Genomic DNA, 53,397 nt, shown 5'->3' with positions numbered 1-53,397 from the left:
AGGGATAAAACTAACCTTGACACAGTTTATCTGACACAACCCTCGATTGAGTGTTTTGATCACCTCATTGATGGAAGCATCCAGGAAGTTCTTGGTACTCATCAGCTCCACAATCTCCATATCTTCCGGCAAATCCTTTTTCAGTTCTTCCAGATAAGAGTTGATGTCGGTAATAATCTCATTGGCATTTGTTCCGGCCATCTGATTAATCATACAGGTGGTTCCGGGTGCTCCGTTCACACTTCCCGTATAGGAATAACTTTGTGCTCCCAGTTCCACATCGGCCACATCCTTGAGTTTCAGTACTCGTCCGTCACTGAATGACTTGATAACTATTTCCTCAAACTCTTCTTCTGTTTCCAATCGTCCACGGTATTTCAGTGTATACTGATACACATTTTTCGAATCTTCGCCAATAGATCCGGTAGAGGCTTCAATATTCTGGCTGGCCAAAGCCGCCTCTACATCCGACGGTTCCAGCTCATATTGTGCCATCACATCAGGCTTCAGCCAGATACGCATGGCATAGTCGCCACCCATGACGTTTACTTCTCCCACACCGCTAATACGCTGAATCTGCGGCTTTACATTAATGGTCAGATAATTGGTCAGGAAATTTTCATCATACGTCCCGTTCGGACTATACAGGCCAAAGATCATCAACGTACTGCTCTGACGCTTCATGGTGGTTACTCCCACCTTGGTTACCTCCGCCGGCAACAAAGATGTAGCTGTAGAAACTTTGTTCTGCACGTTCACCGCCGCCATATCCGGATCAGTTCCCTGCTTGAAATACACCGTAATCTCAGCACTACCGGTATTACTGGCCGTAGAGGTCATGTTCTCCACACCATTGATCGCCTCTTCCAGAGGAACAATCACACTCTTCTGCACCGCTTCGGCATTGGCACCGCTATAGGTGGTAGAAACACGGATGGTAGGCGGGGCAATATCAGGATACTGCTCTACGGACAAGGCATAGAGTCCAATCAGTCCGGCAACCAGAATCACCACGGAAATCACGATGGACAGGATCGGCCGGTCAATAAAATGTTTCAGATTCATAACGTGCCCTCCTATTTCTTTTCGTTCTTCTTGTCAGCAGTTCCCGTTCCGGAAGTGACCGGCATACCGTCTTTCAGCAGACCGGCTCCTTCGGCCACAATCACATCTCCGGCCTTCAGTCCGGATTCCACCACATATTCCTTTCCGTCATTGATGCGGAACACTTCTATCGGAGTAGAGACAGCCTTTCCGTCTACCACTTTAAAAGCAAAAATACGGTCCTGAATCTCATAAGTGGCCTCCTGAGGAATAATCAGACTCTGTTTCTGTTCATAAGGCACTATCACATTGGCTTGTCCGCCGCTCAACAAACGCTTGCCGGGATTGGCAAACACTGCACGCAGACGCACGGTTCCGGTTGTCTTGTCCACAATGCCGCTGATTACGTCCACCCGTCCTTTCTGTTCGTATACCGAACCGTCGTTCAGTTCCAGAGATACGTCGGGAAAAGATTTCAAAGCCTCCGCCAAAGAACCGTACTCGGCTGTCAGGGAAAGCACCTGCTTTTCTGTCAATGAAAAATAGGCATACATCTCTGAATTGTCAGAAACGGTAATCAAAGGATCGGTCATCGAAGCGCTGACCAAAGCACCCACACGGTAAGAAGTCATGCCGGCATAGCCGTCTACCGGACTTTTTACCTCTGTATAAGACAGATTATTCCGGGCATCATCCAGTTCAGCCTTTGCCTGTTTCAAAGAAGCCACAGCACTTTTGTATTCATTCCGGGCAGTACGCAACTCAAAATCAGAAACGACCTTGCCCTGATACAAAAGTTCCTTACCCTCCAGATTCTGTTTGGCAGTGGCCACATTGGCCTCAGCCGTAGCAACAGACGCCTCAGCCTTCTGAAGAGCAGCCCGATAAGGTACCTGATCGATGATAAAAAGCACTTGTCCTTTACGCACTTGTGCTCCCTCATCCACGCACACCTTGGTTATCGTTCCCGAAACCTGTGGACGTACCTCCACATCCTGACGTCCTTCAATCACCGCAGAATATTTCACGGAAAGCTGACGATCTTCCTTTTTTAAAGTCATCAGTGGATAATCCCCCGTCGCAGCCTGCTGCTGGACTTTTTGCTGACATCCGGAAAACAACAGTCCTCCGCATAAGCCGGATACAAGAATAAATGTTTTGATCTTCATTTTATTTTGATTTTGCTTTGTTGTAGCGCAAAATTACCCCATGTATCAAAGACATATCTTGTCCAAAAGAGCCAAACATTTGTTTAAAAGGAATCCTGTTAGCAAATGTTAGCATATCATCTGTATAATAGTCACATTGTTTTGTCAATAAGAGACATTTTTATATTTTTGCATCGTAACACAACAAAAACAACACAGAATGACACAAACAGAATTATCAAATCTATTTCCGTCCACCTGTTCTTTGGGCGATTGGGTGCTTTTGGTTTCTCCTTCCGATTTCTTTCGTCTGAAAGGAATCACCATTGAAAAAAGCAGATTATTTCTGCTTGTATGCCAGGGAAGTCTGTCCGTAACCATTAACGGTAAAAACTTTGAACTGACGCAGGGACTTGTCGACCTTCTGGACACCTCCACACTCCTGGTAGGTTCTTGCAGCAATGATCTGGAGGCATGGGCCTTATTTGCCACCTTTGAGTTTGCCAGCGCTTCCCTGAAAAACTTACGGCCGGGCCCCATGATTCATCCTCAGGAACGGCTGAACATCCCCATTATGGACTTTACAGAAAAGGAAACGACTCTGATGCAAAGACAATTGCAGCAACTGAAAGAAATCCTTGCCGACAAGAACCATTACTATCAACGTGAAATGGCTGAATTGTATTTTCGCAGTTTCAATCTGGAACTGGGCAATGCTCTCTACCGGCATCTGAAAGAAGCCGATGATGCTCCCAAGTATATCAGCCGACGGGACTTTGTCACCCTGAATTTTTTCAAGCTGGTCAATGAACATGCTGTCCGGGAGCACCGGTTGAACTTCTACGCCCAGACGCTCTGCATTTCCGAGAAACACCTGACACGCATCATCAAGGAAACCACCGGCAAGACACCTTACTTTTTTATCTGCCAGGAAATCGTTCATCATGCCATGGCTCTGCTCGAGGACAACAAAATTTCCATCGGCGAGATAGCCGACACTCTGAACTTCTCCGACCAGGCAGCCTTCTGCAAATTTTTCAAAAAACAGAAAACGGTATCTCCCCTGGCCTATCGCAGACGGTATGAATAAACAACGCGTCATGGCCGACTGGCCATGACGCGTCTCTCCCTAATTAAGCCTGTAGCAGTCAGGATTCACGAATAGTCACATATAGTATTATGGTTTTCTGACCGTTTCTTTGAAGGAACATGAGGATTTTCCACTTTTCCCGTGGTTCTCCGTTCTTTCCATTACTCATATTAATTTACTTTTGGGTACTCAAATACAATATAAAGACAATCACAAAGATAGGCCTGCAGGCTCTGATTCAATTAGCATTTCAGCCTTTTTGTTTTCCCTTTTTTATCTGGATGCATTTTTCTTTGGAAAACGCAAGAAGACAGCAAAGAATATAAATATTCCTTACTGTCCTCACACATCAACTCATTATTATTGGAAACATCTGGGTTTACTGGTTCCTTCTACACTACTTTCTTGTTCTTGAATCGAATAATTGGTAATTACGCATCCTTTTCCCGTATCAGACGCATAATGTCTTTGTTTTCATTTTGTCCTGTACTTTCCTACTCTTATCTATTCATTCTCATGATATCCTCAGTTCAGAGCAGACAATCTATCGCATTCTATCTTCTGTTTGCAAATATAGGGGTTATTTCTCCAAAGGAATTACCATTTTAGCTCCAATATTTATCCTTACGGTTACGCCTCGGGAAAATCCGCATCTTCTCTTAAAAGATTCACTTTTCGCCACTCGGTCGGCGTACAACCCAGATTCTTTTTGCAGAACCGGGTGAACTGCGACAACGATGAAAAGTTCAAGGAATAAGCCACCTCGCTTACCGTTGCATTTTCATTAGCCAGTTTGTTTATAATGGCAGATTTCATCTGCTTGTGCATCACCGGCCTGCCGGTTCATCAAATTCTTTGTTAAATTGCTTTTTGAATGATGACAGAGACACATGACACAATTCTGCCAACTCTTTAATACTCTTTGCCTTACGGTAGTTACTCCACACTTTGTTTCTAAAATGATAGTCGCTTCCCAACATTGGATAAAAGAAGGTGGCCAGTTCCAGTTTCGAATAGTAAAAACGCATGAGCCAGAACAGTTCCTTCATCTTAATCTCATGAAAATGAATACAGTTGGCTCCACTATCCAGATATTCGGTAAGCAGCTCCAGATACATATAAAGCTGTTTCCGGATATCCATCGGCAGCATCTCATACTTAATCTGGTCTCTCATCGGCAGGAAGCGCGAAAAGTTCATATTCTCACAGTTGTCTACTGTGTTTTCAAACAAGGCAATAATGATGTCGGATTCCTCATGAAACTCTAATTCACACCAGCTATAACGCTGGATAAAAGTCATATCGCCCGAGTTTAACATAGATTTTCTCTCTCCTGTCCTCAGTGCGATCTTGCCTTTCAGGAGAAATAGGATACAGTCTTTCTTGCTTTCATCCGCATAGCTCTTTCCCGCGTCTACTCGATAATGGATGAAACCTTCCTGTATCGCATTCGAATAATTAGAGCATGCCTTATGCTCATCCAGGTAAAATAGGTTCATAACACATTAAATAAAACATTAGTTTTTTGTTAAAAAATCAAGGTAGTATTGCTTAAAATCGTTTTTATAATCCAGGACAAATAAAACAAAAATACTCCAAGGTATAAGCTCCCTATTACACCTCATATCATCACGATTCTATTAAAAAGGAGCCCTGGTTTAGTTAAGGGGTTTTTTAGTGTAGAATAACAGATACATCACAACGGGATACAGACCTACCTGCTGGCGGCAAAGATAGTAAAAAATAATAAGTCAATTTTCTTTTTTAGTTTTTTTCGGTTTTATTCTGCCTTTTAAAAATACAAAAGGGGAGTCCTCCCGGACTCCCTTTTTCAGAAACTATCATTCAATTCTAAAAGCGTTATTTGCCGATTTCCATCAGCCATTTTCCATCTTTCTTTACCATGGGCTGTTTTTCCAAATCTTTGCTACCGTCTTTATAAACCACTTCATAAGTTACAATGGCCAAAGAATCTTCCACAATGACACTGTCGCCCACGACATTATATTCTTCTACATTTCCATTTTTCTCGGCTTTTTCTCCAATGAGGGCCGCAAACTGCTCCTTCTGTTCCTGAGTCGGTTGCTTCTTGAAATTCATGCCATCCACAAAGGCCACATAGTCCTTGTTCTGCATGGCATCCAGATAATCCTGCAAGGCATCTCCGGCCCCGCTTCCACTACAGGCAGTCAGCAACAGTCCGCCCAATAATGCATACAAATTTTTCTTTCCCATAGGCTGTTCGTTTTAAGGGTTATTATGTTTTTGATTTTGCGGCACCAGTCTGTTGCTGACCCATAAATCTTCCGGAAACAGATAGCTTGATGTCTTTCCGGGAATCACCAGCTGATGTCTTCTCTCTTCTGCCAGATCTATTCCATGTTTGCGGTACAGATACCACACCAGCTCCGTACAATAGAAACTGGTTGTATCCCACAAATCATAGTCATGGTCAAAACTAACACCCTTTTCATATTTTCCGTATGCCGCCAGCGCCACCTGCGCCGCCACACTATCGGAACAGTCTACTCTTCGCCATGCTCCCCGACAGGCTCTCTGCGGTGCAAAGAAACTGTCCAGAGGCTCGCACTTGATGCGGTCTGTCTCTCCCGGCAGTGCTTCGTTGGGCACCGCGTGCACCACCATCCACCGTCCGTTCTTTTTCAGAGTCAGTCCCACATGCGAAAAGTCTCCTCCGCCCACGGTCGTCACCACCCGGCTGGCTCCTTCCAGTCCCATTCGGAACAGCAAGTCACCGTCTCGCCACAAAGTTGTGTCCACCCGTACCGGCTCTCCTGCCTGTGGTCTTTCTCCTTCGCACCCGAAAAAAAGACCAAGCAGGATAACGGCTGGCAATTTAATAAAAAAACTTATACGCACCATTCTTTTTGTATTCTTTTTTAAGAAAAAGAGTTATTTCTTCTTTTCGGGCAATGGAAATTCTAAAGAAAAGACTCCCTCGGTACGCCCCCAGGCATCTCCATCGGGACCAAAGCCGCTTCGGATACCCCGGTTGCCGGACTCTGAGCGGTCTTCGACATCTCCTCCACTCTGATTGAAATCATAATAGAGCAAAGGAAGATACTTACCTTCATGACTTTCTTTCCAGGCCTGATCCAACGGACGGTTGGCCACCTCCTGCAGCACGGCATCATCCAGAGCCTCGCCCCAGCAACGCAGTTCGTCTATAACGCCGCTCATCGGATGTTCCTTTCCGCCCAGATACATCGGTTTTTCTCCACCGATGGTCTGCACGGCCTGCTGCTGACTGTGCACCACTGCCCCGTCTCTCAGGAAGTCCACCTTGCCGCGACAGAAACGCACGGCATAATGATGCCACTCTCCACAACGCAAGGCACCGGCCGGTGTGCGGTAAACCACGGTATCTACCTTCAGCACCAAAGCTCCGTTTTTCTGGGCAGTGAGCGACCAGCTTCCTTCCTGGCCCATACCGGCCATCCGGTCGGCCTGAGCCGGATACATCCACCACTCCAGCGTCATTTCCTCCTGTCCTTTTGACCAAGGAGTTTTCTGAGTCTGCACTGCCGCCTCCGCCTGAGTAAAGTTCAGACCGTTCTTGCTGTCAGCTCCGCATACCACCAGAGTCTGCTTCTTCACCAGTGAATCCGTACCCATTTCATTGCGCACGGTCAGCGCCACGTCATAGACACCCGGTTTCTCCGGAGTGATCACGGCATGTCTGCCTCCCACCTGATAAGTGGTGAGTCTGCTCTTCACGCTCCAGTGCCAGTCTGTCGGACGATACTTGCTTCGGTCGCTCAGTTCTACCCGCTGTCCGCACACCACAACCCGGCGTGACAGATCAAACTCCGGCAGCGGCTTCACGTTCTTCACCATCCAGCGCATCCGTTTCACGGCTCTGCGCCCGCTCACCGGATCCTTTACCCGCAATTTCACGGCATAGCTACCCGGCCGTTCGTAAAGTGCCCGTACGGCATGCAGATCGGTTGCTCCCGTTTCTGCCCCTCTCACGGTCCACTGATAGCCACAGCCCGGAAGCACTGTCTCGGGCAGGAAAGTCACCGGTTCACCGACCTTAAGTTCCGGCAGCGATGCACGGAAACGGGCCGATACCTCCGGCTGTTCCACCTCTACCAGTCTCTTGTCCTCATGAATCTTTCCTTCCCGGTCGCGTGCCTGCAACGCCAGTTCGTAACGGCCCTTCCGGTTCAGGAAGAACACCGGCGCACTGCCTTCCTTGGTGGTTTTGTTTCCTTTCGGGTCTGTCACACACCAGGATATAGTCTCCATACCCGCCGATATCCATGCTTTCGGCTGGAAAGGCTGTCCGGCAGTAACCGTTGTATCTTTTCCGGCTATACGGGCCCATTCCGTCCGTGTTCCGGTCTGCATCAGCGACTGGGGCAGAGCCATTTCCTTCACTCCTTCGGCATGCACCAGTTCGGCGGCAAAACGCCCGGTACGGTCGTTCCAGAAACTCTTTTTACCTTCCTGATACACCGATCCGTTATAACAGGCCAACAGATCCTCGGGCCGTCCCATCTCGGCAAACGTGTCGTGCATCATTTCCCGGATTTCCTCCTCGCTGCGTGCCGTTTTCCAGAAACGCAGCTCGGCCAGCTCCGCGTCCCAGGCACCATCTCCGCTTCCGTTGAGCGGAAAATCACCGAAGCCTCCAATACCTTTTCGTCCCCGGGCCCGCATGCCTCCTTCGGGTTTGCCGTTCACATATACCGTCAGCGAGTCTTCGCGCACCACAAAAGCCAGATGATACCACTGTCCCGGCACGATAGTGCCTTTGCGTGTATTCATCCGGTTGTCTCCATCCCATCCGGCCGTAATGGCGCCGTCATCATTGGCATGAATCAGCCAGCGGCCCCATCCGGGTCCCATCCCTTGATTCCAGCTTTTCCAGGAATAAGGCTTTATCCAGAATTCAATGGTTGCCTCAGGATAGTTGGTGGCAAACACTCCGGGTACTACCAGTCCGGCAGAATCCAGCCGGAGCGCCCGGCACTCCTGCTTCTGTTCGGGCAGACATTTCCACGCATTGGCTCCTGCCGATGCCACCGTCTTTCCGTTTCTCCGGTACAGCGCCTGCACCCGATAGGTCTTTCCGTATTCCGTTTTCTCATAGCTCCGTGCTTCGGCCGGAAGCGTATCTGCTTTTCCTTCCGTTCCGTCGCTCACGGCATATCCCGCCAGTTCATACACCGAGCGTTGCGGTGCTTCCCAACAGAAGCCTGCCGCTCCGCCGTTTCCGCGCACGTTCACCGGGTCGAAGAACGGCTCACCATCTACCCGGGCCGTGAGCACCGTCTTTACTCCTCCGCTCACCACCGGATAGCGCAGTCCCACATACATCGGGGTTTCCACGCCCAGCGTGTCCCATTCATAATCTATCACCGAGGCATGATAGATTGCTCCCTGACCGATTGCCTCCTTTTTCGTTTCGATAATCAGGAAATATTTCAGCGGCCGTCGGGTGTCCATCCCTTTGGTCAGGTCGGTCAGGTCATATCCCAGCTCCATCGGCTCGTCGTGCATCTTGCCGTCGGCCCATTTTCCCAGCATCGGGGTGGGCGCGTCCATTCCGAAGGTAGCCTTCTTGTTCGTCCGTCCGTCTCCGGCAAACTTGAAGTGTTCCAGTTCCACCGTGCGTTCGGGTTCACGGGCATCCGCACGGGTAGCCACCCCCACCGACAGCTTGATTTCGCTTCGTCGTGAATACTCCATGCGCAGCTTCAGGGTCCGTTTGGGACGGTAATCCTTGCGCACATGATAGAATTCCGGTTTCCAGGCACCGCCCTCACGCTGCCGCACCGGGAACGAATATTTGTACGGGCAATAGATAAAGCCTTTATTGGCCCATCCGTCGCCCCAGGAATTTACGATAATCCAGGCACCGCATTCGTCCTTGTCCTTCTCACCATATACCTTATTACTGTCCAGATCGAACACAATACGGTCGTCATAACCCACGATGGTCAGCGCATGGTCCACTCCGTCGCCCCAGCGGGTCACATACTTCATACCCGTCACGCCGGCCTTCTTGTTGATTCCCTGCGGATCGTCGGCAATGGTTCCCTGCTTGCAGGCACTGGCCACTCCAATGCCGCAGATACCTCCGGCTCCGAAATCCTTGTCTCCGTTGTGGTTCCACAGCCAGTTTTTCACCAGTTCGCGTCCTTCCTCCGTATCCAGTCCGTAAGGAGAAAACGAGTTGTGCGAGATGCGGTTGAACATAGCGGCATACCATTGGTCATACCCCTGCATCCAACCGAATTCCGCACTGCTGCAATCCTGGTTTCCGAACACCTGCGAATAAGTGGTACCACCATAGACCTGTGCGTTGGGCACTCCGTTGGCCATAGCCATACCCTCTTTTCCGGAGTTGCTGTTGGTCAGCAGCCAGGTAAAATGAGTCGGATAGATATTCTCCGTTTTCCGGGCATCTGCCTTCCGGTAGGCATCAATTTCATAAGTAAACATATACCCGATGCGCGAGGCCGAACCGCACGAGCCTCCGTGCTGGTTGAACACCGGCGGAAAATAAGGTGTCTCCGCATTATTGACATGATCCGGGCGTTTTTCATGTTTTTCAGGCGCCCCCGGTTGCGCCGCTGCTTCCTGGACACATCCGCAGCAGCAGAGTGCCAGTAGTGTTTTCATAAAGAAACTCATAGTTATCGTAAAAGATTGTTTTTCCCCGCAAAAATAAGCAAAGGCGCTTAAAAAGAGGGGAAATAAACAAACATTCACATCCGTTTCAGAAAAGCTACTCTTCTATTTCCGGAAGGTTCGCGGAGCCACTCCGGTCATTTTGTGAAAGAGTTTCGAGAACTGGGACAAATTCGGTATCCCCACCGCCTCAGCCACTTCCTTGATGCTCAGATCCGAAAGCAGAAGCAGGGTTTGCGCCCGCTCGATGCGCTTCATCTGCACAAAACGGTTGGGGGGCATTCCGTTTACATTTTTAAACAGTCGTGTAAAATGATCGGGACTGACGCACATCACCTCGGCCAGTTCGCGCACCGTGATCGGATGGTCCAGATGACTGTTGATGTAATGGAACACCTTGCTCATCCCCACATGCTGCTCAAAGCTTTGCACGGCAAAAGGTTCTTCCTGCTCCACAAAGCGGGCAAACAGTTGCAGCAGGATGCCCTTGCTCTCCAGATCCGCCCGGAGCTCCCTCAGGCTTTTCCCGTGGGTTGCCTCAAACAGATCGGCCCGGTTATCATACGATTTCGGGTCCGGATTGACAATCTGACAGTCGGGGTTCAGCTCCAGAAAACGCTTCATCAGACACTCGTCCAGCTTTCCCGCCCGGGTCTGATAACGAAGGCGGAAACAGTCAAACAGACTCTTTTCTCCGATAAACTGATCCAGAAAACAGATATAGTAGTGACTCATATAGTCATCGCACTGATAGGCATGATATGTGAACTTGGGAATCAGAAACAGGTCTCCTTCCTGCAAGTGGAATTTCTCTCCGTTCATATACACCCAGCCCTCTCCGCGCTCCACCAGATACAGTCTCGAAAACGGACTGATCACATCCTTATAACACCACTCTTTCCCCGCCTCATAATATCCCGCATAAATCATCTGCAGCGAAAAGGTGTTCTGAAAATCGGCATATCTCATACTTCTCTTTTTTCGGCATTTGCCGCAAATATAACTCCTCCCCCGACAAAAATATCGTTTTTTGCAAAGTTTTGCATCGCATTTTTCCTTTTCTTTCTGCCGTTTTCCTTCTATTTTTGCAAAAACAACCCAAATCTGATTCTACACATGAAAAATTATTCTCTTCTGTTGGCCCTGTCGCTGCTGCTCGCCACCGGTACAGCCCGTGCGGCCCGGCCCGACGTGGTTCCCACTCCGGGACAAAAGGCCATGATCGACCGTAAATACGGCATGTTCCTTCATTTTGGTATGAACACTTATCTGAATGCCGAGTGGAGCGACGGTTCTGCTGCAGCTTCGGTCTATGCTCCCCCGGCTGATATTGCCGAGAAGGCGGCCCAATGGGTGCGTCATGCCAAACGTGCCGGCATGCGCTCCATCGTGCTCACCACCAAGCATCACGACGGTTTCTGCCTGTGGGACAGCAAATACACCGATTATGATGTGGCCAACCCTCAGGTGCGCCATAAGGCCGATATCGTGCGGGCCGTGTCCGACGCCTGCAAGAAGGAAGGCATTGCCTTTTCCATCTACTACTCGCTGTGGGACCGCCACGAACCGCTTTACCGGGATCCGGACCCGCGCAAATATATCGAATTCATGAAAAAGCAGCTCGGCGAGCTGATGACCCAATACGGACCGGTGGCCGAACTGTGGTTCGACGGTGCCTGGGACCGCAAGGTGGACCAGTGGTATCTGCCCGAGGTCTATGATTTCGTCAAGAAGCTGCAACCGCAGTGCCAGATTTCCACCAACTGGACCATCGGCAAGCGTCCGGTCGACATGAAAGCCGGCGACCCGATTGTGTACTTCCCTTCCGACTTCCGTCTGTGGGACCCGTTCCTGCCGGTTCAGGACGACCCGAAGATCTATACCTATCAGGGTCAGGAATATTATCTGCCCTATGAGTGTACCCAGACCATATCCGTGCTGGGCAACTGGTTCTCTCATCCCGAGGACACCACCGTGCGCGAGCTGGAGGAACTGGAAGAAATCTTCCACGGCTCCACTGCCAACGACAACTGTCTGCTCCTGAATATTCCGCCGGACACCCACGGTGAACAGAACCCGCTGGCCATCCGGCGCATTGAGGAATTGGCGTCTCTGCTCGGCATCCAAAACGGCGGCGACTTCCCCAAGAAGCCGAAAACCCCGTCGTCGCTGACCCGCAACGCCACAGCCACGGCCACCGGCATCCATAAGGACGATGCCCTGCACAACGGTCCGCTCTATGCCGTAGACAGTGACGTGTCTACCGCCTGGACCGGCGACAGCCTTTCCGTACTCCAGATCCGTCTGGCCCGGAAAGTAGCCTTCAAGCAACTCTTCCTCATCATCGGCAAGGGCAGCATCGGCGAGTATGCCTTGGAGTATCTCGACGGAAAAACCTGGAAAACCCTCCATCAGGACCGGATTGACCCGGCCACCCAGCCCCAGAGTTTCATGGGCTATGGCTTTATCGACCTGAAGTTCGACCGCAAGATCCGGGCTCGCGACCTCCGTCTGCGCGTCCTGCAGTCCAACGGCCGCCCTTCGGTCTATTCGCTGCGTCTCCGCTAATCCGTAGTCCAGTTATTTCATTACCTGTCATTCATGAAAAAAATACTTTTCCTGATCATATTCCATATCGGCAGTTTACTCACTCAGGCTGCCACACGCGATACGGCAGAGGCCTACGGGCTTCTGCGCCGTATCGCTCCTTCTTTATCCTCCAAGGTCCGTTTTGAACAACTGAAACAGGAAAAGAAGGATGTCTTCGAACTTTATTCCGAAGGCCCTCGGATTGTCATCCGGGGAAACTCAGCCAATTCCATGGCCGTAGGACTCAACCATTATCTGAAATATTTCTGCAAGACATCCGTGTCCTGGTTTGCCCACGACCCGACCGAACTGCCTGATACCTTTCCTGCCGTCGCCGGGAAGATACGCATCGAAGCACGCACTCCGAAGCGTTTCTTCCTGAACTATTGCACCTTTGGCTATACCATGGCCTGGTGGCAGTGGAAGGAATGGGAGCATTTCATCGACTGGATGGCGCTCAACGGCATCAACATGCCGCTGGCCATCACCGGTCAGGAGTCGGTATGGCTCAAGGTGTGGACCCGTCTGGGTCTCGATGAACAGGAGATCCGGAACTATTTCACCGGACCGGCACATCTGCCCTGGCACCGCATGACCAACTTCGACTCCTGGCAGGGCAATCTTCCGGATTCCTGGCTCCAGCATCAGGAAGCGCTTCAGAAAAAGATTGTGGCCCGCGAACGTGCCCTGAACATGACCCCCGTTCTGCCGGCCTTTGCCGGTCATGTGCCCCCGCAGATCCGTAAGATCTATCCTCAGGCCAAAATCAACCGGATGAGTTCGTGGGGCGGTTTTGCCGACCGCTACCGCAGCTACTTCCTCGATCCGCTCGACCCGCTGTTTGCCCGCATCCAGAAACTCTTTCTCGAAGAGCAGACCCGTCTTTACGGCACAGACCACATCTACGGAGCCGACCCGTTCAACGAAATCGAGTCGCCCAGCTGGGAACCGGAATATCTGGCCACCGTGTCGCGCACCATTTACCAGACCATCACCCAGTGCGATCCCGAAGCCAGCTGGCTCCAGATGACCTGGCTGTTCTATTTCGACCGGGGCCACTGGACCAACCCGCGCATCAACGCCTTTGTCAATGCCGTTCCGCGCAACAAGATGATCCTGCTCGACTATTTTGCCGAAAACACCGAGGTGTGGCGCTATACCGACTCTTATTTCGGTCAGCCCTTCCTGTGGTGCTATCTGGGCAATTTCGGCGGCAACACCATGCTGGCCGGCAACCTGAAAGAAACCGGCCGCCGCATCGAAGAGGTGATCCGTCATGGCGGCCCGAATTTCTGGGGCCTCGGCTCCACCCTCGAATCGTTCGATGTGAACCCCTTCCTCTATGAATATGTCTTCGAAAAGGCATGGAACCATCAGCGCACCGACCAGGAATGGATTCAGGCATGGGCCGACCGCCGCATCGGAAGCGCCGTACCCGGCCAGCGGAAAGCCTGGCTCGAATTGCTCGACCAGGTCTATACCGCCACAGCCCGCCTGGGACAGGGCACCCTGACCAACGCCCGTCCGTCGCTCACCGGCCACGGCAACTGGACCACCAATCCGCAGATTGAATACGACAACCGGGTGCTCTTCCGCATCTGGGAGGATATGTTGCAGGCCCGTCGCCTCACCGACCGGAACACTTACCTGTTCGATGTCATCAATCTGGGCCGTCAGGTGCTGGGCAACTACTTCGGCGAGCTGCGCGACAGTCTCACAGCCTGCTACCGCCGTCAGGACCTGCACGGAGCGGAGCACTATGCCGCCCGAATGGACCAGGTGCTCACCGACATGGAAACCCTGTTGTCTGCCCACCTCACCTTCTCCTTCGGCAAATGGCTGGCCGATGCCTCGGCTTTCGGCACCACCCCCGAGGAGCAGCGTTATTACCGCACCAATGCGCGTACCCTGCTCACCACCTGGGGCGAGAAGGGACAGAGCCTCAACGACTATGCCAACCGCTCCTGGGCAGGACTCACCCGGGATTATTATCACCGCCGCTGGCGCATGTTCACGGATGCCGTGCTCGATGCCCTGCGCCGGAAACAACCGTTCGACGAACAGGCTTTCCGTCAGCGCATGATCGACTTTGAAGAGAAATTCACGCTAACAGATACCGGCTTTACCGCCACTGCGTCAGGCAAAGGCACTGCCATGGTCTGGCGTATCCTGAAAAAATACCGCAAGGAGCTGGGCACGCGACCTCCGTCTGCGCGTTCTGCAGTCCAACGGCCGCCCTTCGGTCTATTCGCTGCGTCTCCGCTAAATCCGTCCTGCAACAGTCATTTCCGGTCAAACGGAACCGTTCAGGAAATCTGTCTTTTCAAGAAAAACAGGAAATGTTGATTAAAATCAATATTTTATTGCCAACCCACAGCTTGGAATCATCTTGAAGGCATATTTTTTGTTTCTTTGAAAAAAACAAGAGACTATGATCACAAAACACTTCTTATGGATGATGATGTCCTTCTGCCTCTCCGTGACATCCGCCCTGGCTCTGCCTGAAAAACAGTTTCAACATTCCGAACGGACAAACCATACGGAGGTTCCGGGCAGCACGCAGTCTTTCGACCGCGACTGGCGCTTTGCCCGCTTCGGTCTGCAGCCCGACGGTAGCACGCTGCCCGAACCGTCTCCCGCTCCTTCCGACTCCGCCTACGACGACAGCCGCTGGCGCGCGTTGGACCTGCCGCACGACTGGGGCATCGAAGGCCCCTTCCGCAAGGATCTCGACGGTCTGACCGGCAAACTGCCCTGGCGCGGCATCGGCTGGTACCGCAAGCAGTTTCCGCTGCCGGCCTCTCAAAAGGGACAGCGGGCCTATCTGGATTTCGACGGAGCGATGGCCCACGCCGAAGTGTGGGTCAACGGCCACAAGGCCGGTGGCCATCCCTATGGCTATACTTCTTTCCGGGTAGATCTCACCCCCTTTGTGCACTGGGGCGGCAATAATGTCGTAGCCGTCCGCCTGAACACCGAAACCTGGGGCTCCCGCTGGTATCCCGGCGCGGGCATCTACCGCCATGTGCGTCTGCTCACCCGTCCGCAACAGCACATCGCCCAGTGGGGTGTCTTTGTCACCACCCCGAGCATCACGGAGCAGGCGGCTCAGATCTGTGTGGACATTGATTTCGAAAATCACGAAAAAGACGCTTCCACCCTTTCTTATCAGGTCGCCGTCCATTCCCGCCGCGACGACGGCACTCCGGGCCGGTGTCTTGCCCAAAGCGACTGCAAGAGTATTTCTCTGCCGGGCGAGTCCACCCGCAAGGGACAGGCCGTGCTGCGCATCGCCCGTCCGCATCTCTGGAACCTTAATGATCCTCACCTTTATATGGCGGTTGTATCCGTGTTCTGCGGCAACCGTCTTGTTGACCACTATGAAACGCCGTTCGGCGTCCGCAGCATCGCCTTCACACACGACCGTGGTTTCCTGCTTAACGGAAAACACGTGCCGTTGCGGGGCGTATGCATGCACCACGATCTGGGGGCTTTAGGGACTGCTGTAAACACCAGCGCCCTAAAGCGCCAGCTCCAGATTCTGAAGAGCTTCGGATGCAATGCCATCCGTACCTCACACAACACCCCGGCGCCCGAGCTGCTGGATCTGGCAGACCAGATGGGCATGCTCATCATGGACGAGGCCTTCGACTGCTGGACCGTGGGCAAGAAGTCCGGCGACTATGCCACCCTGTTCCGCGAGTGGCACGAAAAGGATCTGCAGGCCCTGGTATGCCGCGACCGCAACCATCCGTCCGTCATTCTGTGGAGCACCGGCAATGAAGTCGACGAACAGTACCACCCCGAGAGCGGCATGACTCGCCATCTCACCGAGGTGGTCCACCGCTATGATACCACCCGCCCCGTAACCTTCGGCGCGTCCTGGCCTTCCAAATCGGCCCTGAACGGCACCGAACTGCAAGTGGATGTCCACGGCATGAACTATCCTTCGGGCGGCTTCGGAGGACCGGATTTCTACGGCACCTTCCTCAACAAGCCAGGCCACGAGCATCTGGCAGGCTTTGCCAGCGAGAGCAGCTCCACCCTGAGCTCCCGCGGTGTCTATTTCCCGGACCGTTTCCAATGCTCGTCCTACGACCTGCAGGAACCCGGCTGGGGCAGCCTGCCCGACCAGGAATTTGCCGCCCTCGACAAATACCCGGCCATCTGCGGCGAGTTCGTGTGGACCGGCTTCGACTATCTGGGCGAACCCATCCCCTTCAACAGCGACCAGACCATCCTGCTGAACTACAGCCAGCTGTCGGCCGAAGAGATCCGACAGAAGGAAAAGGAACTGGCCGAGATGGAGAAAAACCGCCCCACCTCGCGCAGCAGCTATTTCGGCATTGTCGATATGGCGGGATTCCCCAAAGACCGCTACTATCTCTATCAGGCCCACTGGATGCCCGAAAAACCGATGGCCCATATCCTGCCGCACTGGAATTTCCCCGACCGCGTCGGACAGGTCACTCCCGTCTTTGTCTACACCTCGGGCGATGAAGCCGAACTCTTCCTCAACGGACGCTCCTTAGGGCGCAAGAAGAAGGCTCCCTTCACCTACCGCCTCCGCTGGGACGATGTGGTTTACGAACCGGGCACTCTGCGCGCCGTCACCTATAAGAACGGCAAGCGCTGGGCCACCGACGAAGTGAGCACCACCGGTCCGACCCATGCCCTGCAGGTGGAGTCCGACAAACGGAAACTCACCGCCGACGGTCAGGAGCTGGCCTTTGTCACCGTGCGCGTCACCGACCGTCAAGGCCGCACCGTGCCCGATGCCAATCTGCCGGTCACCTGCGAGCTCCTCAGCGGCGACGGACAGATTGTGGCCACCGACAACGGTGATCCTACCTGCCACATCACCTTCTCGTCCCCCGAGCGGCCCACTTTCAACGGTCTGCTTCTGGCCATCATCCGGGCTCACGAAGGCGGCAAGGCTCCGGTCACCCTGCGCGTCAGCTCCCCCGGTCTGCAACCCGCCACACTGAAAATCCGCCTGAAGGCTCCTTCCCGATGAGACGACAAAAAATCCGGCTTTTCGCAAAGCCGGATTTTCCCACATTAATAATCAATTATTATCCCATCTGACCCGTCAGATAGGCTCTTGTCCGATCATCTTTCGGACTTTCGAACATTCTCTTTGTATCATCATATTCAATCAGCTCACCCAGGAACATGAACATGGAGCGGTCCGAGATACGCATGGCCTGCGACATGTTGTGTGTCACAATCAGAATGGTCACCTCCTTTTTCAGCTTCACCAGCAGGTCCTCAATATGCTTGGTGGCAATCGGGTCCAGTGCCGATGTCGGCTCGTCCATGAGCAGGATGTCCGGCTGCAGAGCCAGCGAGCGGGCGATGCACAGACGCTGCTGCTGACCTCCGGACAGGAAGGTACCGCGCTTGTTGAGCACATCCTTCACCTCGTCCCACAGCGCCACGTTGCGCAGACATTTCTCCACCAGGTCGTCACGCTTGTGTTTCGACAGCGAGATGCCGTTCAGCGTATATCCGGCCACCACGTTATCATAAATACTCATGGTCGGAAACGGGTTCGGTCTCTGGAACACCATACCGATGTTGCGGCGCACCTCAATCGGGTCCTTGGTCAGGATATTCTCCCCGTTGAGCAGGATTTCTCCGGTCACGCTGATGTTCTTATACAGTTCGTGCATGCGGTTCACGGCGCGCAGCAGGGTACTCTTACCACAGCCCGAAGGACCCATGATGGCCGTAATGGTGTTACGCTCCACGCAGGCCGACACGTTCTTCACCGCCGTCACTTTCTTATCGTAGGATATGGACACATCCTTGATCTCCAATATCGGATCGACTATATTTTCCATTTTTTTGCAATTCTTTTAGCCAATAAATTCAAACAAAGTACCAAAGCGAGCAGGAAGAGCGAAGCGCCCCAGATCAGGTCCTGCAGGTTCGGGTCGTTAAAGAACTCCCAGATCATGAGCGGCACGGCCGACATCGGTCGTCCCAGGTCATAGCTGATGACGGCTCCGCCCAGGGCGGTGAACATCAGCGGTGCGGTCTCTCCCACCACGCGCGACACAGCGAGCAGGATTCCCGTAAAGATACTTCCGAACGATGCCGGCAGCATCACGCGCAGCATCACTCTCCAGTAGTTGCCTCCCAGCGCCAGACCGGCCTCTTTCAGGCTTTCCGGCAAAATCTTCATGGTTTCCTCGGTCGAACGGATAATCAGCGGCAGCATCATGATGAAGAGCGCCACGCTACCCGCAAATCCCGAATAGCCTTTCATGGGCACCACCACCCAGATATACACGATGATACCGATGATGATGGAAGGTGTACCCTGCAACAGGTCGGTGATGTAGCTCACCGTCTTGGCAAACCAGTTCTTGCGGAACTCCGACAGACAGATGCCGCAGAGGATACCCACCGGGATGGCCACGATGGCCGCCGTAAACAGCATCATCAGCGTACCCACGATACCGTTGGCAATACCGCCCGGGATGGGTTCACCCTTCTGTGCGGCCATCATGGCCTTGAAGGCATTGGGCGTGGCTTCGGTCAGGAACGACCATCCCAGTTGCTGCCATCCCTTCACCAGCACCTCGCCCAGGATGGCGAGCAGGGGAATTGCCGTGAGTGCCGACATCACACACACCACTACATAGAGCAGGTTGTTCTTGAATATTCTGGCTTTTACATTCGAATCTTTTTTCATACCTTTTCCCTTCTTTTATACATGTTGTGCTCTTCGGATCATGATCTTTCCGATCAGGTTGATGATGGCCGTAATCAGGAACAGGATCAGACCGATGGCAATGAGCGACGACAGTTTCAGTCCGTCAGCCTCGCCAAACTGGTTGGCAATGATACTGGCCATGGTGTTTCCGGTGGTGCGCAGCGTTTCGGGCATCTGGTTGGTGTTACCGATCAGCATCGTCACCGTCATGGTCTCGCCCAGGGCGCGGCCGATGGCCAGGATATAGGCCGAGAAGATACCCGAACCGGCTGTCGGGAAAATCACTCTGCGGATCACCTCCGCGCGGGTGGCTCCCAGTCCGTAGGCAGCCTCTTTCAGGTCGGCCGGCACCATCTTGATGAACTCCGAGCTCAGCGAAGCGGCATAAGGCACAATCATGATGGCCAGCACAAAGGCGGCGGTCAGGATTCCCGAGCCCTGTGGCGACAGGTTCAGGAACATGAAGATCGGGCGCAGCGCATAGAATCCCCACAGACCGTAAATGATGGAAGGGATACCGGCCAGCAGGTCGGTCACGGTAGCCAGCGCCGTAGCGATTTTCTTTCCCCGGAAATACTCACCCGTGAAGAGTGCCACCGGCAGGGAGAACGGGATACAGATCAGCAGCGCCAGCCCGGTGGTGAGCATCGTACCCGTGATAAAGGGCAGCGCGCCGTATTTTTCTTTTCCGGCCGTAGTGACCCAGTCGTCCGAGCAGATGAAATTCCAGAAGCCGAAGTGTTCAAAGGCTCCCGAGGCATCGAGCGTGAGGGAGTAGATGATCCCTCCGCCGATGACCGGAATGACAATCGCCGAAACGATGAGCAAGGCCTTGAATATCTTATCTTGCATTTTGATTCTTTTGGATGGTTTCCGTTACTTGATCACATTCTTTCCGTCGAAGGTCACCTGTTTCAGGTTCTCCAAAGACAGCTTCACGGCCTTTTCAGGCAGCGGTGCGTAGTGTACGGTAGTTGTGGTCTTCTGGATAGAGTCGCTCAGCATGTACTGCAACAGGTCCAGAGTCACCTTGGCCTCCTGCTCGGTTCTTCCGGCATAGTTCTGCTCCTTGTAGATAATCAGCCAGGTGAAGCAGCTGATCGGATAAGCTCCGGCAGCGTCTGCATTGGTGATGGAGCAACGGGTGTCCTGAGGCATTTCGCCCGAAGCGGCAGCCGAGATACTCTCGGTAGAAGGTTTCACCATCTCGCCGCGTGCGTTCTGTACGCTGGCATACGGGATATTCTGGGCAAAAGCATATTCAGAACCGATATAACCGATAGAGTACGGAGTCTGGGCAATCACGCCGGCCACACCCGGGTTACCCTTAGCGGCCAGTCCTACCGGGAAGTCCACGTTCTTTCCGCTGCCGTATTTGTCTTTCCAGTTCTGGCTCACCTTGGTCAGATAGTCGGTGAATACGAAAGTTGTACCGCTACCGTCTGAACGGTAAGCCGGGATAATCTCCTTGTCCGGCATCTGGGTACCTGCGTTCAGCGCCACGATTTTCGGATCGTTCCATTTCTTGATGTTTCCGGCAAAGATGTCGGCAATCACTTCTCCGGACAGGTTCAGCGCCTTCACTTCCGGCAGGTTGTAGGCCATCACCACGGCACCCATACAGGTCGGGATGTGTACCACCGGCTGCATGTCCTTCATCTCCTCATCGCTCAGGAAAGCGTCGCTACCGGCAAAGTCCACGATACCGTCTTTCAGGTTACGCACACCGCCGCCACTGCCGATACCTCCGTAAGACACGGTGTTTCCGGTCTGGGTAGCAAATCCCTCAAACGACATATTATAGAAAGGAAGCGGGAAAGTGGCACCGGCACCGCTCAGCTCCACTGTTTCTTCGTTTGCACCGCCTTTACTGTTTCCGGCACAAGAGGCCATCATCCATCCCATGGCAACTACGGCCATTGATACAAATAATTTCTTCATAATCTTCTTATTTGAATTGTTCTTTATACTGATTCTAAATTAACTGCTGTTTTTTTAAAGTTTGAACGAAGCATTCACCATCAGCTGGAAGGCATCTTTCAGTCCGTTGTCTTCCGGCATGTTCAGGCGCAGGTTCGGCGCCAGCTTCACATATTTGCCCAGCTTCACCTCGGCACCGGCCATCACGTTCATGCCGTCGGCTTCCATATTCCAGCCGTTGTTGGAGTCCAGACGGTCCCAGCGGGCAAACACGTTCACCTTCTTTCCGGCCGGCACGGTGGCATAGACCGACACACCGTTCTGGTGGTCTCCCTCGTGATAGGCCGTGTTCATCTGGTAGTTATACTCGGCACCCACGGAATATCCGTTTTTGGCATATCCCAGGAACGAAGCCAGGTTCACCTTTCCCTTCAGTCCCTTGTCGGTAGCCTCATCATACGAACCGTACAGGCGCACCATCATGCCGTCCACCGGTTTCAGAGTCACACCGGCACCGTACTGCAGTCCGTGTTCAAACTGGATTTTCTTGTAGCCTTCGCCGTTCACCACAATTACATCGGCGCTCACCTGGTCGCAGAACTTATAGGCCACCGACAGACCCACGTCGGCACTGCTTCCCAGCTTGTATTCATCCTGGAACGACTTCATGATGTAGCGCTTGCCCCAGAAATCCTCCTGAGTCTTGAACTGGGTGGTACTGATGAGTCCTCCATACAGATCCCATCCGTTCTTCTGCCAGCGCACCCACGCATTCTTGATAAACCCGATGCGCTGCATGTCCTGCACCTCTTTCGAGCGTCCGAAGTCGGCCACTGCCTGCATGCTCAGTCCGTTGCCGAAACTGTACTGATAACCGATATAGGCCCGTTCCAGTTCAAATCCCCGCTCCTCGTTGTTGGCTCCGAATCCGGAATACATATTGGCAAAGGTGGTCAGGATCACTTTACCTTTTCCCTTTTCACTTTCCTGTGCTTCGGCACTCTGCAGCGCGCAGGCGAACAACGCACAAACCATCCACGCAATTTTTTTCATCTTGTTTTTCTTTTATTCTAATCTGTTTCTGAATTATCTGTTTGCTTTTGACACTGCAAATGTCCCGATAATATGTTTCAGAAATGTTTCAAGCCCTTAAAAATCCTATGAAGATTACGCCGGGCCCTATATAAATAGGTAAAGGGGAGCTTTTCGCCCCCCTTTCCTCATCCGGCTTGCGGCCGATTGTTACGAACACGTTACATATTGGCTCCGCCAATCACTCCGGCAATGGCACTGGCCACGGCCACAATCAGGTTCAGCAACAGATTCCAGATGTTCTTGTTTTTCATAGATTACAATTTGGTTAAAGATTCATGACGCTAAAATCCCGTGGTTTTTCAGCCCAGATACAGGTTCCATCCGGCCATCACCTCCCGCATCACGGCAGGCACGCCATTCTCCACGCGGCTCATGGCCGCCACCAGTTCCATCATCATCTTCGGGTTCCGGTCGTCCACCGGCTCGTTGCGCGCCAGCCCGGTCAGTACCGCCACTTTCCGTATGTAATACTCCGTGTCGTTGCCGTCGGCATCCGGTGCCCAGCGCTTCACGATGCTCTCAATGGTGTTTGCCCCGTAGCGGTGCCGGTAGGTACGCAGCACCACAAAGGCCGCCCGATAGCCCCAGGCGATGGATTCAAACTGGAAGAATTCCGGATCACTCTGTTCTTTTCGCAATCCCTGCCACAAGTCGGCGCTCCGCCGGATGTTCAGAGGATTGTTGTTCCGCAATCCCCGGGGTGTGTTTTTCGTTTCCTTATTCATGGTGTGTTTGTGTTACGTTGTTCTAGACCATATCTTCGCCTTCCTCCTCGGCAGCGTCGCCGCCCTTTTCCAGATTATAGAAGGTCACTTCCTCATTGGCCAGGTCGATGGACTGCTTCAGGACCTTGCTCGGGTGATACACCACCTTCAGTTTCTTGATGTTCTTCACCTCAAACTCCTCGGCGGTGTCGGCACCCAGGCTCTGGCAGCTCAGTCGGAAAGAGCCCACATCGCCCAGATGCACACGCATACCGCTCTGCAAGGCGTAGACAATCTGTTCCTGCAAGGCCGCCAGCACTGCCAGACAGTCAGCGCGCGTCACGGTACACATACCGCTGATTCGCTTGGCCAGTCCTTCAATGTCAATCTTTCCGGGACTGACCACGGTGGCATAGAACTTCTCGGTTTCCGGATTCTGAGTACCTGGTTTCATTCTACCAATAATCTTGTAATTGATCATACGCTTTCTATATTTAAATTTGGTTTGTGTTTTTGCCCCGTCTTTCAAGCCCGGCGGCTGACCTTTTGTTGATCAACGCTGCAAAGTTACTGCCTCGTGCAGACCCCTTCGTCGATTAGCTCCCTTAGAAGCCTCAAAAAGTCATTTAGATACCGTTAGGCAGCCGCCGGACCTGTCCGGCTCAGGGTTCTCCCAGAAAGCGCACCACCAGTTCATACTGTTTCGGCGTGAAATAGCGCTGCCGGGTGTGATAGTTCGCCTTTTTCAGTTCCTCCCACAGTTCGGGATAAGTACGCAACACATAGTTGAATCTTCTCCGGGCATTGGCCGGACGGTCCACATCACAATAATCCATTGCGATGGCCGTAATCTGGTAAGTAACAGTATTTCCCATTTACATTTTGTTTTTTGTGAACACTGCAAAATTAGATATTCAAAACAGTTTTTTAGTGAAATATGATTCACTTTACATCATTTTTATTAATTTTACGTAACATTACCGAGATAAACCCCTAAAACACAGTTGATATGAATAAAAGATTCCACACTTACATCGGTCAGGAAATGTACGACCGTCTCCTTCAGTACCCTTATATGAAAGGAAGCGACTTTCTGTCCTGCCCCACCGAGCCGAACACTTCCAGCCGTTACTGCCGGCTGCAGGACCATCTGTTCATCGACAGTTTCCTGTGCATGATCTTCTATGTCTACAGCGACTGCTCCATGAATTTTCTGGAGCCCACGGGAAACTGCATCAAGGGCATCATCCACCGCAACGGCCCCGGCATGCTGCGCACCCACCTGCTGTTCTTCAATCAGGTGTTTGCCTACGAGAAACCCTCGCGCCCCATCCGTCTGCTGCGCCTGCTCATCCGGGCCTTCGGTCAGATTGACCTGCACAACCTGTCGGTGCCGCTCATCGAGCAGAGCGGTTTCGATCTCGACCTCTACAACCGCATGGTGCGCGAATGCTTCCCGCAGGGCTACATTGTGCGCAACGAGCAAATCGCCTACAAACTGAACCATCGCAAGCGCGATTCAAAGCCCGCGACCACGAAAGCAAAAAAACGTCCCAATCAAAAACGGAAATCATCAAAATGAAACGATACAGTCATTGTGATGATTTTTTTATCAGGAAAACGCTAGGCCTGATATAAAAAAACGGTTAACTTTGCAACGATGATAACAAAACGTAACTAAAAAGAACAGAAATGCGATATCCTGTACTCACAGCCGAAGAAGCCATCGGCTTGATTCATCATGGCGACACTGTGGCCATCGGCGGTTTCTCTTCCGTCGGTACGCCCAAAGCCATTCCGGCAGCGCTGGCTGCCTATGCCGCGGAAGCCAACCGCGATGAAGTGACCTTTCAGATCGGTCTGGTTACCGGCGGTGCCACCGGCAGTCAGATAGACAGTGCCCTGGCCAAGGCCCGTGCCGTGCGTTTCCGCACCCCTTTCCAGTCCAACCCCGACATGCGCCGCGCCATCAACGCCGGCGAGGTGGAATACTATGACCTCCACCTGTCTCATATCGGCCAGGACGTGAACTACGGTTTCCTGGGACGCATCCACACCGCCATTATCGAGGCTTCGGCCATCACGCCCGAGGGACGCATCATCCTGAGCACCTCCGTAGGAATCACCCCTACTATCGTGCGCGCGGCCGAACAGATTATCGTAGAGCTGAACCAGAGCCACGGCGACCGTCTGGAGGGCATGCACGACCTGTATACGCTCGAGACTCCGCCCTACCGCCAGCACATCCCTATCTTCCATGTGAACGACCGTACGGGCAGTCCCTATCTGGATGTCGACCCGTCGAAAATAGCCGGTGTGGTCTATACCAACGAGCGCGACCACATCGCCCCCTTCACGCCGCTGAACGACACCACGCGCCGCATCGGTCAGAATGTGGCCTCCTTCCTGCTTCAGGAATGGCAGAAAGGCGGCATCCCGCGCCAGTTCCTGCCGTTGCAGTCCGGTGTGGGTAACATTGCCAATGCCGTGCTCGGTGCCCTGGGTGCCGATCCCAACCTGCCCGCCTTCTCCATGTTCACCGAGGTGATCCAGAACTCCGTCATCGACCTGATGCTCGAGGGGCGCATCCGTTTTGCCACCGGCAGCTCACTCACCCTTTCCGAGGACCATCTCGACCTGATGTACGACCACCTCGACGTGTTCCGCGACCGCATTCTGCTGCGCCCGCAGGAAATCACCAACCATCCGGAGATGATCCGCCGTCTGGGTGTCATCACCATCAACACGGCGCTCGAGGCCGACCTCTTCGGCAATATCAACAGTACGCACGTGATGGGCAGCAAGATCATGAACGGCATCGGCGGTTCGGCCGACTTCGCCCGCAACGCCTACCTGTCGGTCTTCACCACGCCTTCCACAGCCAAGGACGGACTGATCTCGTCCATTGTGCCCAATGTGTCGCATGTGGACAGCACCGAGCACGATGTGCGCATCCTCGTCACCGAACAGGGTGTGGCCGACCTGCGCGGCAAATCACCCCGCCAGCGCGCCGCCTGCATCATCGAGAACTGTGCCCACCCCGACTATAAGGAACTGCTTTGGGACTATCTCAAACTGTCGGAAAACCGCACCGGCCACATTCCGTTCTCCCTGAAGAATGCTTTCCGCATGCACCAGACCTTTGTCGAAGAAGGCGACATGCGGAAAACCCGTTATATCTAATCAGAAACCAAAAGCCAGACGCCCTACATGAAACAAAAACTCACCATTCCGCCCCAGTTTCTGGAACTGTTGCGCTGCGGCCTCTGGGGCACCACCCCCGACTCCGCACTCTTCCGTTCCCTCACCTCCGAGCAATGGCTGTCGCTGCTGCTCATGTCGCAGCAGCAGGGCGTCACAGGTCTTATGTCCGACAGCGTGCTGCGCCTGCCCGAGGCCTGCCAGCCTCCGGGACAGCTACGCATGCAGTGGTTCGGCTATAACCATGCCGTGCGCCATCAGCAGAAGCTCTTCAGTGCCGCCCGCAACGAGGTGCTGGGCTGGTTTGCCGAGGCCGGCATCCGCTGTGCCGTGTTCAAGGGCGACACGCTGAATGCCCTCTATCCCGTTCCGGGACTGCGCATGAACGGCGATGTAGACCTGTGGTTTCCCAATGCCGACGGAGTGGAGCGCGCCATGGCCCTGCTGCGCGAACGGGGGGTTACGTTACAGAATCCGAAAGAACACGAGGTAGCGTTTTCCTATCAGGAAGTCACTTTTGAAATCCATCACGATTTTATGAATCTTCCGTTTTCATCCCGTGTTCCGCACAACCTCATCCAGAGCGAAAGCCCTGTTTTCAGCGGCTATCGTCTCCATCCCGAAGCCGACACCGTGATGATTCTGACTCATGCCGCCCGCCATTTCATTGAAATAGGTCTGGGGCTGCGTCATCTGTGCGACTGGGCCGTGTGGCTCCATCGCAACGGTTCCACACCCGAGGTGCAGCGCGGTCTGACCGAAATCCGCCGTCTGGGTGCCGGTGTCTTTCTCACCGAATTCACCGCTTTGGCCGTTTTCCTGCTCGGTCTGGACTTTCCCGAAAGCGAAAGCCTCATCCGCCGCAGCCGTCCGGAGCGCCGCGAGCGTCTGCTCCGCGAACTGCTTCTTCAGGGCAATCTGGGCAAGGATCATTCTTCACAGAAAAACTCCGAATCCCGGCTCCGCTACTATTGCAAGGCCACCCTCCGCGAGCTGTCTCTGGCTTCCTTCTGGCCACGTTTTGTGTGGGCCGGTATTCCGCATCAGATCCGGCGCACTTTACGGCGTCTGTAAACAAAAAAATGTCCCAATCCGGAATCATTCAAACCGGACTGGGACATTATTATTTTCATACCCTTTTTTATTCTTTAGGCTTGACTTCGCTTCTTCTGGCTTTTTCAGAATATCTCAGTTCTTTTTCAATCGTCATATCCTTTCCTAAGCCAAATGTATGCAGTCTGTGCTCTTCAATACCCACCTTCATAAGCCATTTCTTCAGAGCCATTGCACGTTTCTCCGTAATCTTCTTGTTAATGGCTTCACCGCCAGTAAAGTCCGCATAACCGTAGATGTTGATCTCCACCTGCGGATTTTCCTTCAGCGTCTTGGCAATTTCAAACAGCTCGCAGGCATACTTGTCGGTATCGAGTTTCCATTTGCCTCTTTCGAAATAAACGGCAGGCAGTTTCGGGAATCCCTCGCAAACCACTACTTCCGGTGATTTGTCCGTAATCGCCTTTTCAATGTACACGGTGTCACGAACCACGCGGGTCACGGTCTTGGTAGCACGTTTCCACATCGGCAGATATCCCGGTGCATAAAGAATATTATCCTTCTTCTTTCCGTTTCCGTTGCCGATTTTCCAGACCACACCCACCTGTGCCGTAATCACACTGTTGTGTTTGGTGGTGTTGATGGAATTGATTCCGTCAAATTCCCCGTTTCTGATCCAGATCATTCCTCCCTTTGCCTGGAGGTCCAGATGGCGGTTCAGTCTGTATCTCACTGCCAGGTCACCTCCCAGTCCCAGATCCAGCCGGTCGCCCACTCCGTCAGAGAATTTGCTGTCGTCGCTTTTTCTTTTGACGGTAGAAGAGAAATACTGCATATAGATGCCCGGTGAAGCGATGACAGCCCATCTTCTGTTTCCGTCACTGCGTGCAAAAAGGTTCAACAGGTCCACTTCCCAGTTCAGTCCCAGCTGATACATCTGTACCTTGCTGTAAAGATCCTTATAGCGCATAGCCCCTTCGGGGACATCCACATTATAATAGGTATTTCCGTTCGGCAAGAGCAGAAAGTCCTTCTCATAATATTGCGGACCGGCCGAGTTGAATCCATAATCCGCACTGAGTCGCATTCCGAATATCGGATTAAACTGATATCCGGCCTGTATTCCAAACAGTCCTCCGATCCGGTAATGATTTCCCCGGCTCACCGATCTAAAGTCACCGGCAAAGTAAGGGGTTCCGATATTCACTCCCAGGGTAAAGTGTGAATAGTCGGCATACAGATCCTTTTTTGTCGGATAATCCTTCCACGGATCATCCACGGTAATATCTTGCGCATTAGCCGCAATATCTCCTCCCAACAGAGCCATTGAGAACAGAATATATTTAAACCATTTCATATCAGTCTGATTTTATTCGTTATTACTTTTTCTGCAGATAAAAGCACACATATCCTCTTTTACCGAAGTCCTGACCATTCTTTCTGGCCTGCAGTCCGACAACGACTTTATATCCCTCCAGAGAAACGGGTGTCACTCCCGGAGTCAGATTATTCTTCATGGAAATCTGTCCGGCAGTAGAAACCTCGATATAGTTCCACAGGTCACCGCGTGTATTGTTTTGCGGGTCATAAATAGCCGCAAGTGAATAAACTACCGGCAGATTGACATTCGCACTTCCTGCGAGAGTGGACGAAGCGGTAACGGAAGCATCAAAGAGCGCCGGTTGTCCGTCGATCTGACACAATTCACTTCCATGCTGGTTATCCATGGTTTTCAGCACCGGCAACTGATAAATCTCAGCGGGCTGAAACAGACTGATTGCAATATCCTCTTTGGCAAACAGGGTTTCCTGTCCTTTCATAAAGGTATAAGTCACCCCGTCGTCTACGACATCTGCCGTTTTCATTCTCAGTGTTCTGTATTCACTGAGCTTATGGTTGTTGTTGTCATCCAGCACCACAGCCACCTGATACGGCATCAGGTTACCTTCTGCCGGCATCTGTTGCAGTGCAAAGCTTACCTTAACTTCCAGCACTCCGTTGGCAGCGGTCACGTTCTCCACCTGCATGGCGGGCAGTTCAGATGCTCCTCTTACCGGAATCACGCTCTTGCATCTTACTCCGACAATACCCTTCAGGTCTTTCAGTTCGTTCAGAGCCTCTTCCGGAGTAATTTCCACTTTGAGTGTCATCACATATTTTCCGGCACTTTCGTCGGTAACCATCACCGAACCGTCACTGTAGTCGGCCAGCAGCTCAAAGCTCTGAATCCGGTTCATCAGCATTTCCACCTGTTTGTTCAGGTCGGCCAGCTGCATATTCAGCTGATCAATGCTCTGCTGCATCTGATCCAGCTGTGTCTGCATTTTTTCGGCAGCTTCTTCCACTACCCGGTTCACATCATCCAGAGTCGGGCATGCATTGATTTTCCGGTAGACTTCAGTCAGGACACTATCCATCTCGCTCTTGTCATAATAGTTGTCCAGAATCTTCTCCACCTCTTCGCGGGTAACATATTTATCCTGTTCCTGCTGCAGATTCTCAATTTTCCGATACAGGTCGTTTATCTGGCTGGCATGCTGGTTCACGGTCTCTGTCAGTCCGGCCACCGCTCCCTGAGTGTCTTTCAGGTTCTTGTCCAGCAGTGAAATGAACGCATCCATTTCGGTGACTTTCCGGTTCAGGTTGTTATAATTGGTCTGCAGGGCCAGTACAGATTCCTGCACATAGTCCGACAGTTCTACCAGTTTTCTGGCCTGCACTTCCTGCTGGTTTTGCAGGGCAAGAATGCTCTGTGCCTGTTTGTTCACTTCCTCTTTCAGAGCCTGCAGGTCTTTCTTCATCAATTCCAGAGTTTCCGGATCAAAATCTCCGGCCTGTTCTTCCAGAGCCTTCAGTCTGTCTTCGATTTCACTGATGGTCAGCTGATAGGCGTTCTGCATATTCTTTACCGTCTCCTCCAGCTTGGTCACTCTGATTCCCAGAGCATCCATCTTTTGTGCCAGATCAGAAATTCTGCGGTTGTGGTCCTCCACGGTGGCCTTCACATCCTGCAAGTCTTTTCCGAAGAGTTCCTGAGTGTCGAGCATCTTCTTCAGTTCCTCGTTCATGGAGTCACGCAGTTCATTCAGATTTGTCTGCAGCTCGTTCACCAGTTTCTTCAGTTCTTCCAGAGCCTCATCGTCTCCCGGAGTCATTCCGTTGATGGCCTCCCATATTTTCTGGATCTGCAGGTTATACTTATCTTCCAGTTTGTTGAGGTCCTCACTCAGATTGTCGTATTTCTGGTTCAGTTCGCTCACTTTGTCTCCCAGTGCAGCCACCGATTCCGACAGTCCGGCCATCTGGTTGGTCAGATCCTGCAAGCGGGCATCCACATCCTTTTTCAGCGAGGTGATGCTCTCAATGGTTGAGCTTCTCAGTTCCTCCAGATTGGCTGCGTTCTCTTCGGTGGCAGTTTTCACTTCATTCACCAGAGATTCTACGCGCGTAATCTCTGTTGTCAGCTTTTCATCCAGTGCTTCCAGCTGGGTCAGAGCCTGCTCCAGCTTGGTTTTCTGTCCTTCCATATCTTCACCCAGAGTTGCAATCTCCTGTTTCAGGCCTTCAATGGTCTGTTCCACAGCCTGCTGCTTTTCCTGTAAGGAAGCCACCTGCTCTTCCAGCTTGGTCACTCTTCCGTCCAGCACATTGAGCGCAGCATCCAACTGGTTAATTTTTTCGGACATTTCCAACAGCTTGGCATCAAACTGCTTGTTGGTCTCTTCAATCTGGGTCTGGATATCCCGGATATCATCACTGTTGGCATCAATCTTCCCTTGCAGTTCCGTGATGCGGGCATTCAAATCCGACTTCAGCTGTTCCAGTTCGGTTTTCAACTGCTCTATTTCTTCCTTGTTTGCAGTGTCTCCATCAGCAATAGCCTGTTCCAGAACGGTCAGCTGCTGTTCTATCAAAGTCACTTTCTCCTTGAGACCGTCCAAATTAATCATTCCGTTATTGATCTGATTGCGAAGAATCTCCAGCTGTCCGTCATAGTCTTTCTGACAACCGGTTAAGAAAGGAGTGCTGCCGAGGCTGAATACAGCCACAGCAAGCCATAAAAATTTTCTACCGTCCATAATCATCAATTTTTTAAATTAACAAAAGCAAAATACCCCTTTATAACATTATCTCTTCTTCAATAATGTTCTAACCTTTTTACAAAAAAAATCTTATTAATCGACGATGCAAATATTCTTTGTCTAATATATCTTAAAAGAAAAAAGCCGGCTGCCTCCCGGCAGCCGGCTTTTTCATGACTCTTATCGTTAGAAACTACTTACAGCGCTTTTACAATAACGCGACGGTTGTATGAAGCCGGATTCAGATCAGCCACACCTCCCATAGGTTTGATGACAATCTGATCGTCGTTCAATCCCATCTTCTTCAGTTCCTTGGCAACGGTATTGGCGCGACGCTCGCTCAGCTTCTGGTTGTAATCCGCCGAACCGGTCTTGCTGTCGGCATAACCGCAAACTTCCACCTTTCCGTTGTTGGCCTTCACCTGTTCCACCAAAGCCTGTACATTTACCAGGTCTTTCTTTGAAGCAATGCGTGAAGAGTTCAAATTGAAGAACACAGATACCGGAGTGCTGACCACGGTCTTCTTCTCGGTTACGGTAGTAGTGGTGGTTTCCTGACGCTTTGCCATCAGCTCCTTCAGCTTGTCATTCTCGCGCTGCTGTTCTGCCAGCGAAGCATTCAAGGCCTCAACCTGAGCCTTATGCATGGCATTGATGGCCTGCAGGTCCGGAGTCTTGCTCCATCCCACTTTACCCAGGTTTACACCCAGACCCAGAGAAACACCGGCCTGCCGGTCCTTGGTGGTCATGAAATTACTCTTTCCCGTATTGGTAGTTCTGATCCCGTCATCCAGTTCTGTCAAGGCCATATTGCCGTAAATATCCAGATTGATATACAGTCTCTTGGTTACATTAAAGGTGTTCAGAATACCGCCGGTGTACATAAAGGCATAATGCTTTGCGTCCAGATTACGGTAGAATCCCGTACCGGCATAGACCGAGATGTTCCACACGCGTCCCGGCTGATAGCCGCAGAACAGGTTTCTCAGGTTGAATACTCCCTGCACATTGAAGTTCACCATGTCGTAGCTCGGATTGGTCCGTCCGTCCACATTCTTCAGGCTCATAAACTGGGTCTTTGCACGCACTCCAATCACCGGAGTAAACCATTTACCCAAAGTTACATCTCCGTTCCACGAACGGCGGAAGCTCTTTAAAGGATTGCGGGAGAGACCTAATCCCCGCTCCTGATTGGAATAACTGGCCACATAATCCCCGCCTACGGTCACGAACCAATTGCTCCAGAAGTTATTGGTCGCTACGCTATACTTATCCATCGGGGCAATTTCACTGGTTGTTTCCTGCGCCATGGCTGAGGTTGCCCCCAGCAACATCAACCCCATTAAAATCTTTTTCATAATCTAGCTCTTAACTAATTCAAAATAAACCAAAGTTCTTTTTCTTCTTTTTCTGGTCACCATAACCATAGCCATAACCACCATAATAACCGTAATAGCCATAGCCGGCATGCTCTTTCTTCACGCCATTCAGCAGAGTGACCATCCGCTTCAGTTTCTTCTCCTGGTAGATGCGCTCCACATCCGGTAACTGTCTGCGATCCATCAGCCCGGCGCGGATGACAAACACCGTCAGATCGGCCAGACGATTCACAATGCTAGCATCAGCCACTACTGCCGAAGGCACACTGTCTATCAGAATATAATCATAACTGGCAACAAGTTCTTCCAATAACTGATCCAAACGGGCACTCATCAGCAGTTCGGCCGGATTCGGAGGCACCACTCCGCTGTAAATCACATCGAGCCCCGGACAGTCCTTCACCGGACAAATCAGTTCCTTTGCCGTCATCTGACGGTCTATCAGATACTGGGTGATTCCCGTAGCCTTCCGGCCTCCGAAAATCCGGCTCAACGAACCTTTACGGATATCCAGATCGACCAGCAAGACCCGCTTTCCGGCAAAGGCAAACATCTTGGCCAGATTGGAAATGACAAAGGTTTTTCCCGCATCCGGATTCATGGAGGTAAACATAATCTTCAGGGGACCCTGCTGCTCCCCTTTCATAAAGTCCAAGTTTGTACGCAAAATGCGGAATGCTTCCGTCACGGCATCCAGTCCGTCGGCACGCACTACCGTGTCGTGTGCCTTGCCTTTTTCCCAGCTGTGATAAGGAATATCCCCCAGGAAGGGCATAGTCAACTTGTTTTCCACATCCTTCCGGTTTCGCACCTTGGTATCCATAATCAACATTAAGAAGATTACAGCTGTAGGTAATGCCAAGCCCAAAATCAATGCTGATAGATAAACCATCTGCGTTTTGGGAGACACCGGCAGATTCGATCCCTTTGCCCGATCAACTACCCGCGCATTGCTTTCCGCAATATATTCTGCCAAGGCATTTTCCTCACGCTTCTGCAAAAGGTACACATAGAGCTGCTCCTTTACCTTCTGTTGCCGCTCGGCACTCAGCACCACTTTCTGATGGTTCGGAATATTGGCCGCCTTTCCGCTGCTCCGGACTTCCTGCTGCACGGTGCTGCGCAAACGCAACTGCAGAGCCTCAATATGATTGTCCATCGTGCGCAGAATGCTTTCCCGCAAAGAAAGCATTGCTTGCTGCAGATCCTGTACTACCGGGTTCTCCACGGCTGTAGTGCTCTCCATCTTGTCACATTGCAGACGCATTTTGTTGTATTCCGCTATCTGATTCACCAGATTGGTTTCCGAAACTCCGATATTTACCGGAATCAGAGACTTGTCATTCTTCGGTTGCAACAAAAACTCTTTCAGATAACGGGTCAGTTCCAGTTCTGTCTGCAGCTGTACAGCTTCATTCTGAAACTGGTCCGCCCGCTGCAGATACAGCCCGCTCTGTGTACCATCTATCAACTGATTGGCACTGCGATAAGAAGCTATCTGATTATCCACATTACCCAATTCCTTTTCCAGAATGGCGAGACGATCCACCACAAAGCGCTCTGTATTGCGCGCTACCGTATTCTTGTCATTGACAATATCCTCCTTATAGGCATCCACCAAAGTATTCAGAATATCCTCGGCACGCTGAGGTACCGGATCGGTAATATTCAACTGAATCATGCTGGACTCCTTGGAAGCCTTAGCCACGCCCAAACGGGCCACCAAAGCATTACCGGTATTGCGCACGGTGGATTTCAGGACTTCAATCTCCAACTCCCGATCGAACTTCTGATAAAAACCGGTAGGCACCACTACCAACTGACCGACTGCCGTCTGTACCGTATCATTCAGGACAAAAGTCTTTGTTTCGGTCAATTCCTGGGCCTGATATTTCAACTGAGACAGTTCGACTTTTCTTCCGGGCAATAACCGCAAGCGGAAACTGCAAGCCAGATCATCTCCCTGTACAAAATGTACGGTCACCGGACTGACACCATAAAGATCGGTGGGCCGCCAGAAACCTTTAACCTGATAGCATACATCCAGATCCAGACGACGCACCACCTGTTCGGCCAGATGCAGCGATTTGAAAATCAGGATTTCATTCTCTACATTTCCGCTGAGATTCATAAAACCGACTTCCTTAAAGATTTCGGCTTCCGAAGGGGTACGGGTTCCACTTTCCTTATCCTTAATCAACACTGTAGCCATCCGTTGATACATGGGTGCCGTGCGATGCAGATAAATATAAGCAAATAATAGGCAGCAAACTACAGCTCCTACATAATAATACCATTTTTTCAGCGCCACATGCAACAGATCCATTGGATTAAGCTCCAATCCAGAACCTGATACGTTTTGTTTATTCTGCTGTTCCATAAAAATACTATCTTAATAAGGTTACAATTAAAGTAGCCACCGACATAATCGAACTAAATACTGACACCCAAGTTCCCACCGAAGTGACCTGTGTGCTACGAGCCTGAATGGTCCGGGCATTATTCGGTTCTACATAGACCACATCATTCTGCTGCAAATAATAATAAGGAGACTGTAATAAGTCTGAGGAACGCAAATCCAGATAATGCACGGTGCGTTTTCCTTCTGCTTCACGGATAACGGCCACCCGATCACGCTTTGCCTGAATATTCAGGTCTCCCGCCTCAGCCAAAGCTTCCAAGACCGTAATTCGATCCGACTTCACATTGATTACCCGCGGATTTTTCACTTCTCCCAATACCGAAACCTTAAAATTCTGGAAAGTCACCGTTACAACCGGATCCTGCAACAGATTCTTTTGCTCCAGCTGTCCGGTAATCCAGGAAGCCAATTCCTTTCGGGTCATTCCTTCAACATGAATTCTCCCCAATTGAGGAAAATTAATATAGCCATCTACATCTACCTGATATCCTAATTGTGCACTAGAAGTACTACTTTTTATTTCCATGGTATAGGCTGTAGCCGGTAAATTAAAAGGAATCGCCATTTCCGAGTTTCGAGCTGAAACCGTAATTCCCAGCAAATCATCTTTACGGATCTTGATTTCATAACTCTGCTCTATATCCTCTTGCATTCCTTGCTGCAAATCCTGAAAATAAATAACTCTTTCCGGAGCAGCACAACTAACAATTAGCAGAGACCAGATTAATACCAGGGCATTCCATTTCATTCTTTTCATGAGAAAAATATTTTTTTAAGTTAATGCAACAATTCTATTAGATATTATACACTTATTTAAAGTGTACTTATATAATTAATTAAAAGTAAGCAAATATAAAAATATTATCTCAGTTATCACTGATTTATCTACTTTTTTTATGAAATAGTATGATAAAAAAGCAATATTGAAAAATATTCTCACAAACAAATACCAATAGAAGAATTACAGATTACTTACAAAATTATTCAAAATAACATCAAAGAGTCTTGATGCATTACCTTCACCAACAAATGAATTATGTGGTGAAAGCAACACATTATCAAATTCCCATAATTTTGAAGAAACTGGAAGCGGTTCTTCTTCAAAAACATCTAAAATAGCTGTGATTCTTTGTTTCTCTGATAAAAAACGAACTAGATCAGATTCATTGATAACAGAGCCCCTTGAAATGTTCATTAATAAACTACCCTCCTTCATTAATTCAAAACGGGCATAATTAAAAAGATGATAAGTTTCATCTGTCAAAGGCAAAGTTAGAACAATTATATCAAAATCAGGCAGGTACGCATCTAACTCTGATATAAGACATACGCAATCCAATCCATCAGCTTCAAAAGAATGCACATCAAAACCAAAAGTCTTACATCCAAATGCCTGAAATCTTTTTCCAACTTCCTGACCAATGTTACCAGCACCTACAATTGCCACTCTTTTTCCAAATAACTCTTTTAGGTGTCTATTCTTCTCCCATAAATGTTTTTTTTGTTTTTCTTTAAAAAAATCAGCATTTTTATAACATTCCAAAGCTCTAAATAAAACCCACTCGGCCATTGGTATAGAATAAACGCCCTTGGCATTAAAGATTTTTATACCTTGTTTTCTTATATAGTCTATTGGAACTCTATCAAAGCCTGCACTTGTCAACTGTATATATTTCAATCGTACAAACTTTTTAATATCATGATATAAAAATAATCCATTACAAACAACTGCATCTATCTCTTCCGGTTGTATAGGCAACTCCTCGCTCTCATTTTGAATATAATAAATCTGAAAGCCAAGATTACTTAACTTTTCAATTTGCTCTTCAGTATAATTAAAAGCGCCTGTCAATAACAAATTCATACTACTTTTCCTTTAAATAAGTCTGAACAGCTTTTTTCACAAATAGCTGATTATCATCAAAGTATAGTTTATGCATTTCAGCCTCTTTTTCTAAATTGCGAATCTCAGCCATCCCTATCTTAAAAATTCTTTCAATGTTATTTAAATCCCGTTCCAAATCAGTATTACAAAAGCTACGAGACAAGATTGCCATAGAAGACCCTAATCTATAATGTTCTTTTATAACAGCCTCTGCAGGCAAAATTCCTGCCCCTAATTTAGCAATACCTCCAAATCCAAATGGAATTCCCTTAGACTTAATTTTATTACTCAGTCTTTCAACAGTTCCATCAGCTAATAGTTCAAACATAAAATTCATTTTATAAGCAAGATGCAAGTCATTTAGCCCAATATGAATTTCATCTATGCCATTAAGCTCCAGTATCGCATCTAGCTTCTCCACAGCTTCCGCTGTTTCTAACAATAAGCAAACCTTAGCTCGTCCATTTACATAATCAATAAATTTCGCAACCTCATTTACAGTTTTAAAATATGGCAACATTACAACATCTGCTCCATTATTAATAATGGTATCTATCTCATGTGCAGAGTCTTTATAAATAGGATTAGAACGAACTAATAACTCAGCTCTCTTTATTACTTTTCGAACTTGAACTATATCTTCTAACGAATGCTGAGATTGAACAGTATTCATTCCCCCTTGCCGTTCCTGCTTTCCAATTTTTTCAAGATCAATAAAAACTCTATCAACTCCAGCATCCTCCACAATTGTAGCAATTTCAGGACGGTTTGTTATATACATTAATTTCAACATATCATTTAATTCGTTTTTTCTATATTATTATTATTGGCATTAACTAACACTTTAAATATTGTCATAAAAAAGATTTTCAGATCAAAACCAAAAGACATTTTTTCTACATATTCAATATTTAATTCTATTCGTTGTGGCCAAGGAACCTCCTTGCGTCCATTCACTTGCGCCCAACCTGTTACACCAGGACGGACATCAAACATCCTTTTTTGATGCTCTGTATATTGATCAAACGGCCACGGATGATAAGTTAAAGCAGGTCTAGGACCTATCAAAGCCATATCGCCCTTAATTATATTAAATAACTGAGGCAATTCATCTATACTTGTAGCTCGTATAAATCTACCAACTTTAGTTATACGACTATCTCCTTTAAAAGAATAGACTCCCGTTCCTTGCTTCTCAGCACCTTGAACCATAGAACGAAACTTATAGATTTTAAAGACCTTTCCTTTGTATCCTAACCTCTCTTGTTTAAAAATAATTGGTCCCCTACTTTCTAACTTAATCAAAATAGCAATAACAATAAAAATAGGACTAAATAAAAACAATAAAACTATTGCAATTATCACATCCAAAAAATGTTTAATGTACTTATACATAAGTATTCAAAATTTACGCCAAACCATTTTATTTACCACTCCGGTGTAGCTCTGAATCAACTTCACCACCTTAGTAGAAACATTCTCATCCACATAATTCGGTACCGGAATACCGTCATCGTGGTTATTATTCATTTCTACGGCTACATCTACAGCCTGCAACAGAGAATGCTCGTCAATACCAGCCAGCACAAAGCAACCCTTATCCAAAGCTTCCGGACGCTCGGTACTGGTACGAATACAAACAGCTGGGAACGGATGTCCCACACTGGTAAAGAAGGAACTTTCCTCAGGCAATGTCCCGGAATCAGAAACAACTGCATAGGCATTCATCTGCAAGCAGTTATAGTCATGGAATCCCAGAGGCTCCTGACGAATAACACGCTTATCCAGTTCAAAGCCACTTGCTTCCAGACGCTTACGGCTTCTCGGATGGCAGCTGTAGAGAATCGGCATATCATACTTCTCAGCCATCTTGTTAATGGCTGTGAATAAGGAAATAAAGTTCTTTTCAGTATCAATATTCTCTTCACGGTGTGCACTCAACAGAATATATTTTCCTTTTTCCAGTCCCAGACGGGTATGCACATCACTAGCCTCAATCTCTTCCAGATTGTTGTGCAGCACTTCCGCCATCGGAGAACCGCTGACATAAGTGCGCTGGGGAGCGACATTGCTTGCATTCAGATAACGGCGGGCATGCTCGCTATAGCAGATATTCACGTCACTGATAATGTCGACAATACGACGGTTGGTTTCTTCCGGCAGACACTCGTCAAAGCAACGGTTTCCGGCTTCCATGTGGAAAATAGGAATATGCAAACGTTTGGCACCGATTACACTCAGACAGGAGTTTGTATCTCCCAATACCAGAACAGCATCGGGCTTGATCTCGACCATCAACTTATAGCTCTTGTCGATGATATTTCCCATGGTGGCTCCCAGATCATCGCCCACTGCATCCAGATAAACTTCCGGATCAGCCAGTTTCAAATCCTTAAAGAACACCCCGTTCAGGTTATAATCATAATTCTGACCGGTATGTGCCAGAATACAATCAAAATATTTTCTACACTTGTTGATGACAGCTGCCAAACGGATAATCTCCGGGCGTGTACCTACAATAATCAACAGTTTCAGTTTTCCATTATTTTTAAATGATGCCATAATTCTATTATTTTACAGGTTCGAAAAATGTATCCGGATGAGTGGGATCAAATATCTCATTGGCCCACATCACCGTGACGAGATTTTCCGTTTCACTCAAATTGATAATATTGTGAGTATAGCCAGGCAGCATGTGTACCGCCTCAATCTTTTCTCCGCTAACCTCGAATTCAATCACTTCGTCCGTTCCCAACTTGCGCTGCTGAATCAGTCCGTGTCCGCTGACCACAATAAAGAACTCCCATTTGGTATTGTGCCAGTGCTGTCCCTTGGTTACTCCCGGCTTGGAAATGTTAATGCTGACCTGACCGCATTTCTCAGAACGAAGCATTTCCGTAAAGCTGCCGCGGTCGTCCACATTCATCTTTAGAGGAAAAGACACCTTTTCCTTAGGCAGATAAGACAGATAGGTGGAATAAAGCTTCTTGGCAAAAGAATTGGCCGGAATCTCCGGAATTATCAGATTCTGGGGCTGCTCGGCAAACTGATGCAAAAGGTCTACAATCTCTCCCAAAGTGACATGATGCGTTACCGGAACGGCACAATAACGGCCTTCCTCTTTCAATACGGTCTCTACGCCGTCAAACTCGCAATGATGCTCCTTTCCGCTTAATGCAGCAATCATTTCCTCTACCAGATCATCAATATAAAGCATTTCCAACTGCACAGAAGGATCATTGACCTGAATAGGAAGATCATGAGCAATATTATGGCAGAAAGTAGCCACTACACTGTTATAATTGGGGCGACACCATTTTCCAAAAAGATTCGGGAAACGGTAAACCAGCACTTTGGCACCGGTTTCCTGAGCATAATCAAAAAAGAGTTCCTCGCCGGCCAATTTGGACTTGCCATAATCAGAAGTGCCGTAACGTCCAATCAACGTAGCCTGAATAGAGCTGGAAAGCATCACCGGACAAGTATTTCCATGTTTCTTTAGGGTATCTAGCAAAGTGGATGCAAAACCGAAATTGCCCTGCATAAACTCTGACTGGTCTTTCGGACGGTTTACGCCTGCCAGATTGAATACGAAATCTGCCTGGGCACAAAAGCCATCCAGCAATGCCGGATCAGTATCCAGGTCATATTCCATGACCTGTGACACTGTAACCGGATAATTACGGGCTTTTCCGTCCTTGATATTATTGAGCTGGGCACACAGGTTCTTACCAACAAATCCGTGTGCACCTGTAACCAAAATCTTCATTATTCTTCAATTTTATTATCCAATATATCTTCAGCAGAAATTGGCATATACGGGCCATCTTTTGCCTCAAATATGATAGTTCCTGACTTTAAGCACTCCAATGAATGCCATTGTCCTTTTTCAATTTGCATTATAGTACATGTACCGCCTGCTTCCATTTCAACGACCTTATCTAAAGCACCAGACTCATCATACAAAAACTCTCTTAATTTACCACGTATTATAATTAAGGTCTCAGAAGAATGCTGATGTCTATGTATCGGTATTACTGTTCCTGGTTCTATGGCATTTAACATCCTTTGAGATAAATCTTCTGTACTATTACGTAAATCAAAACTAGCTCTTAAACGGGAATTCTTTCTTGCTTCATCCGATAAGTGGTTCAATAACTCTTGATCTATTATCATAAAACTTATTCACTTCTAATTTCCTTACCTTTAGCTTTCTCAATCAAGCCCAAATCTTCCTGAATAAAGCGCAGACGCATCAACTGCTGCTTCATCCCCTCAACATCCAAACGATCGGTATTGTGGCTGTGATAATCCTCGATCTTAGAAATCTCTTCGCTTCCTTCTTTGAAATATTTATCGTAATTCAAATCACGATTATCACATGGAATACGATAATAATTACCCATATCAATAGCCTTAGCCATTTCTTCACGAGTCACCAAAGTTTCGTACAACTTCTCTCCGTGACGGGTACCAATCACCTTAACTTCTGTCTCGCCATATTTCGGATCAATCTTGGCATAGATTTCCTTCAAAGCCTTGGCCAGAACATCCAGAGTGGCTGCCGGTGCTTTTTGAACAAACAAATCACCATTATGACCATGTTCAAAAGCGTAGATTACCAAATCTACCGCATCATCCAAAGTCATCATAAAACGGGTCATGTTCGGATCGGTAATGGTAATCGGCTTACCTTCCATCATCTGATCGACCCACAAAGGAATTACAGAACCACGGCTGGCCATCACATTACCATAACGGGTGCAGCAGATGGTAGTGGCAGCTCCTTCACCCAGTTCACGTCCTTTGGCGATAGCTACTTTCTCCATCAAAGCCTTGGAGATACCCATTGCATTAATTGGATAAGCAGCCTTATCGGTAGACAAGACCACCACATTCTTTACTCCATGCTCAATGGCAGAAAGCAACACATTCTCTGTTCCCAACACATTGGTACGAGTAGCCTCCATCGGAAAGAATTCACAACTGGGAACCTGTTTCAGAGCAGCAGCAGCAAATACATAATCCACACCACGCATGGCTACATCTACCGAGGTTTTGTTACGTACATTTCCGATGTAAAATTTAACCTTAGGGTTCTGCAACCGATGGCGCATATCATCCTGCTTTTTCTCATCACGACTAAAGATACGGATTTCCTTAATATCAGAATCCAAGAATCTTCTCAAAACGGCATTTCCAAATGAACCGGTGCCTCCAGTAATCAAGAGGACTTTGTCTTTAAAGATTGACATAATATTATTTTTTTATAATTTTAACAAATAAATTCAAAAACATATTTTTCTCATTACTGTTTAAATAGAAAAACCAAATCACCCCTATATATAACAATAATATTATACAAGCATGTAAAAATAATGATATCCAATTGAAATAGTCCATACTAAAATTTAATAAAACTAAAATTGGAATAATAAAAACAATAGGCTTCAAAAAGGGGATATAAACCCTTACATAAAAATGAAACATATCTAAATTCATTTTCTTATAAAAAATATAATTAAGACCCAATGTTCGTGCTAAATATGCTATACATATTGAAATACACATGCCTAAGACTCCATATTGCATTGATAACGGAAAAGCTAAAATTAAATTTAATAATGCCATACCTACGAAAACATAAGCTTGGTACTTGACTTTATTTGTTACAACCATTTCCGTCACTGCAATTTCTTGAGGCAGATGGAGAAAAGAAGGAATAATCAATAGTATGGTACACAAATATACACTTGCATAATCCCTTCCCACCCATAATAAAATAAAGGATTCTCCTAAAGCAATAAAACCAATAAGTAATAAACCAATAATTAAGACTTGTATTCTACCAACTTTAACCATTAATGCAGAAATTTCATCTCTTTTCTTTTCGCTAACCAACCTAGAAACCTTAGGTAAAAAAAGACCATTTAATGCATTTGCAAACATAAAAATAAAACCTTCAAGTGATATAGCAACACCCATAACAGCTATATCTTTCGAATTAGATACAATACCTAAAATTGTCGGTGCAAAATTAAAAATACATCTTTGAGCTAAAGCTATAATGGTCACCCACAATGAAAAATTAAAAATCTTTTTAAACTCTGCACGTTCCCAAAATTTCCAAACAATTTTAATGTCTGTATTTCTTTTTACAAAGAAAAGTTTCAATAGAATAGTAATAATGCCTACTACTACATTTACCAATACCAGCGCATATAGACCATAACCAGAAATTAAACATACAGTCATTGTAATAACACGCAAAATTTTATCAAATAACTCACAAAATTTCAACTGAATAAATTTCTCATATGCCGACAAAATCCCGGTTAATGGAATAAAAGGAAAAGAAAAAACACAAAAACAAGAAGCTAATATATATATAATTTTAAATTTCTCAATTTCCTCAGGAGAAAGTCCCTTATATAGATCTGGAATAAAAAAGTATAAAGATGATAATATTAAAATAATAATAATATCTATTGAAAGATATAATTTATAAATTATTCCCAAGAAACAGTTTATGCTGTTATATAAGCCCTTTGACAAATAATTTGCAATAAAAGTTGTAACAGCCCTTCCTAGCCCAAGATCAAAAACAAAGATACTGATGACAGACATAGCCAAAGTATATAAACCAAAATCTGCTTTTCCTATGCTTTTGATCATCCAAGGAGTATAAAGAAGTCCTATAATTATATTAATAAAAAGAGACAAATATGATATTACTGCTCCTAACTTTATTTGTCGTGTAGAGTTCATCATAGCCTTATTTGATTATTTTACTCAATATTTCACACCACTGTTTTTGAATTCCATCCTGTGAATACATTACATACATTGGAGAGAACAAATACTTTTTATGTCCTTCATGAATTGATTCTAGGATTAATTTTTCCAATAATAATGGTAACTGTTCAAAAGAATCAACATAATTAACAGGAGCTTCCATTTGCTCTAATTCATAATATTTTAACCAATTTCCTATAATGATACGAGTTCCAGCATATACATGTTCTTTCAAAGAATTAGAAAAAGCATCGGTATCTCTCATATGCAAATAAATATCAGTAGAAATTGTCAACTTTGCATTTTTCTCAAAAGAAAAATATTCTTCAAGAATTTTATATTCACATCCTACTCGTTGAGCTTTTTCCTCGACCTTTTTTATATAGGTCTTATTGTATCTACCATATTGCATTGGTACAATAACGTAAATATTCCTTTTGATCTCAGCAGACAACTTTGATATCATATCTAATATAATATCTTGATGTTGATCTGCATACGCACTATACCCACAAGTAATTATCACCTTATCAAGAGGCAAGTCTAATTCTTTTCTACAATCTCTGATCGTTTTGGCTTGACTAATATTATGAATCCAGTCTAATCCTTCTGTTGCCATTCGGCAAATTTGTAATTTATTATCGAATACATTACCATATAACTCTTTAAATTCATTATAAGTTTTAAGGGTTGTAACTGTTATAACATCAGCAAAAGAAAACGCTATTTTTCTAATTTTAACAACTAGCGAATTCAGGTTTTCAATATCGCCTCCCCAATACGATGCAATAAAGTGATTAAAATTTTTACGTTTGAGCAAATAAAAAAAGATACTTGTTTTGTAAACTGATTGAATATGACAAATATCTATTTTCCCTACTTCATCTAATAATTTATACTTAAGATAAAAATTCAACAATCTATCCTTAATACTCTTATTTCTAAGGCTCGGTATTTTTTTTTGAGCTAATGAATGTAATATAACATTATTTACTTTATAAAAATTTTGATATTCTTGTCTTACACACTCAGTAGACAAGGTCATTAAATGAATCTCAAAATCAAATTTCAAAAGAACATTCTTTACATAATTATATATATGCATTGAATTTGCATCTCCAATCACTAAATATTTCATCGCTTTATATATTTACACATTAAAATTCTAAACAAATGCTCTATTTTTCTTATGATTTTTCTATAAAAAGATGGTTCTATATGTTTTATTATTTTATAGAAGTAATGATAATCCTCAATAACATATGGAGGATGTTTTAAAGGAAAAGACAATTCACATGCTTTTGTAGTAAACATTTGCTGAATCTCTTTCGGTAACTCATTCAAATCATTAGGCGCGTGAGTTGCATTTATAGATGTACCTACATTCTCTATTAAATTTACAGCAGGATAAATTACTAACCCAGAAGACAATAAGGTTCTGAAACCAACAATATGTTCCCAGTAAGGAATACCTTCCTTTGATCTTTTTTGAGCAATTTGTAGACTTTTATCAAACCGTTTGTGCCCAAATCTATATCTTGCAAGATCTAAATAATATTCATCCTTAAGAAAATCATATTCTGTCTCCCAAGTATCAGCAACACGCTTCCATGTAGCCCATCCCCAAGAAGAACCAGAACGAGAAAAGAAATAACTATAACGTTTACAATCTATTCCCCCATATAACGTTTGGCCACAAATTCTATCTATACGCGTATCATTTTCATATCGGTCTAGAAGTTCTTTACAAAAGGAAAAAAAGGAAACAGAAGGAACTATATCATCCTCTAATATTATACACTTATCAACAATACTAAAAGCCCACTTATGAGACAAATGAGTAGAGGGATCACAACCCATATTTTCAGAATGAAAATTCTTATAGATTTGACAATCCCAATCAATCATTTTCAATAAGTCCCTACACTTCTCAATATTTATAATATCATCAGGCCTACCGTTTCGTGGACCATCCTGCCAAAATAATAAAATCTTAGGCTTAACTTCACAAACACGTTCTAAAACTTTTTTAAACTGTTCCGGTCGTGCAAAAAATATACACAATACAGCTACATCCAAATTCCACGGCTTCATAATTATTGTATTTTTTCTTTATTAAACACATTTATAAAAAGAGGTACTATAAAAAAGCAAGCTATCGGTAACTCAAAAGCATATCCTATAGGATTAAAAAAAGACAACAAAAACAAATAAACAAAAGAATTCCCTACAAGATTTAATGCGTAAGGAATTTTTGCATAATAATATTTTATGATTTTATAAGATCTGCAATACAAAAACAACCACAAAAGCAAACCAACAAGACCTGTTTGAACTAAAATAGTAGTTATTAATGAATGTGCATTCAAGTTCTCATAATTTCCTCCAAATATTGGACTAGAAACCCAATTATTTAAAGCAGAAAACATTAAAAGAGGTCTTCCACCTAAGTCATTCACATCTCCTGAAGCAATAGATGTTGATATTTGTTCGAATTTCATTGATAACAAAGAATCTTGAAAAACATCCTGCAACAAGACTAGTAAAGAAAATCCAAAAAACAATAAAAATAAAATACCTACTATAAATAAAAGTTTAGTATAAATTGTCTTTAGATTTCCATATATTAAGCCTAGAATACCTAATGAAGTTAATAATAAAAGTGTCGCATACTGGGTGAGAATTATATAATGGTAAAAAAGAACAACAAAGAAAAGACATAGAATTTTCTCTAAAAATTTATGAGAAACTAAAAATTTCCAAAAAACACATAAAGTACAGAGACCTATCATATAGGAAAACTCAAATCCCCCAACATTTTGCATTCTATATTGATTTAAAAATGAATCACTAGTCGCAGTACTTTCTGCTAATAAGCGCGAAATCATTGGATTTTCATGTAAGGCTTTCAAAGTAATGAATAAAATATACAAGATACAGAAACCTATTATAAAAAATGACATTTTTTGTTTGCTCTTATCTAGAACCTGCATAAACATAATACCCCAAAAAACGGGTATAAAAGTTCTTAAGACTCTAATGGCTTCGTTTAATGAATCTACTAACGTAAAAGAACAAAATAAATAATATGCTATTAAAAAATACAAAGAAATTGACAGTAATTGAAAAGAGAAATTTCTTATAAAAAGATCTCGGTGAATAAAAACCGGCAACAAAGATAACAGCATACAACCTCCCATTACAACATAAGGTACCATCATTTTCACACTGGGAAGTGTATATAAAACAGTCGTCAGTGTCACTAATAAAAACCATCCCCAAGAAACTAAAAAATTATTCTGATTCTCCATATTTTTTTATCATTTTTTTATAAAGCGCTATATATTCACTAAGCATACGCTCTCTAGAATAAACTTTTTTGGCTTTAGAAGAAATTTCATTTTTGCAAACTTTTCCATTTAAAAAATTCAATATTACGTGCAATAAACTATCAAGATCCCCATAATCAACAAACGAAGAGTAATCAGACAAAGAAATAAGTTCAGGTGCTCCTGCTTTAAACCCAACAACAGGAGTGCCACAACACAAACTTTCTGCGCATATCATTGAAAAAGTTTCCCTTTTACTTGTAATTACAGTTATATCAGCTATAGAATATAACTCTGCAAGCCTATTTTGATCAAAAACAGAACCTAAGAGACATATATTAGAGGGAAGTTCACATGTTTTATAAACGCCTGCTACAATAACAAATTGAACATCAATATGTTGAGATAAGAATAATTTTGCTAATTCTAAAATATACCTTCCTCCTTTTATATTATCTGTCAAAGGATCAAAATTCGCAGTAACATGTAAAATAACAGGAACTCCGTCTTTTATTCCTTTGGGAAGAATGGATTTGCTTGATTTACTTCTAGGGTAAAAAATATCTGTATCAATACCATTGAGTATTGTACTATGCTTTATACGACTTAATATATCTGATTTTTCAGCTCTAAACTGTAACCACGGAGATACTGAAACAACTTCTATCTCTTTAAAATTATCAAAAGCACTATTCATCAAGTGCCAGGACTTTGCTGTATTATCTAAAAAATAAGAATTTGTTTTTGTTTTATAATCAAGACATCTCTTACATCCTTTGATCCATTGATTACAATCAAATGCATGAGAGCAATTAGCTGTATACATAAATTCGGCATGCAAAGTTAGAACCGTTGGAATCTTCTTATTTTTTAACCATCTGATTAATTCGTATATATTTACAAAATTTCCATTTATACAATGTAAATGCACTATATCGGGTTTCTTTTTTGTAATTATTCTTTTTAATAAAAAAGTAGAAAAGAAGCAACCACCATACATTAAACCAGAAATATTAGAGCATAATTTATTAACTTTTGAATAAAGTTCAGTACTAATTTTATAAACATGTGGCTCTTTTGAGTGTTTCCCTCTTCCATAAGCAACAAAAGAATCACATCCCAATCTCTTCAACCCTTGATGTATGTCGAAAACAATTTTTCCCGTACTACCAACATTATAGACACAATTTACTTGAAGTATTTTCATAATTAAACAAATCTAAATATGCATTATATAAAAGAGAGCTTTGAATATTACTATCATGACAAAGTCTTGCTGTTTCTAATGCCTTCATTATGGTTTCTTCTCTTTTCCGTTCCGAAAATAAATACTCCATTAAAACTTCTTCTAAAATTTTACTTGAAGTTGCAACTGCTGCACACTTATATTTTATCAAGTGTTGCATTGAAGCAACTTCTACTGGAGCATAAGCAAAAAGACAAACACCACTAGCTAAACTATCTGCGATTTTTGTCGAAACAGAGAATTTTGTTCTTTCAACACTAATTGCATCGAAAGCTTCAACATGAAGAAGCATTAAAGATTGTTTCATAATGGAATAAACATCTGAACCGCCTACAAAACCTTTAAAGCGAATAGAACTTACATTTTTAAAGCTATCTAAAATAAAAGAATCAGTGCATGAAGAATAAATCAATAGCTCAAAATTAGCCTTATGAGTTTCATTTATATGATCTAAAGCTTTACCTATCTCAATTAATGAGAGATAACGATTTAAATGCAAACTTCCTAAGTACACAATGCTTTTACTATTATTTTTTATTGGAACTGTACTTCTTTTAATATTTGCTGCTGTTGATAAGGTTAATGTTTTACACGCAAATTCATCAGAATAAGCTTTTGCTAAAGAATCACATATAGTAAATACTATCTTGGATTTTTCTAATAGTTTTCTAATATTATTCTTTAATTCTCTCTTATAGTATCGTGCCCAAAGTCCCTTACTTTCTGTAGAACTAAAATAAAAATCATCACAGATATAAGAACAAATAGGGCAATTAAGAAAATCTCCTATTTCTAATGCTAATTTATAGAAAAAAGGAGAAGCTCCTGGAGCAACAAAAAGCGCACTGATATTTTGTTCTTTTAACCAGCTTTTCAAATGTGAAGTATTCCAATGAGAACAAGTCCAAATAAAATTTCTAATGAGGATTTTTATAATTCTATGCTTACTTTTACTATAAAAAACTTTCTGATTTAAATTTTCATATAACGTATTATTTTCTTTAATTTCACTTAAATCTATCACACGACCAGCTTTATAAAAAGGGAAGATTCCCTTAAAAGCTTCCATATCAGTAATACGAAAATAACTACTACACTTTAGTACATTAGGTAGTGTTGGATAAATATACAACTGTACTATCTCTGAACACTTAAATTTTTCAAATAAGCCCAAAAACGTTTTTCCCATACTATTATAATCAGTAATAGGATTATGGCTTAAAATTAAAACTTTCATTTTTCCGAATTTAACCAGTTTACACAATCAAAGTATTTTTCAAAAATTCTAGTCCCCCATGGAGTACAGTATCTCAAAGAATCACCAATGGCAGATTTACCTTTAAACTCAGGAAGATAAACCAACCATTTATATTTCTTATTTTCTTTTGCTGAGAAACACACTTTTGGATATGGTAAACTATCAAAAATACACATATCCTCTTCTGTTTTAATAAAATTATCAGTCGATATTACAAAAATATGCTTTCCCGTAACTCTTTTAACACGTTTGCTCCAATCATGTATTAAATGCTCTTGATTTCTATAATGAACTCCTATAATTTCAATATCTCCACACATACAGCATGGATAACCTTCTTTTGTAATTCTGCCTGGTTCTAAAGGATAGTTTAAGTAAACGGACAAATTTGATATAAACTTTAAAAACTCTGGTATAATAAGATTTATTGTTGGAGTTCTAAATTGTTCACCTACATCATGATACAAAATTCCACCTATACAGTTAGAAGAAATAATTTCAAAATCATGATTCTGCAACCTAGACTTCATATAAAGTCTATATGGATATCTCCAGATTTCTTTTATCCTCTCTTTATACTTACGCATTTTTTAAAAGTTTTTCTATAATTGGAATTATTCGAGGATAGTTAACTTGCCGATCAAACTTTTCAGAGAACATTCTTGAAGCATTTTTTCCCATTAGTTCTTTTTTCTTATGATCAAAATATAATTCTCTTATAGCATCAGACATTGCATCTATATCTCCATTTTCAACATTTACTCCCGCATTATATCTTTCCAATAAATTTCTATACTCTTTACTGGTCTGAGTATTTATTACCGGAATTTTTGCAGCAGCATAATCTGAAACTTTATTGATTATCGAAGAAACGGACTGTTTTACAATTGGATTAACAGCCACATCACAAGCCATTAAAGTTTTCATCATTAATCCGTACTCCAACAACCCCATAAAATCACACCTCACATTTTTACTCTTTGCATAGTTTTCAAATTCAGTCTTTAATACGCCATCTCCCATTACCTTAAATACAATGTTTTCAATACCTTGCTTTTTAAGTATAGCCAAAGCATCAATCACACTCTTAATATCATAACTGTGTCCCAAAGCACCTACATATCCTATCCAAAACTCATTAAAATCTTTATGGACTTCTATATTTTGTATCTTCTTCCTTACTAACTCGCTATCAGTACCGATATAAATACTCTCACCTCGATTATTTCCTGTAACCATTGCTCTACGTACATAAGTATCTGAGACAGCTAATATATAATCAGCCCTTCTATAAATACGATTAGCCTGCTTTAACATTGGAAAGAATAAGATATCAGATAAGATAGGTACATTAAAAGCCATTTTAAATGCTTCCGGCCATAAATCCTGAATATCAACAATAACGGGAATCGACTTCTCTTTTGCATATCTAGTTACACAATCAGCAACTGTCAAAGAAGGGACAGATACTAAAATCAAATCAACATCTGTCAATTTCTGGATATAATTCAAAACATTTTTACCAAATTGCTGATAGCTAAGAATTCTTTCAACACCTATATTTTTTGAATATCCCTTTTCATATATTAAGGTCATCTTATATGGTAATCGAGAAAAATTTAAACGTGAAATATCTCTTTGCGCTTTCTGCAAATGACAAAAAGTAGATGTTATAACCTCTAAATTATATTTTGCTGATAATAAATCAGCAAAACTTCGATATCTACTGCTGCTTTTTTCCTCTTCAAAATGCCAATAGTTAGCAATAAGCAATAAATTTTTCTTTTTCATAAATAAAATAAATTACTTATCCAACTTCTCAAAATCTGAATTTTTACTCTTAAATTCCGGCACAATCTGCTTCATGCATTTCACGGTTTCCATACGATCCACAGTCTGGGCGATTTCCTTCAAATGATCAATAGCAGCCACTACCTCAGCACGATCGTACTCGCGGACATGGGCGCGGAAAATCTTCTCATTCGGTGTTGGCAAGGTATTTTCCTTAGTGGCCAACAGCTCTTCATAAAGTTTCTCACCCGGACGCAAACCGGTATACTCAATCTTGATATCCTGATCGGGAACCAAACCGGCCAGCTCAATCATGCGGCGAGCCAAATCGGCAATCTTCACCGGTTTACCCATATCGAACACAAAGATCTCATTACCCTCGCCCATCACTCCGGCCTCCAATACCAGGCGCACGGCCTCGGGAATGGTCATAAAGTAACGGATAATATCGGGATGGGTCACGGTAAGCGGACCACCCTTCATCAGCTGCTCACGGAAACGGGGGATAACCGAACCGTTGCTGCCCAATACATTACCAAAACGGGTGGTGATGAACTTGGTGTGTCCCTGAATCTCTCCCTTGGCAATGCTCATACTCAGAGTCTGCACATAAATCTCGGCCAGACGCTTGGAAGCTCCCATTACATTGGTAGGGTTCACGGCCTTATCGGTAGAAATCATCACAAAACGCTCCACTCCGTATTCCACAGCCAGATCGGCCAGATTGCGGGTACCCACCACATTGGCCAGAACAGCCTCACAAGGGTTTTCCTCCATCAAAGGCACATGCTTGTAGGCGGCAGCATGGAACACCACCTGAGGCTTATAAGTACGCATCAGCCAGGTGACACGAGGCACCACGCGGATATCACCCACAACAGGAGTAAATGTCACATCGGGGAAAGTATCTTCCAACTCCAGACGGATATTGTGCATCGGGGTCTCCGCCATATCAAAAAGAACGAGTTCCTTCAGACCGAAAGTACAAAGCTGACGGCAAATCTCACTACCGATGGAACCGGCAGCTCCGGTAACCAGAACGGTTTTGCCCTGAAGCTCTCTCTTGATGTTTTCCATATTGATCTTAATCTCTTCACGGCCCAGAAGATCTTCAATACGCACCTCAGTGAGACGGGCCGGACGCACCTGGCCGTTGCGAACCTCCTCGGTTTCGCCCAGAAGCATCTGAGTCTTGTATTTTTCGCCATAACGCACCAGACGGTCGCTCTCTTCCTTGACCTGACCGCGGCTTTGGAACAGAACGGCATTGGCATGAACATGCAACAAAAGCTTACGGAAATCCTCTTCGTTCTCAATGGAATAAAGCTTTATGCCGCCAATACGCTGAGTGTCGCGCTTGCCGAAACGCAGATAGCCTACAATCACATTGTCGGGAGACAAAGAAGAGAAGGAAGGCATTGTGGTCTGGTCTTTCTCCGGATCGAGATAAACCAGCAAACGGCGACGCTGATCGAGTGCCAGCGTCTGAAAAGAACGCTGATAAATGGCCACACAGCAGACACGGGCCAGAATCAGCAGCACAAAAGTGAGCAGAAAATCAAGCAGTATGCTCAATGCCCACAAGGTGGAATCAAAATTATCAACTATAAGATAGTAGGAAACCAGTCCCACACCCAGATCAGAAAGAAGGCAGGCCCAGAAAATACGTGAGGACTCTACCAGCGAGGAGTGACGAATGATGTTCTTATAAGTACGGAAAATCCAAAAGAACAGACTCGAAAATACTAACGTAGACAGAATGAGACAGCCGAAAGGCTTGCTGGAATTGCTTTCCGGAAAAAGGTTGGCAATCAACAGATAAGTCAAAACGGTGGCTCCAACAGACAAAGCGACATCAGCGATAAAGATGAGTCGCTGGCTCACAAAGCGTGAGCGCATAATGAATTGCATTAATGTAGTCTTCATGTTTATATATAATTAACCCGTTGGCGGAATTAATTTAGCGCATACTTAACCCT

At 46.2% G+C, this 53,397-nt stretch carries 45 protein-coding genes; 7 read left to right on the top strand and 38 right to left on the bottom strand.

All coding sequences use genetic code 11. The features are described from left to right. Together DXA74_RS11975 and DXA74_RS11970 are read right to left on the bottom strand one after the other, a co-directional pair. Window positions 1–1,065, bottom strand: a 1,065-nt coding sequence (locus tag DXA74_RS11975) for an efflux RND transporter permease subunit (protein WP_199666162.1), incomplete at its 3' end; no start/stop codon positions are given. An 11-nt stretch (window positions 1,066–1,076) separates the two neighbouring features. Further along, entirely contained in the window at window positions 1,077–2,213 is a 1,137-nt protein-coding gene (locus DXA74_RS11970; RefSeq protein WP_118527906.1) for an efflux RND transporter periplasmic adaptor subunit, read from the bottom strand. A gap of 199 nt (window positions 2,214–2,412) precedes the next feature. Between DXA74_RS11970 and DXA74_RS11965 the strand changes: the two genes are divergently transcribed. Further along, window positions 2,413–3,282: an AraC family transcriptional regulator gene (locus tag DXA74_RS11965; protein ID WP_118527904.1), complete on the top strand. Its 870-nt coding sequence runs from the start codon at window positions 2,413–2,415 to the stop codon at window positions 3,280–3,282. A gap of 630 nt (window positions 3,283–3,912) precedes the next feature. Here the strand turns inward: DXA74_RS11965 and DXA74_RS11960 are convergent. The 6 genes from DXA74_RS11960 to DXA74_RS11935 form a co-directional block, all read right to left on the bottom strand. Continuing rightward, window positions 3,913–4,098, bottom strand: coding sequence for an AraC family transcriptional regulator (locus DXA74_RS11960; RefSeq protein WP_158576065.1), 186 nt, complete (start codon window positions 4,096–4,098; stop codon window positions 3,913–3,915). A gap of 11 nt (window positions 4,099–4,109) precedes the next feature. Further along, window positions 4,110–4,781 carry an AraC family transcriptional regulator gene (locus DXA74_RS11955; protein WP_118527900.1) on the bottom strand — a complete coding sequence of 224 codons (672 nt, stop codon included), beginning with the start codon at window positions 4,779–4,781 and terminating at the stop codon, window positions 4,110–4,112. A gap of 361 nt (window positions 4,782–5,142) precedes the next feature. Continuing rightward, window positions 5,143–5,517, bottom strand: coding sequence for a DUF4878 domain-containing protein (locus DXA74_RS11950; protein WP_118527898.1), 375 nt, complete (start codon window positions 5,515–5,517; stop codon window positions 5,143–5,145). A 12-nt stretch (window positions 5,518–5,529) separates the two neighbouring features. After that, window positions 5,530–6,165, bottom strand: a complete 636-nt coding sequence (locus DXA74_RS11945) for a YiiX/YebB-like N1pC/P60 family cysteine hydrolase (protein ID WP_118527896.1) — start codon at window positions 6,163–6,165, stop codon at window positions 5,530–5,532. Window positions 6,166–6,195: 30 nt separating this feature from the next. Beyond that, window positions 6,196–9,936, bottom strand: coding sequence for a LamG-like jellyroll fold domain-containing protein (locus tag DXA74_RS11940; RefSeq protein WP_158576064.1), 3,741 nt, complete (start codon window positions 9,934–9,936; stop codon window positions 6,196–6,198). Window positions 9,937–10,050: 114 nt separating this feature from the next. Beyond that, a complete protein-coding gene (locus tag DXA74_RS11935; RefSeq protein ID WP_233550527.1) occupies window positions 10,051–10,914 on the bottom strand; it encodes an AraC family transcriptional regulator in 864 nt (287 codons plus the stop codon). Window positions 10,915–11,061: 147 nt separating this feature from the next. Here DXA74_RS11935 and DXA74_RS11930 point away from each other — a divergent pair, with 147 nt between their 5' ends. The 3 genes from DXA74_RS11930 (at window position 11,062) to galB (ending at window position 17,551) form a co-directional block, all read left to right on the top strand. Further along, window positions 11,062–12,513, top strand: a complete 1,452-nt coding sequence (locus tag DXA74_RS11930) for an alpha-L-fucosidase (protein WP_118527892.1) — start codon at window positions 11,062–11,064, stop codon at window positions 12,511–12,513. Between the two features lie 33 nt (window positions 12,514–12,546). Beyond that, complete coding sequence (locus DXA74_RS11925; RefSeq protein WP_118527890.1) at window positions 12,547–14,880, top strand: alpha-N-acetylglucosaminidase; 2,334 nt, start codon at window positions 12,547–12,549, stop codon at window positions 14,878–14,880. An 85-nt stretch (window positions 14,881–14,965) separates the two neighbouring features. Continuing rightward, window positions 14,966–17,551 (top strand): beta-galactosidase GalB, encoded by a 2,586-nt coding sequence (gene galB / locus DXA74_RS11920; protein ID WP_233550526.1) that lies wholly within the window; start codon window positions 14,966–14,968, stop codon window positions 17,549–17,551. A gap of 58 nt (window positions 17,552–17,609) precedes the next feature. Here the strand turns inward: galB and pstB are convergent, their stop codons facing one another. From pstB to DXA74_RS11880, 9 genes are all read right to left on the bottom strand, one after another. Further along, a complete protein-coding gene (gene pstB, locus DXA74_RS11915) occupies window positions 17,610–18,380 on the bottom strand; it encodes a phosphate ABC transporter ATP-binding protein PstB (RefSeq protein ID WP_118527886.1) in 771 nt (256 codons plus the stop codon). Then, on the bottom strand, window positions 18,368–19,237 hold the full coding sequence (pstA, locus tag DXA74_RS11910; RefSeq protein ID WP_118527884.1) for a phosphate ABC transporter permease PstA: 870 nt from the start codon (window positions 19,235–19,237) through the stop codon (window positions 18,368–18,370). The genes pstB and pstA overlap by 13 nt, the downstream gene beginning before the upstream one ends. Before the next feature lie 15 nt (window positions 19,238–19,252). Continuing rightward, the gene (gene pstC, locus DXA74_RS11905) at window positions 19,253–20,110 is read right to left on the bottom strand and encodes a phosphate ABC transporter permease subunit PstC (protein ID WP_118527878.1); all 858 of its coding nucleotides are present in this window, start codon (window positions 20,108–20,110) and stop codon (window positions 19,253–19,255) included. Window positions 20,111–20,134: 24 nt separating this feature from the next. After that, entirely contained in the window at window positions 20,135–21,199 is a 1,065-nt protein-coding gene (gene pstS / locus DXA74_RS11900; protein ID WP_118527877.1) for a phosphate ABC transporter substrate-binding protein PstS, read from the bottom strand. 54 nt (window positions 21,200–21,253) lie between these two features. Next, on the bottom strand, window positions 21,254–22,231 hold the full coding sequence (locus DXA74_RS11895) for a hypothetical protein (RefSeq protein WP_118527876.1): 978 nt from the start codon (window positions 22,229–22,231) through the stop codon (window positions 21,254–21,256). 200 nt (window positions 22,232–22,431) lie between these two features. Beyond that, the gene (locus DXA74_RS16340; RefSeq protein ID WP_158576063.1) at window positions 22,432–22,524 is read right to left on the bottom strand and encodes a smalltalk protein; all 93 of its coding nucleotides are present in this window, start codon (window positions 22,522–22,524) and stop codon (window positions 22,432–22,434) included. A 48-nt stretch (window positions 22,525–22,572) separates the two neighbouring features. Further along, on the bottom strand, window positions 22,573–22,998 hold the full coding sequence (locus DXA74_RS11890) for a hypothetical protein (RefSeq protein ID WP_118527875.1): 426 nt from the start codon (window positions 22,996–22,998) through the stop codon (window positions 22,573–22,575). 22 nt (window positions 22,999–23,020) lie between these two features. Continuing rightward, window positions 23,021–23,458, bottom strand: a complete 438-nt coding sequence (locus DXA74_RS11885) for an HU family DNA-binding protein (protein WP_118527873.1) — start codon at window positions 23,456–23,458, stop codon at window positions 23,021–23,023. A 181-nt stretch (window positions 23,459–23,639) separates the two neighbouring features. Continuing rightward, the gene (locus DXA74_RS11880) at window positions 23,640–23,852 is read right to left on the bottom strand and encodes a DUF4248 domain-containing protein (protein WP_118527871.1); all 213 of its coding nucleotides are present in this window, start codon (window positions 23,850–23,852) and stop codon (window positions 23,640–23,642) included. 134 nt (window positions 23,853–23,986) lie between these two features. On the opposite strand from DXA74_RS11880, the gene DXA74_RS11875 reads away from it, so the two are divergent. From DXA74_RS11875 to DXA74_RS11865, 3 genes are all read left to right on the top strand, one after another. Next, on the top strand, window positions 23,987–24,559 hold the full coding sequence (locus tag DXA74_RS11875; protein ID WP_118527869.1) for a hypothetical protein: 573 nt from the start codon (window positions 23,987–23,989) through the stop codon (window positions 24,557–24,559). 110 nt (window positions 24,560–24,669) lie between these two features. Beyond that, window positions 24,670–26,160, top strand: a complete 1,491-nt coding sequence (locus tag DXA74_RS11870) for a succinate CoA transferase (RefSeq protein WP_118527867.1) — start codon at window positions 24,670–24,672, stop codon at window positions 26,158–26,160. 27 nt (window positions 26,161–26,187) lie between these two features. Further along, the gene (locus DXA74_RS11865; protein ID WP_118527865.1) at window positions 26,188–27,252 is read left to right on the top strand and encodes a nucleotidyltransferase family protein; all 1,065 of its coding nucleotides are present in this window, start codon (window positions 26,188–26,190) and stop codon (window positions 27,250–27,252) included. 67 nt (window positions 27,253–27,319) lie between these two features. Here DXA74_RS11865 and DXA74_RS11860 read toward each other — a convergent pair whose 3' ends face one another. The 21 genes from DXA74_RS11860 to DXA74_RS11760 form a co-directional block, all read right to left on the bottom strand. Continuing rightward, complete coding sequence (locus DXA74_RS11860; RefSeq protein ID WP_118527863.1) at window positions 27,320–28,588, bottom strand: OmpA family protein; 1,269 nt, start codon at window positions 28,586–28,588, stop codon at window positions 27,320–27,322. Window positions 28,589–28,610: 22 nt separating this feature from the next. Continuing rightward, window positions 28,611–31,310 carry a hypothetical protein gene (locus DXA74_RS11855; protein ID WP_147401102.1) on the bottom strand — a complete coding sequence of 900 codons (2,700 nt, stop codon included), beginning with the start codon at window positions 31,308–31,310 and terminating at the stop codon, window positions 28,611–28,613. A gap of 200 nt (window positions 31,311–31,510) precedes the next feature. Beyond that, the gene (locus DXA74_RS16885; RefSeq protein ID WP_118527859.1) at window positions 31,511–32,671 is read right to left on the bottom strand and encodes an OmpA family protein; all 1,161 of its coding nucleotides are present in this window, start codon (window positions 32,669–32,671) and stop codon (window positions 31,511–31,513) included. A gap of 19 nt (window positions 32,672–32,690) precedes the next feature. Next, the gene (locus DXA74_RS11845) at window positions 32,691–35,072 is read right to left on the bottom strand and encodes a tyrosine-protein kinase family protein (protein WP_118527857.1); all 2,382 of its coding nucleotides are present in this window, start codon (window positions 35,070–35,072) and stop codon (window positions 32,691–32,693) included. A gap of 7 nt (window positions 35,073–35,079) precedes the next feature. Further along, window positions 35,080–35,871, bottom strand: coding sequence for a polysaccharide biosynthesis/export family protein (locus tag DXA74_RS11840; protein ID WP_233550525.1), 792 nt, complete (start codon window positions 35,869–35,871; stop codon window positions 35,080–35,082). Between the two features lie 204 nt (window positions 35,872–36,075). After that, window positions 36,076–36,978: an NAD(P)-dependent oxidoreductase gene (locus tag DXA74_RS11835; RefSeq protein WP_118527853.1), complete on the bottom strand. Its 903-nt coding sequence runs from the start codon at window positions 36,976–36,978 to the stop codon at window positions 36,076–36,078. A 1-nt stretch (window position 36,979) separates the two neighbouring features. Then, the gene (locus DXA74_RS11830; RefSeq protein WP_118527851.1) at window positions 36,980–37,792 is read right to left on the bottom strand and encodes an aldolase/citrate lyase family protein; all 813 of its coding nucleotides are present in this window, start codon (window positions 37,790–37,792) and stop codon (window positions 36,980–36,982) included. Between the two features lie 5 nt (window positions 37,793–37,797). Beyond that, a complete protein-coding gene (locus tag DXA74_RS11825) occupies window positions 37,798–38,394 on the bottom strand; it encodes a sugar transferase (protein ID WP_118527849.1) in 597 nt (198 codons plus the stop codon). A 6-nt stretch (window positions 38,395–38,400) separates the two neighbouring features. Then, a complete protein-coding gene (wecB, locus tag DXA74_RS11820; protein WP_118527847.1) occupies window positions 38,401–39,561 on the bottom strand; it encodes a non-hydrolyzing UDP-N-acetylglucosamine 2-epimerase in 1,161 nt (386 codons plus the stop codon). A 7-nt stretch (window positions 39,562–39,568) separates the two neighbouring features. Next, entirely contained in the window at window positions 39,569–40,768 is a 1,200-nt protein-coding gene (locus DXA74_RS11815) for a capsular polysaccharide biosynthesis protein CapF (protein WP_118527845.1), read from the bottom strand. After that, window positions 40,768–41,175 carry a WbuC family cupin fold metalloprotein gene (locus DXA74_RS11810; RefSeq protein ID WP_118527843.1) on the bottom strand — a complete coding sequence of 136 codons (408 nt, stop codon included), beginning with the start codon at window positions 41,173–41,175 and terminating at the stop codon, window positions 40,768–40,770. Before DXA74_RS11810 ends, DXA74_RS11815 begins: the two co-directional genes overlap by 1 nt. A gap of 5 nt (window positions 41,176–41,180) precedes the next feature. Continuing rightward, window positions 41,181–42,254 (bottom strand): polysaccharide biosynthesis protein, encoded by a 1,074-nt coding sequence (locus DXA74_RS11805; RefSeq protein ID WP_118527841.1) that lies wholly within the window; start codon window positions 42,252–42,254, stop codon window positions 41,181–41,183. A 4-nt stretch (window positions 42,255–42,258) separates the two neighbouring features. Then, a complete protein-coding gene (locus DXA74_RS11800) occupies window positions 42,259–43,770 on the bottom strand; it encodes an oligosaccharide flippase family protein (RefSeq protein WP_118527839.1) in 1,512 nt (503 codons plus the stop codon). A gap of 4 nt (window positions 43,771–43,774) precedes the next feature. Next, complete coding sequence (locus DXA74_RS11795) at window positions 43,775–44,932, bottom strand: TDP-N-acetylfucosamine:lipid II N-acetylfucosaminyltransferase (RefSeq protein ID WP_118527837.1); 1,158 nt, start codon at window positions 44,930–44,932, stop codon at window positions 43,775–43,777. Then, the gene (locus DXA74_RS11790; protein WP_118527835.1) at window positions 44,929–45,888 is read right to left on the bottom strand and encodes a hypothetical protein; all 960 of its coding nucleotides are present in this window, start codon (window positions 45,886–45,888) and stop codon (window positions 44,929–44,931) included. The genes DXA74_RS11795 and DXA74_RS11790 overlap by 4 nt, the downstream gene beginning before the upstream one ends. A 2-nt stretch (window positions 45,889–45,890) precedes the next feature. Then, window positions 45,891–47,105: a hypothetical protein gene (locus tag DXA74_RS11785; RefSeq protein ID WP_118527833.1), complete on the bottom strand. Its 1,215-nt coding sequence runs from the start codon at window positions 47,103–47,105 to the stop codon at window positions 45,891–45,893. Further along, window positions 47,089–48,330, bottom strand: a complete 1,242-nt coding sequence (locus DXA74_RS11780) for a glycosyltransferase (protein ID WP_118527831.1) — start codon at window positions 48,328–48,330, stop codon at window positions 47,089–47,091. Before DXA74_RS11780 ends, DXA74_RS11785 begins: the two co-directional genes overlap by 17 nt. Then, complete coding sequence (locus DXA74_RS11775; RefSeq protein ID WP_147401101.1) at window positions 48,299–49,606, bottom strand: hypothetical protein; 1,308 nt, start codon at window positions 49,604–49,606, stop codon at window positions 48,299–48,301. Before DXA74_RS11775 ends, DXA74_RS11780 begins: the two co-directional genes overlap by 32 nt. Next, the gene (locus DXA74_RS11770; RefSeq protein ID WP_118527827.1) at window positions 49,603–50,214 is read right to left on the bottom strand and encodes a DUF1919 domain-containing protein; all 612 of its coding nucleotides are present in this window, start codon (window positions 50,212–50,214) and stop codon (window positions 49,603–49,605) included. The genes DXA74_RS11775 and DXA74_RS11770 overlap by 4 nt, the downstream gene beginning before the upstream one ends. Beyond that, the gene (locus DXA74_RS11765; protein WP_118527825.1) at window positions 50,207–51,418 is read right to left on the bottom strand and encodes a glycosyltransferase family 4 protein; all 1,212 of its coding nucleotides are present in this window, start codon (window positions 51,416–51,418) and stop codon (window positions 50,207–50,209) included. The genes DXA74_RS11770 and DXA74_RS11765 overlap by 8 nt, the downstream gene beginning before the upstream one ends. Window positions 51,419–51,430: 12 nt before the next feature. Beyond that, the gene (locus tag DXA74_RS11760; protein WP_118527823.1) at window positions 51,431–53,344 is read right to left on the bottom strand and encodes a UDP-N-acetylglucosamine 4,6-dehydratase family protein; all 1,914 of its coding nucleotides are present in this window, start codon (window positions 53,342–53,344) and stop codon (window positions 51,431–51,433) included. Window positions 53,345–53,397 lie beyond the last annotated feature (53 nt).

This window comes from Bacteroides sp. OF04-15BH (assembly GCF_003477995.1).
Lineage (GTDB): Bacteria > Bacteroidota > Bacteroidia > Bacteroidales > Bacteroidaceae > Paraprevotella.
Note: the sequence above shows the minus strand (reverse complement) of the source record. Positions and strands in the feature narration are given on the sequence as shown.

Bases quoted from the DNA above. Each gene is read 5' to 3' on its own strand.
- DXA74_RS11970 (WP_118527906.1), bottom strand. From the start codon at position 2,213: ATGAAGATCAAAACATTTATTCTTGTATCCGGCTTATGCGGAGGACTG.
- DXA74_RS11965 (WP_118527904.1), top strand. From the start codon at position 2,413: ATGACACAAACAGAATTATCAAATCTATTTCCGTCCACCTGTTCTTTG.
- DXA74_RS11960 (WP_158576065.1), bottom strand. From the start codon at position 4,098: ATGAAATCTGCCATTATAAACAAACTGGCTAATGAAAATGCAACGGTA.
- DXA74_RS11955 (WP_118527900.1), bottom strand. From the start codon at position 4,781: ATGAACCTATTTTACCTGGATGAGCATAAGGCATGCTCTAATTATTCG.
- DXA74_RS11950 (WP_118527898.1), bottom strand. From the start codon at position 5,517: ATGGGAAAGAAAAATTTGTATGCATTATTGGGCGGACTGTTGCTGACT.
- DXA74_RS11945 (WP_118527896.1), bottom strand. From the start codon at position 6,165: ATGGTGCGTATAAGTTTTTTTATTAAATTGCCAGCCGTTATCCTGCTT.
- DXA74_RS11940 (WP_158576064.1), bottom strand. From the start codon at position 9,936: ATGAAAACACTACTGGCACTCTGCTGCTGCGGATGTGTCCAGGAAGCA.
- DXA74_RS11935 (WP_233550527.1), bottom strand. From the start codon at position 10,914: ATGAGATATGCCGATTTTCAGAACACCTTTTCGCTGCAGATGATTTAT.
- DXA74_RS11930 (WP_118527892.1), top strand. From the start codon at position 11,062: ATGAAAAATTATTCTCTTCTGTTGGCCCTGTCGCTGCTGCTCGCCACC.
- DXA74_RS11925 (WP_118527890.1), top strand. From the start codon at position 12,547: ATGAAAAAAATACTTTTCCTGATCATATTCCATATCGGCAGTTTACTC.
- galB (WP_233550526.1), top strand. From the start codon at position 14,966: ATGATCACAAAACACTTCTTATGGATGATGATGTCCTTCTGCCTCTCC.
- pstB (WP_118527886.1), bottom strand. From the start codon at position 18,380: ATGGAAAATATAGTCGATCCGATATTGGAGATCAAGGATGTGTCCATA.
- pstA (WP_118527884.1), bottom strand. From the start codon at position 19,237: ATGAAAAAAGATTCGAATGTAAAAGCCAGAATATTCAAGAACAACCTG.
- pstC (WP_118527878.1), bottom strand. From the start codon at position 20,110: ATGCAAGATAAGATATTCAAGGCCTTGCTCATCGTTTCGGCGATTGTC.
- pstS (WP_118527877.1), bottom strand. From the start codon at position 21,199: ATGAAGAAATTATTTGTATCAATGGCCGTAGTTGCCATGGGATGGATG.
- DXA74_RS11895 (WP_118527876.1), bottom strand. From the start codon at position 22,231: ATGAAAAAAATTGCGTGGATGGTTTGTGCGTTGTTCGCCTGCGCGCTG.
- DXA74_RS16340 (WP_158576063.1), bottom strand. From the start codon at position 22,524: ATGAAAAACAAGAACATCTGGAATCTGTTGCTGAACCTGATTGTGGCC.
- DXA74_RS11890 (WP_118527875.1), bottom strand. From the start codon at position 22,998: ATGAATAAGGAAACGAAAAACACACCCCGGGGATTGCGGAACAACAAT.
- DXA74_RS11885 (WP_118527873.1), bottom strand. From the start codon at position 23,458: ATGATCAATTACAAGATTATTGGTAGAATGAAACCAGGTACTCAGAAT.
- DXA74_RS11880 (WP_118527871.1), bottom strand. From the start codon at position 23,852: ATGGGAAATACTGTTACTTACCAGATTACGGCCATCGCAATGGATTAT.
- DXA74_RS11875 (WP_118527869.1), top strand. From the start codon at position 23,987: ATGAATAAAAGATTCCACACTTACATCGGTCAGGAAATGTACGACCGT.
- DXA74_RS11870 (WP_118527867.1), top strand. From the start codon at position 24,670: ATGCGATATCCTGTACTCACAGCCGAAGAAGCCATCGGCTTGATTCAT.
- DXA74_RS11865 (WP_118527865.1), top strand. From the start codon at position 26,188: ATGAAACAAAAACTCACCATTCCGCCCCAGTTTCTGGAACTGTTGCGC.
- DXA74_RS11860 (WP_118527863.1), bottom strand. From the start codon at position 28,588: ATGAAATGGTTTAAATATATTCTGTTCTCAATGGCTCTGTTGGGAGGA.
- DXA74_RS11855 (WP_147401102.1), bottom strand. From the start codon at position 31,310: ATGGACGGTAGAAAATTTTTATGGCTTGCTGTGGCTGTATTCAGCCTC.
- DXA74_RS16885 (WP_118527859.1), bottom strand. From the start codon at position 32,671: ATGAAAAAGATTTTAATGGGGTTGATGTTGCTGGGGGCAACCTCAGCC.
- DXA74_RS11845 (WP_118527857.1), bottom strand. From the start codon at position 35,072: ATGGAACAGCAGAATAAACAAAACGTATCAGGTTCTGGATTGGAGCTT.
- DXA74_RS11840 (WP_233550525.1), bottom strand. From the start codon at position 35,871: ATGAAAAGAATGAAATGGAATGCCCTGGTATTAATCTGGTCTCTGCTA.
- DXA74_RS11835 (WP_118527853.1), bottom strand. From the start codon at position 36,978: ATGAATTTGTTATTGACAGGCGCTTTTAATTATACTGAAGAGCAAATT.
- DXA74_RS11830 (WP_118527851.1), bottom strand. From the start codon at position 37,792: ATGTTGAAATTAATGTATATAACAAACCGTCCTGAAATTGCTACAATT.
- DXA74_RS11825 (WP_118527849.1), bottom strand. From the start codon at position 38,394: ATGTATAAGTACATTAAACATTTTTTGGATGTGATAATTGCAATAGTT.
- wecB (WP_118527847.1), bottom strand. From the start codon at position 39,561: ATGGCATCATTTAAAAATAATGGAAAACTGAAACTGTTGATTATTGTA.
- DXA74_RS11815 (WP_118527845.1), bottom strand. From the start codon at position 40,768: ATGAAGATTTTGGTTACAGGTGCACACGGATTTGTTGGTAAGAACCTG.
- DXA74_RS11810 (WP_118527843.1), bottom strand. From the start codon at position 41,175: ATGATAATAGATCAAGAGTTATTGAACCACTTATCGGATGAAGCAAGA.
- DXA74_RS11805 (WP_118527841.1), bottom strand. From the start codon at position 42,254: ATGTCAATCTTTAAAGACAAAGTCCTCTTGATTACTGGAGGCACCGGT.
- DXA74_RS11800 (WP_118527839.1), bottom strand. From the start codon at position 43,770: ATGATGAACTCTACACGACAAATAAAGTTAGGAGCAGTAATATCATAT.
- DXA74_RS11795 (WP_118527837.1), bottom strand. From the start codon at position 44,932: ATGAAATATTTAGTGATTGGAGATGCAAATTCAATGCATATATATAAT.
- DXA74_RS11790 (WP_118527835.1), bottom strand. From the start codon at position 45,888: ATGAAGCCGTGGAATTTGGATGTAGCTGTATTGTGTATATTTTTTGCA.
- DXA74_RS11785 (WP_118527833.1), bottom strand. From the start codon at position 47,105: ATGGAGAATCAGAATAATTTTTTAGTTTCTTGGGGATGGTTTTTATTA.
- DXA74_RS11780 (WP_118527831.1), bottom strand. From the start codon at position 48,330: ATGAAAATACTTCAAGTAAATTGTGTCTATAATGTTGGTAGTACGGGA.
- DXA74_RS11775 (WP_147401101.1), bottom strand. From the start codon at position 49,606: ATGAAAGTTTTAATTTTAAGCCATAATCCTATTACTGATTATAATAGT.
- DXA74_RS11770 (WP_118527827.1), bottom strand. From the start codon at position 50,214: ATGCGTAAGTATAAAGAGAGGATAAAAGAAATCTGGAGATATCCATAT.
- DXA74_RS11765 (WP_118527825.1), bottom strand. From the start codon at position 51,418: ATGAAAAAGAAAAATTTATTGCTTATTGCTAACTATTGGCATTTTGAA.
- DXA74_RS11760 (WP_118527823.1), bottom strand. From the start codon at position 53,344: ATGAAGACTACATTAATGCAATTCATTATGCGCTCACGCTTTGTGAGC.